Origin of the sequence: Alteraurantiacibacter palmitatis (assembly GCF_037154115.1) — a bacterium.
In the GTDB taxonomy this organism is placed as follows: Bacteria; Pseudomonadota; Alphaproteobacteria; order Sphingomonadales; family Sphingomonadaceae; genus Alteraurantiacibacter; species Alteraurantiacibacter palmitatis.
On record NZ_JBANRO010000014.1, the window covers coordinates 1 to 56,724 of the forward strand.

Consider the following 56,724-nt stretch of genomic DNA (forward strand, 5'->3'; position numbering starts at 1 on the left):
AACCCCTGAATCAATGACTTGAGCTAGCGTCAAGCTAACCCGCTGATACCACTCAACTTAGTTTCGGATCAGGCTCTAAGAACCTTCCTCACCGCATCTATGCGTTTGATGAGCGAGGTTGGGATTTTACGATACCTTGCCAGATTGAGGGCCATGGTAAGGCGTGGCCGAATGTCGAGGCTACCGAACTTTATGAAGCACTCCTCCATTTCCATTGGTTCGATTTGACAAAGCAGCCCAAGGATTGCCATCTCAAGCCGCGCCCATTAAAGACAGACCTCGCCAATGCAGGCCTTGATCGCTATTTCACCGGGCACAATAATCTGGTGATCTGACATGAGCGAACCCGACCAAGAACAATTGGACCAAGTGCTCCGCCGTATGCTGAGCACACCGCCCAAACCGCATGAGTCCGAGAAGGAGTCAAGCGCACCTCGGCGGCGAGGTCGTCCCGTTGGGGGTGGAGGGCGCAACTCGCGATCGAAGGGCTAGCGATATCGTTTTCGCAACTCGCCTACCCTGCGTGGCGGCTTCCAGTTGTCAGGCAGCAAGTCGATCAATCCGCCGATAGGTCAAGCGTTTGCCGACAATCCCGCGCAGAGCAAGATCAGTGCGTTCTGCATCCTCAATCCCCAGGGCCGAACGGTTCGAGTAACGAAAGTCAAACTCGGCCACATAGCGGTGCAGATGCTGCTGACCGCAGTGCTGATAGATGCCGCGCATCCCGCGCTTGAAAATGCCGAAATAGCCCTCAACCGTGTTGGTGGTCACATCGCCGCGCGCATATTCCTTCATGCGGTGATTGACCGTCTCATGGGCTGCGAACGCCCTTCCCGGTGCAATGTATGGCTTGGCTTCGTCAGTCACGAGGCGGCTCTGGCGGTCAATGTGGGTGAACAGCAGCGCGGCAACATGGCGCGGGCCAAAACTCTCGGTGAATACCACGCTGGTCGAGCGGCCAGTCGCTCGATCCACCAGAGAAATGATGCGATTCATGTGCTGGATTGGGGTGCGCGACTTTGGCTTGCTCTTGTCGCGCCCGTAATATGTTTCATCGACCTCAACCGTCACACCTGGCCCGCCCATCGGGCCGGGATCGTTGGGCTTCATGGCCTCGCGAATGCGGTGGCACATGAACCAGGCAGTCTTGTAGGTCACGCCCAGCATTCGCTCGATTTGTTTGGCGCTCATTCCCTTCTTGGACGCGCTCATGAGGTAAGTGGCCAGAAGCCATTTGTTGAGCGGCACCTTGGAGCGTTCAAACACGGTGCCAACGGTGACGGTGAAGTTCTTCCCGCAGGCGTTACATTGGATCAGGCCAGGGCGTTGCGATTTGCCTTGCAGGCGATGCACGCGCTCGGTTTCACGGCAATGCGGGCAAACTGGACCGCGCGGCCAGTTCAGCGACTCTAGGTGTTCGCGGGCCTTTTCGGCATCGGTGAAGATGGGATCAGTGAGTTTCATGAGGGGAGAGCTACATCTAGCGCGCCACTATGTCAAGTATATAATGTCCAGAACTCTTGTCACCTGCCCTGTGGAGGACCCTTTCCTACAAGCCAGCCGCGTGCCTAGCTCCGGCTTTCCCTTCCCCAGCACAGGTGATCGCCGATGTTTCCCTTTTTGTCCTTCGCCCCCCGCCGCCGCGTGTCCGGAGCGGGTGTGGCCCTCATCAAGCAGTTCGAAGGCTGCGCGCGGCGCCGCGCTGACGGCCTGTTTGCCGCCTATCCCGATCCCGGCACCGGCAAGGAACCGTGGACAATTGGCTGGGGCGCGACCGGGCCCGATATTGGCCCCGATACGGTGTGGACGCAGACGCAATGCGACGCGCGCCTCGAAGCCGACATCGCCCGGCACGCCGCCGAGGTTTCCAAGGCGATCGGCAAAGCGCCTACCAGCCAGCACCAGTTCGATGCGCTGGTCAGCTTCCATTACAATACCGGGGCGATTGCCCGCGCCACGCTCACCCGGCTGCACGTGGCGGGTCAGCACAAGGCCGCAGAGGAGCAGTTTGCCCGCTGGGTTTATGCCGGGGGACGCATTCTGAAAGGTCTGGTCCGCCGCCGCATGGCCGAAGCCGCATTGTATCGCGGGGAATAGCTTTCCGCGCGGGCGCTAGTAATCGCGGCTGTATTCGGCCGCAACACTGCCCCGGCCCAGCGTATTGATTGCGGCGAGCAGGGAAATCCAGCGCGTGATCCGGTATTCCAGCTCGGTCGCGTTATAGCCCTGCCCGTCGGTGATCAGTTCGACATAGAGGCGGCGCGTGATGTTCTTGCCCAGCGCGACAGCCGTGCCCCGGTTCAATGCCGCATCGGCAGAGACAATGCGCAGACGGTCGAGCCCGATCGCGGTGCGCAGGCGGTTGATCGGATCCAGCCCCTCGCCGCCGCGCAGCGCTGCCAGCGCCGCCCCCAGTTGCAGCGCATCGGTGGCCGACAGATTGGTGATCGATCCGCCAAACAGCAGCCGGGCCATCAATTCTTCTTCCGGCAGGGAGGGGACCGAGGAAAAGGCGATTTCGGGGCGGCTGGCATTTCCGCGCACGGTCACATCCACGCTGATCCCGTCCACTTCGGATTCGGCCAGAATGTCCAGCCGCGGATTGGGTGCCTCGCTCTCGTCAAAATCAATGCGTCCACGGGTGATTTCAAAACGCACCCCGGCAAAGGTATAATAGCCCTGCCGCGGCACGATCCGCACCTCGCCGCCAATGCGCGGATCGGCAATGGTGCCGCGCAGGCGGATTTCGCCGCCCCATTCGCTGTCCAGCCCCATCCCGTCGACTTCCAGCCCGCGCACCGCGCGCGCATCCACCAGATAGCGCCACGGCCGTGCCGCGCGCCGGGCCGGTGCGATATCGGGCGGCAGATTGATGTCGGTGATGGCGATATCGGGCAACTGCACCGTTTCCGCCGCTGCGCCCAGTCGCCAGAATGCCTCGCGCACGTCCAGCCGCCCGGCAATCGTGCCGTTCACCCCGTCCGAAACGAAGCGCATCGGCCCGGTTACCGTGGCGCGCATTCCCGGCAATTGCAGCAAGCGCGCGTTGCGCGCGGCAAGGCGCACATCCAGCTGCGGGCCGCGGTCGCGCGTCATGTTTGAAAAGTCCACAAAGCCGCTGCCCACGACGCTGCCGCCGCCCGGCGACGTCCCGCTGAAGCGGGTGAGGCGCAGGCGTGACCCGTCAAACCGGCCCCGCACTGCCACATTGGAAATGTCGGTGCCGGTGGCTGCGCCCTGCACCTGCAGACCATCGCCCGAAACCGATCCGCGGACTTGCGGATTGCCCAGCGTCCCGCGCACTTCAGCAGCCACGTGCACCCGGCCCGCCACGTCGAGCACCTCGATCGCGGCCAACCGCCACAAGGCTTCGGCCGGGCCTTGATAACGCAGCTGCGCCAGCAGGTCGCCTGCATAAAGCCGCGCGGCAAGGCCACGATCCCCGCCGGCCCCTGCCAGCGGCAGATCGGCAATCCGCGCGTCGAGCCGGCCGCTGGCGCTGCTGCCATCGCGGATCACCGCGCGGGCCTGCAACAGGCTGGGGGAAAGATCACCCACCAACGCCAGATCGAGCGGACGCGAGGTGAGCAACAGGCCCGACCGGCTGAGATTGCGCACCAGCAGCCGCGCATCGCCCACCGGCACGCCGCTCGCATCCGCCGCAATATTGACGACGCCCGACACGGAACCGCCCAATCCCAGATCGCCCAGAACGACATCCGCCACCGCAAGCGGCATCCGGGAAAGAGCGAGGCGTCCTTGCAGCGGCTCCTCCCCGCCAAAGCGGCCATTGGCGATCACAAAGCCCCGGCCGTAGGAAATCTGCGCCTGCTGCAATTCCCAGCCGCCATCCCCGGTTCGGGACACGACCGCGCGGCGCGGCATGGCAATGGCGCGGCCTGCGTGCGATCCGCGCAGTGCCAAGCTGATCTCGTCGCCCGTGGCCGTGCCGTTTAGCTGCATTTCGAAGCGGCTGCCGCGCTGCCCCGCAATCGCCGCGTCAAAGGCGCCCACGCCGTCACGCAGCGCCGCATTGCCCGCCAGCCTGCCCACAAACAGCTGGCCGTAACTCACGCCAACTGCAGCTATCTCGCCTTCGACGGTCACGCCTTCACTGGCCCCCGCAGCGGGCACGAAGCCCCGCAGTGCAATGTCTCCTTCGGCAATCTGCAAGGCCGCTTCACCGCCAAAGCGGGCGTTGCGCGCGGTGGCGTCAATCACGAAGCCCTGCCCTTCAGGCCTTGCGGCCAGACCGATGCGCCCCACCACCCCGCCGCCCGACAGAACCAGCCCGCCATCCACGCCGCCTTCCACCAACTGCAACTGGCCGGCCAGCCGCGTTTCCGCCACGTCCAGCCGGTTGACCGTGATGCGCACCGGCTGCGCTTCTGCGGCCAACAGGAACAGATCGCCGTCGAACAGCCCCAGCAGCGATTGCCCGCGCGTCAATACGGCAAAGCCATCGCCCTGCGGCGCCAGCGAGACCCGCACATCGCGCAGCCCGGCAGCGGGCAGCGGATCGGCCAGCACCAATTCGGCACGCGGGCCATCGGCGGCCAGCGTCGCCTCCACCGTGAAGGGGCCATAATCGCTATGGCGGCCTGTACCGACCAGACTGGTCGTCTCGCCTTCCACCCGTCCATCCAGCACCGCCTCCAGCTTGGTGGCGGCGATGCGCATGGTCGCAAAGGACAAGGGCTGCCCCTCGCCCAGCGTCAGCCCGCCGGCAAAGCGGATATCCTGTCCGGCCAGCGTTTCCAGCGTGGCGTTTGTCGCCTCCGCCACGCGCCCGTCCAGTTGCGCCGCCAAGGACCACGGACGGCTGCCGCCGATCGCAAAATCGATCCGCGCATTGCTGTCCACTCTGCCAATATCGGCAAAATCGAGGCCCGTCGCGCGCATCGGCCCGGTAACCCGCACCGCGCCCGATTGCAGGTCGGCCACCAGCGCCAATTGCCCGGTCAGGCCGGGAAAAGCGATATCCAGCCGCTCGCCCGTCAGGCGGTTGCCGGCCAGCACCAGCGCGCCGCGCACACGCCCGTTCACCAACCGCGGATCGAACAATTCCGCCCCGCTGACCACCCGGCCGATCTTGGCCTCAAGCGGCACCAGCCAGCTATCGCCATTGCGCGACAGGCGGCCTTGCTGCACCACATCGGACACCACGATCTCGCCCGCGACGATGCGCCGCACGGTCAGCCGGTGATCGGCCGCCGCCGTGGCAAAGGGGCCATCCAGCCGCGCGTTCAGCACCGCGCCTTCCAGCGCCACCGCCTCGCCAAACAGCGTGGGATCGAGCAGGCGGGCATCCACCTGCAGCCCGCGAAAGCGGTTATCGGCCAGATCGATCGCACCGCCGCCATCCACATCCAGCGCCGCACCGCGCAGGGCAAAACTGCCCTCGGCCACGCTCGCCTCCAGCGTTCCGGCGGCGGTAAACGCCACTTCAGGCCCCAACGCGCGGGCGGTCAGCCCTTCCACCAGATCGCCCGGCATCGCGCGCCCGACCACGCGGTACTGCCCCGCCTCGTTGAACAACGAGAGGTCGAGCAGGTCTTCCCCGCCAAGCCGGGCCTGCAAGGTGCCGTCCCAGCGCGTCCAGCCTCCCTCGCCGCGCAGCCGCACATCCAACGCCTCGTCTGCGCCTGCCATCGTAGCCAGAAAGCCACCTTGCGGCGCTGCCCAGTCGAGTTCGAGGTCAAAAATATCGCCATCTGGCTCGGCATGGGCCAGCAGGCGCAGCACATCGCCGCCGCCCAGTTCGCCGCCTGCATCCACGAACACCCGGCCCCGGCGCACATCGGCGCGCGCACGCAATTGCACCACGCGCTCCTGCCCCAGAACGGCTTCGGCCACGCGCAGGTCTTCCACTACCAGCCGATCCACCCGGATGTCGAAATCGGGCAGGATCGGCGCGTCGGGATCGCCGGGCAGCAGATGGGGCACCGCGTTCAATCGCCCGTCGATCACGATGAGGTGGCGGATATCCAGCCCGGTAAAGAACCACTTCCACGGCCGCCAGTTGAGATCGACTTCGGGCACTTCCAGAAACAGCACGCCATCGGCATCGCGGAACTTCACATCGGTGAAGCTGGCGCTCCACAGCACCGATCCCCGGATCTCGCCTGCTTCGATCGACAGGCCCGATGCGGGGGCATAGGCGGAAATCTGGTTCAGCAGGAACTGGCGCCCCGGCGGGGTGTGCAGGAAGGCAACCGCCGCCAGCAGCAAGGCCGCCAGCACAGCCAGCACACGCCCTGTCCAGACCAGCACCCGTCCACCCGGCAGGCGGCGCCGCGCAGGCATCGGAGCGGCGGGAAGGGCCTGTGCCTCTGCCATCAGAACGCCTGCCCCAGCGCGACATAAACCGCGACCGGTGCATCGCCCGGCTGGCGGTTCAGCGGCACGCCCACATCCACGCGGATCGGCCCAAAGCCGGTCTGGTATCGCACGCCCAGCCCGGCGCCCAGGCGGATATCACTGAAATCGGGCACTGAATCGCGGTTGACCACGCCCGCATCGACGAAGGGCACGACCGCAATCGCCCCGCCGAACAGGCCGGTGGCAATGCGCGCCTCGGCCGACAGTTCGAGCACCGAGCGCCCGCCATTGGGTTCGCCCACCACATCAACCGGTCCAATCGCCTGATAGCCATAACCGCGCACCGAACCGCCTCCACCCGCGTAGAAGCGGCGCGATGGCGCAATGGCGGCAAGATCCGCCCCCACAATCGTCCCTGCCCGCGCGCGCGCCGCCAGCACCACGCGGTCGCTGGCCGGGTGATACAAGCTCATATCCACCTGCACCTTGGCGTAGGTGGAATTCGTGCTGTCCGTGCGCGACAATTCGGGGCTGATCGCGCCGCGCAGGCGGAAGCCCTGCGTGGGATCAAGCAGATCATTGCTCGAATCGAGCTGTGCCCAGACCGGTAAGGCGGCAATCAGGAAGGTTTCGCGCGGCAGGATCACGCTGCGCGGCTTGCGGTCGGTTTCGCGGCTCGCCACCAGTTCCAGCCCGCCGCCATAGGACAGCGGCTTCTGGAACAACAGCGTGCTCACCCGTTCATAGGTGGTCACAACCGAAATCCTGCGCGCCGCGAAGGCGACATTATCGACATTGGAAACAAAGGCATCCGCGGTCAGGATGCGGTCGCGCCCGGCGAAATTATTCTTGCGGAAAGTCACGCCGCCCAGCTGTTCCTGCGTGCCCGCAATCGCGCGCACGCGCAGCAGGCCTTCGGGCGGGAACAGGTTGCGGTGCTCCCAGCTTCCCGCCAGCCGGAACCCTTCTTCGGTGCCGTAGCCGATTGATCCCGCCAGCGTACGCAAGGGGGCAGGCGTCATCGCCACGGCCAGATCGACTGTGCCCGGCTGGTCGCCCTGCGGGGCACGCACTTGCACCGGTGTCACATCCAGCGTGCCGACCAGACCGGTCGCCAGGATTGCCCGGCGCAGGTCAATTTCCTCGCTGCGCTTGTAGAGGTCGCCCTCCTCGAACCGGGCAATATTGGCAAGGTGGCGGGCCGAAAGGAAATCCTCGCGGTTGCTCGTCAGCCGTCCAAAGACATAGCGACCACCCGGCTCCACCGGCATCCGCACATCGCCTTCGCCCCGCGCGTGATCGACCAGCAGTTCCGGCTCGGCCAGCATGGCAAAGGGATAGCCGCTTTCGCCCAGCGCCTCGTCCAGCGCCACGCGCGCATCCTCTATCGCGTCGAGCGAGATCGGATCGCCGGGGAACACGGCGAAACTTTCACGCAAGGCCGGGTAATCGCCGCCGGCCGCCTCCAGATTGCCCAGATCGACCGCGCCCACCGGGAACCGGCGACCGGGGATGATATCAAGCCGGGCATAGGCGCCTTCGGCACGTTCAGCGGAATCTTCGGGCACATCGACCGAACGGATCACCTGCGCATCGAAATAGCCATAGGTGCGCAGCAGGCGTTGCAGCAAGTCCTCGTCCGCGCGCGCCTGCGCGGCCAGCCGCGCCCGGCTGCCGCCATCGTCCAGATCGACCACGCTGGACAGCGCGCGGAAGCGCTCCAGTATTTCCTCGCGTTCGGGGAATTGCGCCAGATCGGCAGGGAAGGAGAGCACCAGCTCGCCCGAAATCCGCTCTTCGCTGGCACCGGGAAGCGGCGGGATAACCTCGTCGAAAGCGACAAATTCCACCGGCTCGGCATCGGGTTCGAGCGGCGCGATATCCGCGATCGCCAGATCGTCGGGCGGCTCCAGCGTCAGAAGCGGCATCGGATCCAACGGGGAATCGGCGTCGAGTGCCTCGGCTTCCTCATCAGCCGGAGGCGGGCCGGCGCCATCCATCGCCCAGCCTTCCGGATCGTCCACCGCCGATTGCGGAATGAGGTCGTCGAGCGTGGGAAGGTTCTGCGCGGCAAGCGGCAAGGCGGGCAGGCTCAGCGCGATTGCCAGCCCCACCGCTGCCGCACTTGCGCGCGTCAACCAGACATCACGGGCAGTAATGGCGGCAGGATCAGACGAAACGGTACTGCCTGTGTTCGCCGGGGGCGCCATCTTTTGATCCCCCTTCCACTTCCTGATCCAGCCGTGCAGCGCCGTTTGCCACAGCAGCGATGCGGGCGGACTGTTCACCTTCGGGCATACGACTCCACCCGTCGGGGCCAAGCTGTTCGAGCGGGCGGTAGCGCACCTTGTACTGCATCCGGGGCGATCCATCGACCCAATATCCCAGATAGACATAGGGCAAGCCCGCTTCGCTAGCGCGGCGGATATGGTCGAGGATGACGAAATTGCCAAGCCCGCTACGCCCTTCACACTCCGGATCGTAAAAGCTGTAGATCATCGACAGCCCATCCCCCTGCCGGTCGGTCAGGCAGGCGGCGACAAGCCGGCCCGGTCCGCCATCGGGATCGGGCTCCCTGTATTCGATCACAAAGCTTGAGACCGAAGTATGTTCCACCATGTCGGCATAATCCACCTCGTCCATGGCGGCCATCCCGCCGCCGGGATGCCGGGCAGAAAGATATTTCTGGAGCAGCGCGAACTGTTCGCTGGTGGCCCAGGGGCGGCATTCGGAAACGACCAGATCGCCGTTGCGCTTCAGATTGCGGCGCTGCGTGCCCGAAGGGCGGAATTCGCCCGCCACCACGCGCACTGACACGCAGGCGCGGCAATCCACGCAGCTGGGGCGATAGGCCACCGTCTGGCTGCGACGGAAACCGATGCGCGACAGGGCATCGTGCAATTGTTCCGAATGCGGGCCTTTCAGCTCGGTGAAAACCTTCCGCTCCGTCTTGCCGGGCAGATAGGGGCATGGCGCCGGGCTGGTTACGAAAAACCGGGGGAATCGGACGGGCGCTGTCACCTGTGGGCTGATCCTGTGGCCTTGAATGGGTTGATCCGTCTTGCGGCAGACCCCGGTTATGCCTGCCGGATTCGTGCCGCGAAACAATCTTAACCATAAATCGGGGCAAGGTCAGGGTTAATTTGCACAAGGTCAGGGTTAACGCAGCTGCGCCCGCCCCGAAACGGATCAGTTCAGTTCCACCTGGCTAACGGAATAGCCCTGCGCGCGCAGATCGGAAATCAGCGCTTCGAGCTGCTCGCGGTCGCGGGCCTCGCATTCGATATCGGTAATCAGCCCCTTGGCCGGCAGATTGGTGAAGATGCGCTGGTGGTAGATTTCGAGGATGTTCACATTGTGCCGGTTGAACAGGTGCATCACCTTGAACAACGCGCCCGGCCGGTCCTGCAGCGTGATCTGCAGCCGCGCCAGCCGGCCCGACCGCGCCAGATCGCGCAGCAGCACATTGGCGAGCAGGCGCGTGTCGATATTCCCGCCGCACAGCACCAGACCCACCTTCTTCCCGCGAAAGCGCGTCTTGTGTGCCAGCACCGCCGCCAGCCCCGCCGCGCCCGCGCCTTCCACCACGGTCTTTTCGATCTGGAGCAGCAGCGACACCGCTTCTTCCAGATGCGGTTCTTCGACCAGCACGATATCGTCCACCACATCGCGGATGATCTGGCGGGTGAAATGCCCCGGCTCCTTCACCGCGATCCCTTCGGCCAGCGTGTCGCCGCCACAGGGCAGATCCTGCCCCTTGATATGGCTGAACATGGACGGGAAAAGCGCGGCCTGAACACCCACCACTTCGACGCCACTGCCAAGGCTGCGCGCCACCGTGCCCATGCCCGAAATCAGCCCGCCACCGCCAATCGGCACGACAATGGTATCAAGGTCGGGCGCATCCGCGAACATTTCCAGCGCGACCGTGCCCTGCCCGGCCGCCACCAGCGGATCGTCGAACGGGTGGATGAAGGTGAGGCCCAATTGCCGCTCCATCGCGCGGGCATAGGCATAGGCTTCGTCAAAGGTTTCGCCTTCCAGCACCACCTTGCCGCCCACGCTTTCGGTCTGCATCACCTTCACCGTCGGCGTGGTGCGCGGCATCACGATGGTCACCGGAACGCCCAGACGGGTGCCGTGATAGGATAGCCCTTGCGAATGGTTGCCCGCGCTCGCCGCGATCACGCCCTTGGCGCGCTGCTCTGCCGGAAGGTGCAACAGCGCATTCAATGCCCCGCGCTCCTTATAGGCGGCGGTGAATTGCTGGTTCTCGAACTTCAGCCAGATGTCCGCGCCGGTGATGGCCGACAGGGTCTTGCTGTGCATGGTCGGCGTGCGCACCACGGCATCGCCAATCGCATCCGCCGCGGCGCGGATATCAGCGATGTCGAGGCGGGCCTTCGCCGCAGTCGGGATTGTTGGCATCGTGCTCATGGCTCGCGGCCTATCGCAGAATTGCGCGCAAGCCAAACCCCATGATTGCTTTACCGCGCCCATGCGGGCAGTCAGGCGGCGATGACAGATTCCCTTTCGATTGCCTTTCTGGGCCTTGGCACCATGGGCGCGCCAATGGCCTGCCACCTTTCCCGCGCGGGCCACCGCGTCACCGGCTGGAACCGCAGCGATGCGCGCGGCGCGGCGTTTCTGCAACGCGCGCGCACGGCGGGCCTTGCCGTGGACCTGGCGCGCAGCGCGGCCGCAGCCGTTTCAGATGCAGACGCGGTGCTCACCTGCCTTGGCAAGGATGATGACCTGGCCGATGTGGTGCTGGGCGAAGATGGCGTTCTGGCGCAGATGAAGCCGGGCGCCTTGTTCGTGGATCACACCACGGTCAGCCCCGCGCTTGCCCGCCGGATCGCGGCCGAGGCGGAGGCGCGCGGCCTGCTCGCTCTCGATGCGCCCGTATCGGGCGGACAGGCCGGCGCAGAAAACGGGGCGCTTTCGATCATGTGCGGCGGCAGCGAAGCAGCAATGCAGGCGGCGCAGGGCGTTCTGGCCGCCTATGCCAAGGCGATCGTGCATATTGGCCCGGCGGGCGCGGGTCAGGGGGCCAAGGCGGTCAACCAGGTGTGCATTGCCGGCGTGCTGGCAGGCCTGTCCGAAGCGCTGCGGCTGGCGCAGGCGAGCGGGCTGGACACGGCCAAGGTGTTCGACGCCATCAGCGGCGGCGCGGCGCAAAGCTGGCAGATGGACAACCGCTGGGCCAGCATGGCGGAAGGGCAGTTCGATTTCGGCTTCGCGGTGGACTGGATGCGCAAGGACTTGGCGATTGCGCTGGCCGAGGGGCGCGCTTGCGGCCTGTCGCTGCCGGTCACCGCTTTGGTCGACCAGTTCTACGCCACCGTGCAGCAGATGGGCGGCGGGCGGCAGGATACCAGCGCGCTGGTGCGCCATCTGGGCCGCGGAGACGCTGCATGAAGCGCCTTGCCCTGATCGCCAGCGCGGCATTCGCCTGCGTTCTGGCAACGCCGGCGGCGGCCCAGACACATTTCGACAATCTGGAAGGCATTTCCGTCAGCCGCGATGGACGGGTGGATCGCTTCGCCGGAATGGTGGTGAGCGAGGACGGGCGGGTTCTGGAGCTGCTCGATTTCGGGGACCGGCCGCGCACATCCATTGCCTTTCGCGTGGACATGGAAGGGCGCGTTGTCATTCCCGGCATCGTCGATTCGCATACCCATGTGATGGCGCTGGGCCTGTCGAAGCTTTCGCTCGACCTGTCGGACACGACCTCGCTGGAGGACGCGCTGGCGCGCATCGCCGCCTATGCCGAGGAATACCCCTTGCGCCCGTGGCTGGTGGGGCGCGGCTGGAACGAGGAGCGCTGGGGACTTGGCCGCCTGCCCACCGCGGCCGAACTCGACGCGGTTGTGGGCGACCGGCCGGTGGTGCTGACCCGCGCCGATGGGCACGCCGTGTGGGCCAGCAGCGCCGCACTGGCCGCTGGCGGTGTCACCGCGCAGACTGCCGATCCGGCAGGCGGCCAGATCGTGCGCCGGGGAGGCACCGGGCCGGGGTCACGCGCGCCCGCAGGCGTGCTGATCGACAATGCGATGCAGCTTGTCACCGCGCAAATCCCCCCGCCGCGCGCGGTGGATGCCGATCTTGCCTTGCACGAGGCGCAGATCGAATTTTTCCGCCACGGCGTGACCGCAGTGGCCGATATGGGCACCAGCGTCGAAGACTGGATGACCTTCCGCCGCGCGGGCGATGCGGGCCGCTTGCGTCTGCGCATCATGGCCTATGCCGATGGCGTGCCCGCCATGCTGCTCATCGGCGGGCCGGGGCCGACGCCCTGGCTTTATGAGGATCGCCTGCGCCTGAACGGGGTGAAGCTGTTTCTGGACGGGGCACTGGGATCGCGCGGGGCGCGGCTCAAATCGCCCTATGCCGACCAGCCGGGCCATCGCGGCCTGTCGCTGCTCGACGGCACACAGCTCCGCAATCTGATGAGCCGGGCGAGCATGGACGGTTTCCAGGTGGCGATCCACGCCATCGGCGATGCCGCCAATCAGGACGCGCTGGATGCCATTGCGCAACTGGCAGAAGATTTCCCCGGCGACCGGCGCTGGCGCATCGAACACGCGCAGATCGTCGATCCGGCGGATATCGCCAACTTTGCCCGCCACGGCATCATTGCCAGTATGCAGCCTGAACACCAGGCGTCCGACCGGCTGATGGCCGAAGCGCGTCTGGGGCCGGATCGATTGCGCGGCGCCTATGCCTGGGCCTCCATCGCCGCCACGGGCGCGCCGCTCGCCTTCGGATCGGATGCGCCGGTGGAGCGCGCCGACGCGCTGTCAGGCCTTGCCGTGGCGATCAGCCGCACCGATGCGGCGGGCGAGCCCGAAGGCGGTTGGCAACCGGACGAAACGATCAGCCGCGAGGCTGCGCTCGCCGCCTATACCGCCGGCGGCGCTTTTGCCGGTTTTGCCGAGGGGCGCTTTGGTCGCCTCGCCGTGGGCGAACGCGCGGATTTTGCCGTGCTGAGCGATGACCCACTGGCCCTGAACGCCGACGGCATTCGCGCCACGCAAGTTCTCCAGACATGGATTGCCGGACAAAGGGTGTGGGCGCTGGGCGAAGATGCGCCTGCCGAGACTCTGCCCGAAACGCTGCCCGAAAACGTGCCCGGCCTCCCGCAGGAAGCCGACATTTACGGCCCCGTGCCGGAAGGCCGCTAGAGCGGTTTTTGCGCGCCCTCACCCGCTGCGGTTTCGGCGGCCTCGGCAGCTTCCGCTTCTGCCATTTCCTTTTCGCGCTTCTTCTCGCCCATGCGCATCAGCACCAGCGATCCTTCGAACAGCAGCAGCAGCGGCAGCGCCAGCAGCAGCTGCGATATCACGTCAGGCGGCGTGATGAAGGCGGCAAGGATAAATACGGCCACCACCACATAGCGGCGCGCACCCGCCAGTTGCGCACGGCTGACAATGCCTGCCCGGTTCAGCAGCAGCAGCAGCACCGGCAACAGGAAGCTGATCCCGAAGGCCAGAATGAAACGCATGACCAGATCAAGGTAATCGCCCATGGCCGGCAGCGCCTGCGCCTCCAGCCCGCCGGCATTGCCCTGAAAACCCAGAAACCATTTGAAGGCGGTCGGCATCACCACGAAATAGGCAAGGCTTGCGCCGGCAGTGAACAATATGGGTGTTGCCAGCAGGAAAGGCAGGAAGGCCTTCTTCTCCCGCGCATACAGGCCCGGCGCGATAAAGGCCCACATCTGGTTGGCAATCACCGGAAAGCTGACGAAGAAGGCCGCAAACATCGCCACCTTCACTTCCACGAAGAAGGCTTCGTACAGGCGGGTGAAGATCAGTTGCCCCTGCCCTTCGGGAAAGGCCTGCGTCAGCGGGCGCACCAGAAAACCGAAAATATCGTCCGCGAAATAGAAGCAGACGCCAAAGGCAACCAGAAAGGCCAGCACCGCGCGCACCAGCCGCGTGCGCAATTCGATCAGGTGATCGAGCAGCGGGGATTGCGTGTCGTCGAGGTCTTTCAGCTTGAAAGCCATGCGTCAGCCTGCCTTGCCCGGCACAGGTTCGGAGGGCGCCTGAGGTGCCGGGGCGGATTCTGGAACGGTGGCAGGCGCGGCGGCGCTTTCGGCATTGACGCCAGCGGCAGCCGCATCGGTGGACGCGTCGAGCGGCGGGTCAGCCGGGGCCGGATCGCTGGCGGGTGCGGGCACCATCGGCTTGGCCGGATAGGCGCCCGTCTGCTCGGTTCCCGGTGGGCCGCCATTCGGATGCATCGCCATGATCTTTTCGTTCTGCGCCTTCCACTTCTTTTCCAGGTCTTCCATCTCCGCCTCGCGGATCATGGCATCAAGCCCGGTGCGGAAATGCGAGGATATGCGCCGCAACTTGCCCACGAAACGGCCCACCACGCGCAAGGCGGCGGGCAGTTCCTTCGGGCCGATGACGATCACCGCCACCACGATGATGAGCAGCAATTCCTCTGCGCCGATATCGAACATGGCCTGCGGCGCCCTGAGAGGGGATTAGTTGACGGTCTTGTCGGCAGGCGCGCTGTCGGCAGAAGGAGCGGCGGCGCTGTCAGCCGGGCGGGCCTCACCCGTGATTTGCGCGGGCGGCGGTGTGGCGGGGTTGCTGCCTTCGCTCATCCCCTTCTTGAAGCTGCTGATGCCCTTGCCGAAATCCCCCATCATTTCGGAAATGCGCCCGCGCCCGAACAGCACGAGCACGACGATTGCGACGATCAGGATCTGCCAGATACCGGGCTGCATTGTGAATTCCTTGCGTTAAGCGTGTGCGGACAACCTAGGCGCTTTCCTCCGGGTTTTCCAGCGAGTCTGTCGGTTCGGGCGAAATATCGGCCCGCTGTTCCATCGCTTCGTCGAAGGCGTCGTCCACCGGGTCGAGCAGGCCGGCGGCTTTCAGCTCGTCAATACCAGGCAGGTCGCGGCGGCTGGCAAGGCCGAAATGGTTCAGGAAATCGGGCGTGGTGGCATAAATCACGGGGCGTCCCGGCACATCGCGCCGCCCTGCCACGCGCACCCAGCCCGCTTCCATCAGCACATCGAGCGTGCCCGCACTGGTCTGCACGCCGCGGATCGCCTCGATCTCCGCGCGGCTGACGGGCTCGTGATAGGCGATGATCGCCAGCACTTCGGTTGCCGCGCGCGACAGGCGGCGCAGCTGGTCCTTTTCGCGCCGCAGCAGATGCGCCATGTCGGGCGCGGTCTGGAATTGCCAGCGCCTGCCCCGTTCCACCAGATGCACGCCGCGCGGCGCGTAATGCGCCTGCAACTGCGCCAGCGCCGGCTTCACATCCGCGCCTTCCAGATGGGCGGAAATCTCCTCGGCGCTGAGCGGCGTCTCGGCCGCGAAGAGCAGCGCCTCCACCGCGCGCAGCAGATCGTCGGGCGGCCCCTGTTCATCCGGGTTCATGCCTTCACCCGCCGCAGATGCAGGGGGCCGAACACGTCCTCCTGCCGCAGTTCCGCCTTGCCCAGCCGCGCCAGCTCCAGCGCCGCGACAAAGCTGGAAGCAAGCGCGGAACGGCGCAGGCGCGGGTCGGCGTGCGGGGGAAGGAAGGCACGCAGTTCCAGCCAGTCCAGCGTGACGCCCAGCATGGCGGAGACCCGCTCAATCGCGGAATCGAGCGTCATCACCGGCCGCTCGCGCACCATGTGCACCACGGGCTGCGTGCGGCGCTTCACATCGCCATAGGCGCGGATGAGGTCGAACCAGTCGCACTGCCACTGGTTGCGGCGCAGCACCCGCACGCCTTCGGGCGCGCCGCGCGCGAACACATCGCGGCCCAGCCGGTCGCGTGCCATCAGCCGGGCGGCGGCATCGCGCATCGCGCCCAGCCGTTCGAGCCGGAGTTGCAGGCGCAGCGCCAGTTCCTCCGGGCTGGGATCCTCCTGCTCGTCCTTGGGCAGCAACAGCGCCGATTTGAGGTAAGCGAGCCACGCCGCCATCACCAGATAATCGGCGGCAATTTCCAGCTTCAGCGCCTCGGCCCGGTCGATATAGGCGATGTATTGATCGACCAGAGCGAGGATGGAAATCGCTTTCAGATCGACCTTCTGCCGCCGCGCCAGATCGAGCAGAAGGTCAAGCGGCCCTTCCCAGCCGTCCAGTTCCAGATAAAGCGCGGCATCGCTGCCCGGCTGGCTGGCCACACCATCCCATGCGGCAAGCGGCGGCTCGTCCATGCCGGGAAGCAGCGCCGCCCCCTCCATCACGCCCCCTCCATCACGCTGCGGCCACCTGCGCCAGCAGGCCATCCCTCTGGGCCAGCAGAAAGGCGCGGTCGGCGTCCTGCCGGTGCGCGTCCGGATAGGCCAAGGCCGCATCGAGCCGCGCGTGCGCCGCCGCACCCATCGGCGGCAGGCGGCTGGCAAGGCCTTCCATGTCCTCCATCCTCGCCCAGCAATTGAGCACCAGATCGCAGCCTGCCGCAATCGCCCGCTCCCCGCGTTCGGGTATGCTGCCCTCCAGCGCCTGCATATCGATATCGTCGGTCAGCAGCAGACCGGAAAAGCCGATTGCCCCGCGAATGACATCGGCAATGATTCGCGGCGAAAGCGTGGCCGGGTTCTGCGCATCCCACGCGGGGTAGAGGACGTGCGCGCTCATCCCGATAGGCGCGTCCTTCAGCGCCTTGAACGGCGCAAGGTCGCTTTCAAGTGCGCGTGTGTCCGCGTCGACCACAGGCAATTCCTTGTGGCTGTCGGCCATGGCGCGGCCATGTCCCGGCATATGCTTGACGCAGCCCGTTACCCCAGCCCGCGCCAGCCCTTCAAGCACGCTGCGCCCCAGCGCCGCCACGGCCAGCGGATCGCTGCCCAGCGCGCGGTCGCCTATCACGTCATGCGCGCCCTCCTGCCGCACATCGAGCAGCGGGGCGTAATCGACGCTGATCCCCACCTCGGCCAGATCGAGGCCCAGCAGATGTGCATTGGCGCGCGCCGCCTCCATCGCGCTGGCGGGGGCGACATTCCACAGGTGGGCAAAGGCCCAGCCGCAGGGATAGGCATCCCACACCGGCGGCTTCATCCGCGCCACGCGCCCGCCCTCCTGATCGATCGAGATCAGCAGCCGGTCGCGCCCGTGCAGATTGCGCAATTCATCGGTCAGCGCGCGCAATTGATCGCGGCTCTCCACATTGCGGCCGAACAGGATGTATCCTGCCGGATCGGCGCTGCGAAAAAAGCGGCGCTCCGCATCGGTCAACACGGTGCCGGAAAGGCCGAAAATGGCAGGCGTCATGCGGGAAACTTCGCAGGATTGCGCCGCCGCTTCAAGCGCAGGCAACTGCGTTCATGTGGACAGTGCGTCGGGCCGGCTTACCGCTTCACCTGGCAATCGCCCCCGGCGTTGCGGATGGAGCGGCACAGCGCATTGGCGGCCTCCACATCGCTGGCAATTGCCTGCAGCCGAAAGATCGTGCCGCTGTCGGCAGTGCCCTCCACCACGCGGTGGCCAAGACCCTGCAACGCGGAATAGCGGCCCGAAAGCTGGCTCCAGCCCGCATCGGCAGCGGCGCGGGTGGAATAGGCGCCGATCTGCACGCCCACGCCCGTGGCGGCGCGGGCAGGCGCAGGGGTGGCAGCAGGGCCAGCACCAGTCGTTGGCGCGGCAGTTGGCGCGGCCTCCACATCGATCGAAGGCGCAGGCGCGTCGCCGGCAATGCGCCCTTCGCGGCGCTGCCCCTCGCCCACTTCAAAGCTCATGTCGCCGGTGCCCGCCACTTCGCTGCCGCCGGGATTTTCGGGGCGCTCCTTGTACGGCTCCTCAGGCGCAGCAATCGTGCTGCCGTCGGGAACGGCATCGCCAGCCGATTGCCGCGAGAGGAAGTGATTGGCCGAAAACAGGATCGCGGCAAGCGCTGCCACCGCCAGCGCGGCGAAGATCAGGATGCGGTAATCGCTTGCCGGCTCTTCCTCCTCTTCGTCGGATTCGAGCCAGGGCAGCGCATCATCCTCGTCCGAAGTAAGGCGCAATTGCTCACCCGCCTCATAGGCATCGTCGTGCACGTTTTCGTCGGAGCCGTCATGCTCCCCGCCCGCCATGTGCATCACTTACAATTCCTCCACCGCCTCCACGCCCAGCAGGGCGAGCCCGTTGCGGATTACCTGCCCGATTTGCACGCACAGGAAAAGCCTCGCCTGTGTCAGATCCGGGGAATGTGCCACCATGACGCGCTTTTCCGCATCGTCATTGCCCAGATTCCAGTAGGCATGGAAAGCGGCCGCCAGATCATAGAGATAGAAGGCGATGCGGTGCGGTTCGCGCGCCTTGGCGGCGGCTTCCACCTCGCGCGGGAACTGCGCCGCCAGCTTGACCAGCGCCAGATCGTCCGCGCCCAGCAGATCGAGATGGGCGTCCGAAGGAGCACGGTTTTCCGCCGCCGCCTTGCGCAGGATCGAACAGATACGCGCATGGGCATACTGGACATAGAATACGGGGTTGTCCTTGCTGGCTTCCACCACCTTGGCAAAGTCGAAATCCATCTGCGCTTCGGGCTTGCGCGCCAGCATGGTGAAGCGGACCACATCCTTGCCCACTTCCTCCACCATGTCGGCAATGGTGACGAAATTGCCGCTGCGCTTGGACATCTTGGCCGGTTCGCCATTGCGCAGCAATTGCACCATCTGCACCAGCTTCACATCAAAGGGGATCGGCTTGCCCTGCCCTTCGGAAAGCGCCGCCACCGCCGCCTTGATTCGCTTGACCGTGCCCGCATGGTCCGCGCCCCAGATGTCGATCAATTCATCAGCGGTTTCCGCCTTCTGCATATGGTAGGCGAGATCGGCGCCGAAGTAAGTCCACTTGCCGTCGCTCTTGCGGATCGGGCGATCCTGATCGTCGCCGAACTTGGTCGAACGGAACAGCGGCAGTGCCACCGGCTCCCAATCGTCGAGCACCTTGCCCTTGGGCTGTTCGAGCACGCCGTCATACACAAGATCATGCGCGCGCAGCCACTTTTCCGCCTCTTCCGGCTTTCCGGCGGCCTGCAATTCGGCCTCGGACGAAAAGACATCGTGCGTGATGCCCAGCAGCGCGAGGTCGGCGCGGATCTGGTCCATCATCGCGGCCACGGCTTCGGCCTTGAACAGGGCAAGCCATTCGCTTTCGGGCTGGCCGACATATCTGGCACCGAACTTGTCCGCCAGACGCTGCCCTACCGGCACCAGATATTCGCCCGGATACATTCCCGCCGGAATGTCCCCGATCACCTCGCCCAGTGCCTCGCGGTAACGCAGGTGCGCCGAGCGCGCGAGCGTATCGACCTGGCTGCCCGCATCATTGACGTAATATTCGCGGATCACCTGATGCCCGGCATATTCGAGCAAGGCGGCCAGCGCATCGCCCACCACCGCGCCGCGGCAATGGCCCATATGCATGGGGCCGGTGGGGTTGGCGGAGACATATTCGACATTCACCCGCCGTCCCTGACCCATGGCGGAACGGCCGTAATCCGCACCCAGCCGGGCAATCGCGGCCAGTTCCTCCAGCCAGTTTACAGGGGCGAGACGCAGATTGATAAAGCCCGGCCCGGCAATCTCGGCGCTGGTGATCGCGGGATCGGCGGCGAGCTTTTCCACGATCAGTTCTGCCAATGCGCGGGGATAGGTCGCGGCAGGCTTGGCCAGCACCATCGCGGCGTTGGTGGCAAGATCGCCATGCGCGGGATCGCGCGGCGGTTCCACGCTCACATGGCTGCGCGCAATTCCCGCAGGCAGTCGGCCTTCCGCTTCCAGCGCGGCAAGCACAGCGTCGATCCGGGCCGAGAAGGCGGCGTAAAGCGTGTTCACATCAGTCATGGCCTGCGCCGTTAGCCGGTTTGACCCGCAAACGGAAGGCGCGGCTGCGCCCCGCAGTGAAGCGCAAGCCTAACGGGTGGCGTTGTAGGCCAGTTGATCGTCGGTCAGCTGGAAGCCGATCAGCAGTTCGAACGTGGCACGGGTAACGGCCGCGCGCACTTCGGGCAGGGTCAACGGATCGATCGCGGCGTCCGTGTCGCCCGCGCGGCGGGTGCGCGTGATGCGTTCCCGGATTTCCGGCGGCAGTGTCGCTTCGGCCCGGTTGACCACGGCGCCTGCCGTGCCGCTGGCACTGGCGCGGGCCTGCCCATCGGCAAAGCTCACCGTGACCGTGCCCAGCCGCTTGGCCACAACCGAATCCCCGCCCCGCAGCACGGTGCCGAAATAGGGCAGCTCCACGGTGCGGGCGCCATTGGTGTTGCGGCGCGATGCCTGCACTTCAAACGTGGCATTGGTCTGCACTTCGGCGGCCGATTCGGTGCAGGTGCTGCGCACATTGGTGATGATCGCGGTCACATCAATTGCATCGGCGGTGGTGGCGTGGGCGGGCGAGAACAGGGTGATGTCGCCCGTATAGTCGGCAATACCCACCGCCGGGCAGGCCGTGCGCACGGCCGTAATGCCCACGCCTTGCTGCACCACCAGGTCGCCGGAAGTCTTGCAACCGGCAAGGCCGATGGCGGCGATGGCGGCAACCGATACGATACGCAGGGTCATTCCGGATCCTTGTGTCCTTTTCAAGATGCTGCCCCTACCCCTTTCGCTATCCCGCGACAACCGCTAGTGCCATGGATATGAACGCTCCATTTCCCGAAACGCCATTTCCCGAAACGGCGGCGAAGGCCGGTTTGCCGCCGCTCAACATCCTGATTGCCGCGCCGCGCGGCTTCTGCGCCGGGGTGGACCGCGCGATCGAGATCGTGGAGCGGGCGCTGGAAAGGTATGGCGCGCCGGTCTATGTCCGCCACGAAATCGTGCATAACCGGTTCGTGGTGGACGGGCTGAAGGCCAAGGGCGCCATTTTCGTGGAGGAACTGGACGAGGTGCCCGAAGGCGTGCCGGTGGTCTTTTCCGCGCATGGCGTGCCCAAAAGCGTTCCGGAAGAGGCGGAGCGGCGGCAGATGATTTATGTCGATGCGACCTGCCCGCTGGTGTCCAAGGTGCATCGGCAGGCCGAACGCCAGATCGAGGCCGGGCGGCATATCCTGTTCATCGGGCACAAGGGCCACCCCGAGGTCATCGGCACGTTCGGCCAGGTGCCTGATGGCGCGATGACATTGGTGGAAACGGTCGATGATGTCGCAACCCTTGCCGTGCCGCAGGGACGTCCGCTCGCCTTCCTGACACAGACCACCCTGTCGGTGGACGATACTGCCGATATCATCGCCGCCTTGCAGGCGCGCTTTCCCGATATCGTCGCGCCAAAGGCAGAAGACATCTGCTACGCCACCTCCAACCGGCAGGCGGCGGTGAAGGCCATCGCGCCCAAGGCTGATCTGGTGCTGGTGATCGGCGCGCCCAATTCGTCCAATTCGCTGCGGCTGGTGGAAGTGGCTGAACGCTGCGGCACGCCCGCGCGGCTGATACAGCGGGCATCGGAAATCGATCCGGCCTGGCTGGACAATGTCGCCACCGTCGGCCTCACCGCTGGCGCTTCCGCCCCTGAAGCGCTGGTGCGCGAAGTAGTGGCGCGGCTGGGCGAATGGCGTGCCATTACGGAGGAGCCGGTGCTGACGGCCGAGGAAAACATGATCTTCAAGCTGCCGCGCCAGCTCACGGAATAGGCGCTTTCGTGGCGGTCTATACCCAGCTTAGCTCGGCCGATCTCGAACAGTTGATCGGCCATTACGATGTCGGCCAGCTCGTCAGCGCCAAGGGCATTGCCGAAGGCGTGTCCAATTCCAACTGGCTGATCGAGACGACGGGAAGCGGATCGGGCGGCGCGCGCTTCATCCTGACCATGTATGAACGCCGGATCGACCTTGCCGATCTGCCGTTCTTTCTCGACCTGCTCGATCATCTGGCGGCCAAAGGGTGCCCGGTGCCGCGCACGATCCACGACCGCGATGGCGCCAGCTTCCGCTGGATCGGCCCCAAGGCGGTCGCTCTCATCGAATTTCTGCCCGGCGTCTCGGTCGATCTGCCATCCCCCGCGCAGGCACACGCGGTGGGCCGCGTGCTGGCGCAGATGCATCTGGCAGCCATGGATTTTCCCAAAACCCGCGCCAATGCGCTGGGGGCGGATGCCTCCGCAAAGGTGCTGGCCGAATGCGGGGCGCAGAAGCTGGCGCTGATCGACCCGGCCCTGCCCGCCACCATCGCCATCGCCGCGCGGATCGCGGCGGACTGGCCGCAGGGCCTGCCCCAATCGGTGATCCATTCCGACCTGTTCCCCGACAATGTGCTGATGCGCGGGGACGAGGTTTCCGCGCTGATCGACTTCTACTTCGCCTGCAACGATGCGATGGCCTATGATCTGGCGGTGACGCACGCGGCGTGGAGCTTTGCCGCAGGCGGGCGCGATTTTCGCGGCGATGTGGGCGCGGCGCTGCTGGCCGGATATCAGGAAGTGCGTCTGCTGGAAGCTGCCGAGCGCGCAGCCATGCCAATTTTGGCACAGGCGGCAGCCTTGCGCTTCGTCTCCAGCCGCGCGCAGGATTGGCTGGATACGCCCGCCGATGCCCTGGTGACGCGCAAGGATCCGATGGATTTCGTGCGGCGGCTGGATTTCTACGCCGCGCAGGGGCCCGCGCTGTTCAACGCATGAAGCGCGTCGACATCTTCACTGACGGGGCCTGCAAGGGCAATCCCGGCCCCGGCGGCTGGGGCGTGCTGCTGCGCATGGGAAGGCACGAAAAGGAAATGGCCGGCGGCGAGGCGCAGACCACCAACAACCGCATGGAAATGACCGCGGTGATCCGCGCGCTCAACGCCCTGATCGAGCCGTGCGAGGTGACCATTCACACCGACAGCCGCTATGTAATAGACGGCATGACGAAATGGATCGACGGCTGGAAAAAGCGCGGCTGGGTCAATGCCAGCAAGCAGCCGGTAAAGAATGCCGATCTGTGGCACGATCTGATCGAGGCGACACAGCGGCACAGGGTCAGCTGGGAATGGGTGCGCGGCCATAGCGGCCACCCGGAAAATGAGCGGGTGGACCGCCTCGCCAGCGATGCCGCAGACGAGGCAGGCCGCAATCCCGCTTGACGCAATCCCCGCTTAGCTGTTGTCTTCGACCGGCGCGTCGGGGCCGTTCTTCTTGATCGAATCAATCGCGTTCTGCGCGCTGGCCTTGCTCGCATAGCCTTCGGTCGAGAACATCACTTCCGAATTGTATTTGAAGCGAACGCGGAACTCGCCCGCCTTGTCCTTGTAGATTTCGAACTTGTGAGCCATTTCACTGCATCCCCGGTGGTTGTCGGTATGGGCAGGCTAGACAAAGCGCTGCGGAGAGTAAACAGCCGCGTCAATGGCTTGCGTCATCGCATCGGCACCGCGCCCGGTGGCGATCTGCGCGGCAAGGCGCGCGGCGGCGGGCGCGGTCTGGATGCCGAAACCGCCCTGGCCTGCAAACCAGAAGAACCCTTCGGCCTGCCCATCCCAGCCATAGACCGGCAACCGGTCGGGCGCGAAGCTGCGCAGGCCCGCCCATTTGCGCTCCACCGCGGCGATCCGGCAGGCGATCACCCGTTCGAAGCGGGCGATGGCATGGGCCACATCCAGTTCCTCGGGCGCGGCATCGCAAGGCGGGCTGGGCGTTTCGTCATGCGGGCTGAGCCAGATGCGCCCGCTTTCAGGCTTGAAATAGAACGACCCGTCAATTCCCAGCACCAGCGGCAGGCCGGGATGCACGGGCGGATCGACCCGCAATTGCACCACGGTGCGGCGCAGCGGGGTAATGCCTATGGCCTGCCCGCCCGCGATCTGCGCCACCTCGTCCGCCCATGCCCCCGCCGCGTTGACGAGGACGCGCGCGGTGGCTTGCCCGCCCTGTTCGAATGCCAAGTGCCACAACCCGCCACGCCGTTCCGCCGCGATCAGGCGGTGGCCGGTTGCAATCTGCGCGCCACCCTGCCGCGCCTGCGTCAGATAATGCTGGTGCAGCGCGGCCACGTCGATATCGGCGCACTGCGGTTCGCTTATCGCCTCGACCCAGCCTTGCTGTAAGCCCGGCACCAGCCGTTCCATCCCGGCGCGGGCGATGCGGGTGATCGACACGCCCGTTCCGGCAAAGGTCTGTTCGAAGGAATCGAGGAGGCCAAGTTGATCGGCGCGGGCAATATACAGCGCACCGCGTTCGCGCAGGAAACCGCCTTCGCGCAGCCACGCGCCCGATGCCAGAGTGAGCGGCACCACGCCCGGCCCGCCATAACATTCTTCCCAAAAGGCGGCGGATCGCCCGGTGGTGTGGTAACCGGGATGCCGCTCTGCCTCTGCCACCAGAACGCTGCCATGCGGCGCAAGTTCAGCCGCGATGCTGGCCCCGGCAATCCCGGCGCCGATCACCGCAAAGTCGGTATGGTCAATCACGCGTTAACCAGCCCGTCCAGAAAGCCATCGATCGCCGCCAGCGCCTTGTTCCGCACCGGATCGGCCTCGCGCAGGATTTCATGCGCGGCTTCGGGGCCGAATTGGAGGAAGGTCACCTGCGGCAGGCGCGCGGCGGCGCGGCGTATGGCGGGCGGCGATACCAGCCTGTCACCGCGCGTGGAAAGCAGCATCACCGGCATGGTCACCTTCGCAAGTATGCTCCGCTGCGCCAGATGCCGCATGGAACGCGAAGCCGCCGCCACCCAGCCCCAGCTTCCCGGCCCCATCACCAGTTCGGGCCGCGCCGCGCGCCACCACGCCTCGTCCGAATAGCGCGCCGGATCGTGCGTCAGCAGGGCGCCGCGTCCTTGCGGCAATTCGCCGGGCTTCTCGCTCCATTTCCAAGCCGGGCGACGCGGATCGCCTGCGCGCACCATCGCGCGTGCAAGCGTTTCCTTCAGCCAGAGCGGCACCCAATAGGGGGCGACATCCAACATCGGCGCGGAGAGGATCAGCGCGGCCGGCGCCGGGGACAGCACGCCATCGGCCGCCGCGCGCAGCACCAGATGCCCGCCCATCGAATGGCCCGCCAGCACCAGCGGGCCGCTTTTCCCTGCGGCCCAATCGCTCCAGAGCGCGGCCAGATCGGCAATCCAGATGCCGAAATCGTCGATATGGCCGGTGACGGGATCGGCGCCGAGCCGCCCCGATCCGGCCTGCCCGCGCCAGTCCGCCGCGCTCACCTGCCAGCCCTGCAGCCGCCAATGGTCGAAGGTTTCCAGATATTTTTCATAGGCATCGCCGCGTCCGGGCAAGAACAGAATGTGCCCGCGCGCCGCGCCTTCGCCAGCGGGCGCGGGCCAGTCGATCACGCGGACGGGATGCCCGTCGGGCGCGGGCCACACACGCTCCACCGCGCCTGCCGGAATGGCCCTCCTGTCAAACGCAGATGCCGGCTTCTGGTCGCTGTGCTGAATATCAGCCTCCTGCGCTTGGTTACTTTTTGGTAAGTGATCCCCGCTAGTCAGCGAAGTCCAGGGGTTTCTCGGGGACTTAGAATGCTGGACGAACCGATCAAGTATGCACTGCTGGCGGCCTTGGCAATTGGCCTGCTGGTGGCGGCTTTCACCGATCTCAAGAGCCGCCGCATCGCGAATTGGCTGAACGGCGCGATTGCGCTGGGCGCGCCGGTGTTCTGGTTTGCCAATGGCCTGTCGCTGTGGCCGGGCGTGGCGATGCAGATCGGCGTCGCGGTGGCGACGTTCCTGCTGCTCTCGATCCTGTTCGCCCTGAAGGCAATGGGCGGGGGCGATGTGAAGCTGCTCACCGCGCTGGCCCTGTGGATCGCGCCGGCGCATTTCCTCAAGCTTGTGGTGATGATGGCCCTGCTGGGCGGGGTGCTGACGCTGGTGTTTGGCGCCTGGCACGTGATGCGCCGCCGCAAGGACCGGATCGCCATCCCCTATGGCGTGGCGATTTCCGCCGCGGGCCTGTGGGTGATCGCCAGCTTCTACATTCCCCAGTCGGCCATTCCCGGCCTTTCGGGGTGAACCGCATTTTAACCAATCGCCTGTAATCCGGACACAACTGAACTTTCCGTTACGGACCACTAAGGGGGCTTGACGCACCATGGACAAGAAAAAGCTCATTCTGCTGATGGGGGCGCTGGTCATCGCGATCGGTACCGCCCTTGCCGCACGCAGTATGTTCGCCGGCGCGGCCGCCCCTCAGGTGGAAGCGGCCCCGGTGGAACCGCAAGGCCCCAAGGTTCTGGTCGCCAAGCGCGCCCTGCCCGTGGGCACGATCATCACCGCCGATGCCATCGGCTTCCAGCTGTGGCCCGAAGAACTGGTGCAGGATGCCTATTTCATCGACGGCGAAGCCAATATGGACACGCTGCTTGGCACCGTGGTGCGCCATCCCATCACCGCAGGTGAACCGGTGACGCAAGGCTCGCTGGTGGCTCCGGGCGATCGCGGCTTTCTGGCGGCGGCGCTGGGGCCGGGTATGCGTGCGGTGACAGTGCCGGTGTCGGCCCGCACGGGCGTTGCCGGCTTCGTCTTTCCGGGCGACCGGGTCGATCTGGTGCTGACGCAGACCGTCGAGGGCGAGGAAGGCCAGGGCCTGCGCGCTGCCGAGACGATCCTGACCAATCTGCGCGTGCTGGCCACCGACCAGTCCACCGAAACCACCACCACCGAAGACGGCCGCACCGTGGTGCGCGCCTTCCGCACGGTGACGCTGGAAGTGACGCCGCGCATTGCCGAGAAGATCTCGGTTGCGCAGACCATCGGTACGCTCAGCCTGTCGCTGCGTTCGATCGCGGACAACCAGGCCGAACTCGACCGCGCGATTGCCGCAGGCGATGTGGAAATGCCCGCAGGAGCCACCCGCCAGGACGAGGAACGCATCCTGCGCCAGGTCGTCTCCCGCCCGCGCGATGGGGCCACCACCTATGTGACCGGCGGCGATGTGTCGCGCTTCCAGCGCCGCACCATGCCGGCAATGGGCGGCAACAACAACGCCAGCGCGGCCCCGGCTCCGGCCAATTTCGGGATGCCCAGCGTTCCCGGCGGCGCAGCCCAGCCCGCCCGGCCCGCGGGCCCCGTGGTCCGCGTAACGCGCGGAAAGGACACCACCGAAGTGCCCGTGGCTCGCACCACGGGAACCCGGTGATCGCCCGGTGACCGCCATGACCGACCTGATCGCAACCCACTTTCACCACAACTCCACCGGATCGCAGCCCGCAGGCGGATCCCAGTCGAGAGGCAAGACCATGAAGACCCGCCTTCTCAAGACCGTACTTGGCGCGGCTTGCGCGCTGGCCCCGCTGGCCGCCGTGCCTGCCAGCATCGCGCACGCCCAGTCGATCGTCAGCCCGGCGCAGGACATCGTCCTCTCGATCGGCCGCGGCGAGCTGATCAATGTGCCCGGCAATATGGCCGACATCTTCGTCGCCAATGAACAGATTGCCGATGTGCAGGTGAAATCGCAGCGCCAGCTCTTCGTCATGGGCCTGTCGGGCGGGGTCACCACGATCTATGCCAGCAACGCGGCAGGCGACATCATCTGGTCGGCCAATGTGCGCGTCGGTTCCAACATCGACAGCATCGACCAGATGCTCTCGCTCGCCATGCCTGAAGCCAATATCCAGGTCGCCACGATGGGCACCAACACCGTGCTGCTGACCGGCACCGTGGCCGCCCCGGAAGACGCGGCCGAGGCCGAGCGGCTCGTTTCCGCCTTCGTGGGCGAGAACACCAATGTCGTCTCGCGTCTGCGCATGGCAACGCCGCTGCAGGTCAATCTGCGGGTGCGCTTTGCCGAAGTGAGCCGGTCGCTGGTGCGCCAGCTTGGCGCCAATCTTACCACGATTGACGGCACGGGCGGCTTCCAGTTCGGCATCGGCCAGGGTCGCCCCGGCTTTGCCCCGACATTCCGACCGGGCAGCGCAACGGGCGTGGGCAACCAACTGAAAGTGCTGATCCCCGATCCGAACAATCCCGGCCAGTTCATCGAGGTGGACGGCACCTCGATCAACCCGATTTCCCCTGGCACCACGCTGGGCGGGGTGGGCCGCCTGCTGGGCCTCGATATCGGCGCGGCGCTCGACATGGCCGAACGCGAAGGGCTGGTGACGACGCTGTCCGAGCCCAACCTCACCGCGCTGTCGGGCGAGACGGCCGAGTTTCTGGCCGGGGGCGAGTTCCCGATCCCGCTGAGCCAGGGTCTGGGCACCACCACGATCGAATACAAGAATTACGGCGTCAGCCTCGCATACACACCCACGGTGCTGGCAAACGGCCGCATTTCGCTGCGCGTCCGGCCGGAAGTGTCCGAACTGTCGAGCCAGGGGGCGGTGACGCTCAACGGCTTCCAGGTTCCGGCCCTGACCATCCGCCGCGCCGAAACCACGATCGAGCTGGGTTCGGGCCAGAGCTTCATGATCGCCGGCCTGCTGAGCAACAGCGCGCAGAACACCATCGACCGCGCACCGGGTGTGGGCGAAATCCCGATCCTGGGCAATCTGTTCCGCTCCACCGAGTTCCGCCGCGGCGAGACCGAGCTGGTGATTGTCGTCACGCCCTATCTGGTGCAGCCGGTCAACGACCGTGACATCCGCCTGCCCACCGACGGTTTCCGCGCGGCGACGGCAGCGGAACAGTTCCTGCTCAACCGCGAGCATAATGGCGTATCGGGCGAACTGCGCCCCATGCCGCGCGCGGCTGATCCTGCCCCTGCCAACCCGGCCATCGGCATCATCGACCACGGCGGCGAAGCGCTGGCCGGCGGTGCTGCTGCCCCCGGCTTCAGCCTGAATTGAGAGAGGTGATTGCCATGACCCATCGTATGACGCGCACCGCCGCCACGGCCATTGCCCTCGCCCTCGTGGCCAGCCTTGGCGCCTGCACTGCGCCCAAGGGAACCTTCAACACCTCGCTCAACAGCGTCAACCAGCCAGTGGTGCAGAGCCAGAACCTCACGCTCGACCTGCGCGCCACGCAAAGCGGTTTGACCGTGCCCGAACAGGCGCGCCTTGCCCAATGGTTCGAAGCGCTGGGCCTGCGTTACGGCGACCGGATTTCGATTGACGATCCGATGGCCAATGACGGCGTGCGCGGCCATGTTGCCGCTCTCGCCAGCCGCTATGGCCTGCTGCTGGAAAACGGCGCGCCGGTCACGGTCGGCTATTTGGACCCCGGCTTTGTCCGCGTGGTGGTGACGCGCTCCACCGCCTATGTGCCCAATTGCCCCAACTGGCACGGCAATGCGTCGGGCAATCTGGGCAATCACACCTCGGCCGGGTTCGGCTGCGCGGTGAACAGCAATTATGCCGCGATGGTGGCCGATCCGCAGCATCTGCTGGCAGGGGCCGCGGGCACGGGCGAGACGGTGGTGATGAGTTCGACCAAGGCCATCCAGTCCTATCGCGAGCAGGCCCCGACCGGCGCGAGCGGCCTGAACCAAGTATCCAGCCAGGACACGGGGAACTAATGCTATGAACGCTCCTTGGAAATCAGGGCCCATGGGCAACCGGGATCCCTTTGCCGCCTATATCTGCGACGAGGCCGCGCTCGATGTGCTGCGTCCGGTGGTGGTCGAAATGGGCTGGGCACCGGAAAAGTGCAACAAGGGCGGTCTGCGCAACGCGGTGCAGTCGCTCTCGATCTCGGCCAGCCCGGCCATCCTGCTGGTCGACCTGTCCGAAAGCGGCGACCCGCTGAACGACATCAACGCGCTGGCCGAAGTGTGCGAACCGGGCACGGTGGTGATCGCCACCGGCCAGGTCAACGATGTGCGGCTGTACCGTGATCTGCTGGCCAGCGGCATTCACGATTATCTGCTCAAGCCGCTGTCGGCCACGCAGCTGCGCGACGCGCTGACCAATGCGCAGGCGGTGTTTTCCGCCCCGCGCCATGCCGATGGCGACGGGGACAAGCCGCACATCGCCACCGCAATCGTGGGCACGCGCGGCGGGGTCGGGGCATCCACGCTGGCAACCTCGCTCGCCTGGCTGTTCTCGATGGAGCACCAGCGCTCCACCGCGCTGCTCGACCTGGACGTGCATTTCGGCACCGGGGCGCTCAGCCTCGATCTGGAACCGGGCCGCGGCCTGACCGACGCGATCGAGAATCCCAGCCGCATCGACGGCCTGTTCATCGAACGCGCCATGATCCGCGCGAACGACCGGCTGGCGATCATGAGCGCCGAGGCCCCGATCAACGCGCCCCTGATGACCGACGGCACCGCTTTCCTGCAGCTGGAGGAGGAATTCCGCCAGTCGTTCGAAATGACGGTGATCGACCTGCCGCGCAATATGCTGATCAACTTCCCGCATCTGCTGACGGAAGTGAATGTGGTGGCGCTGGTGACCGAGCTGACGCTGGCCTCCGCGCGCGACACGATCCGCATCCTGTCGTGGCTGAAGAGCAATGCGCCCGGTGCCACGCCGATGATCGTGTGCAACCGGATGCAGACCAGCGGCAGCGAGATTTCAAAGGCCGATTTCGAAGCCTCGATCGAACGCAAGATCAATTTCATGATCCCGCTCGACCAGAAGGCCGCGGTGAACGCCGCCAAGCTGGGCCAGACCTTTGCCGAGGCGAACAAGAGCGCCAAGTCGGCCCAGGTCATGCGCGATATCGCAGGCGCCATCCTTGGCGCAGGCGAAGCGGGCGCGGCCGATGAAAAGGCGGAAGGCAAGTCGGGCTCGCTGCTCGACAAGCTGGCGCTCAAATCGCTGCTGGGTTCGAAGAAGGACAAGTCTGCCGCCATGCCGGCAGAGTGACCGCTCACCCGCGGGCGGAGCCTGCGAGACACAGGCTCCGCCCGCCGGCTGACGGCAAAATGCGTATGTTTTAGGAAGGCAAGGGCAGACCATGGAAATCATCCAGCTTCTGATTATCGCTGGCGGGCTGACCAGCCTGATGCTCATCCTGTATCTGCTCGTGGCCGGCCCCTCGGTAAGCAAGGAGGGCCAGCGCCGGCTGGAAGCGGTGCGCTATCGCCATTCGGAAAGCACCAAGGACCGTGTGGAATCGCAACTGAAGAAGGCGATTGCGGCACGCAAGCCCAAGAATTTCACCAAGGCGGGCGCGGATTCGCGCATTGCCGCCCTGATGCTGCGCCTTGACCGCACCGGCACCAATTGGACGCTCAACCAGTATCTCTACGGTTCGGGTGGGCTGGCGCTGGCGGTGACCGCGCTGCTTTTCCTGCAAACCGGCGCGCTGCCGCTGTCCCTGATCGTGGGCTTGCTGGTGGGCGCGGGCCTGCCGCACATGGTGGTGGGATACCTCATCAACAAGCGCACCAATGCCTTCAACGCCAAGTTCCCCGATGCCATCGAACTGCTTGTCCGCGGCCTCAGATCCGGCCTGCCCGTGGGTGAGACACTGGGCGTGGTATCGGCCGAAATCCCCGGCCCCGTGGGCGAAGAATTCCGCGCGGTGACCGAACGCATCAAGATCGGCCGCACGATGGAAGAAGCGCTTCAGGAAACCGCGAACAAGCTGGGCACGGCGGAATTCCAGTTCTTCGTCATCACCCTTGCCATCCAGCGCGAGACGGGCGGCAATCTGGCTGAAACGCTGTCCAACCTGGCCGATGTGCTGCGCAAGCGCGCGCAGATGAAGCTGAAGATCCGCGCAATGAGCTCGGAATCCAAGGCTTCGGCCTATATCGTCGGCTCGCTGCCCTTCATCGTGTTCACCATGGTTTACTGGGTCAATCCTGGCTACCTCAGCGGCTTTTTCGAGGACGACCGGCTGATCGTGGCGGGCCTTGGCGGGCTTGTCTGGATGAGCATTGGCGGATTCATCATGGCCAAGATGGTCAGCTTCGAAATCTGATCGCGGGAAGGACACCACGACAATGATAACCTCTCCTCCCGGCCCCACCCTTCTCGGCGTCGACGTGATGCTGGTCGGCACGATCCTGGCCGGGATCGCCGCCGCAGCCGTGTTCCTGGCAATCTATGCCGCGGTCACGGTGAAAGACCCGATGGCCAAGCGGGTCAAATCGCTCAACGCCCGCCGGGCGGAGCTGAAGACGGGCATGATCACCGGCAAGTCGAAAAAGCGGCAGAGCCTTGTCCGCCGCTCTGAAACGACCGACCGGATGAAGAACGCGCTGGAGAACATGAAGGTTCTTCAGGAAAGCCAGGTCAAACAGATCCAGCAGAAGCTGGCGCAGGCGGGCATCCGCAACAAGGAACTGGCGGTGTTCGTGCTGTTCGGGCGCATGGTGCTGCCCGCAGTGCTGGGCCTGCTGGGCGTGCTGATCTTCTACTGGAGCGATATGTTCCCCGATTGGGGCTCGCTCAAGCGCTTCATGGGCTTTGCCGGCATGACCGTGCTGGGATACAAGGCGCCCGACCTTTACATCAAGAACCTCTCCACCAAGCGCACGCAGGCGATCCAGAAAGGCTTGCCCGATGCGCTCGACCTGCTGGTGATCTGTGCCGAAGCCGGCCTGACGGTGGACGCTGCCTTCAACCGCGTGGCGCGCGAACTGGGCCGCGCCTATCCGGAACTGGGCGACGAATTCGCGCTGACCGCGATTGAACTGTCTTTCCTGACCGAACGGCGCCAGGCGTTCGAGAACCTTGCCTACCGCGTCGATCTGGACGCGGTGCGCGGCGTGGTTACCACCATGGTGCAGACCGAGCGCTACGGCACGCCTCTTGCCTCGGCGCTGCGCGTGCTGTCGGCCGAATTCCGCAACGAACGCATGATGCGCGCCGAGGAAAAGGCCGCGCGCCTGCCCGCGATCATGACCGTGCCGCTGATCCTGTTCATCCTGCCGGTGCTGTTCGTGGTGATTCTCGGCCCGGCGGCCTGTTCGATCTCGGACGCCTTTTCCGAGAACTGAGGCAGGCGATCACAATGCCAAACAAAAGGCCCCACCGGGCACAACCGGCGGGGCCTTTTCGTATCATCCTTCAGCCTGGATCAGCCGATATTGCCGCTGTCGATCCCGTCGGTATCCAGATCCCCCACCTGTTCGCGCACCTTGTGCAGCAGGGTGCGGAACTGCGCCATCTCCTCTGCCGTCAGGCTGGCGAACACGCGGCTTTCCATTTCCACGGCCAGCGGCATGATCTGGCCGTGCATCTCCCGACCCGCTTGGGTCAGGCCCAGATGGTGCGAGCGGCCGTCCTGCGCATTGGGCGTGCGGGCGGCAAGGCCGCGTTCCTCCAGAACCTTGCAGGCGCGGTTCACCGCCACCTTGTCCATCAGCGTGCGCTGCGTCAGGTCGCGCTGGGTCAGCGGGCCGGAATCTCCCAGCACCGCCATCACGCGCCATTCGGGCACGCTGAGGCCAAAGCGCTGGCGGTATTCCTGCGCGATGCGCCCACTCACCGCGTTGGAGGTGATCGAAAGCTGGTAGGGCAGAAACCGGGAAAGAGGTGTTGTCGGTTGCATAGGCAACTATCCATGTTCCAGCAGGCTGCGTATTGCAAGCCTTTCACGCAAGCTTATTGCGCAGCGCACCGTTAAGGGGCAATTTTCAGCAGGCGCCCCGCCACCGCATCGAGCCGCGCGCTGGCCGCCGCATCCCAATGGCTGCGCGGCGTGGCCAGCGCATGATCGAGCACAGTGTCGATCGGGCTGGCCGCGCGATCGGGCGGCAACGCCTGCGCCAGCGCGGCCAAGGTCTGGCGGGCAAGGCCTGCATTGGCCTGCATCACCTTCAGGATGGCGGACATATCGACGCCTGCCTCCGCTTCGCGCCAGCAATCGTAATCCGTGACCATGGCCAGCAGCGCGTAAGGCAGCTCCGCCTCGCGCGCCAGACGCGCTTCGGGCATTGCCGTCATGCCGATCACCTGCGCGCCCCATTGCCGGTAAAGCAGGCTTTCGGCGCGGGTCGAGAATTGCGGCCCCTCGATCGCCAGATAGGTGCCGCCGCGATGCACCGTCGCGCCCGCCCCCTCGGCCGCATCCGCCGCCAGCGCGGACAGGCGCGGGCACACCGGATCAGCCATGGGCACGTGCGCAACCACCCCATCGCCAAAGAAACTGCGCGCCCGCACGCCCGCCGTGCGATCGATGAACTGGTCCACCGCGACAAAACTGCCCGGCCCGATGTCTTGCGAGAGTGAACCCACCGCCGAAATCGCCAGCACATCGGTCACGCCGCAGCGTTTGAGCACATCGATATTGGCGCGGTAATTGACATGGGAGGGCGACAGGCGATGACCCGCACCGTGACGGGCAAGGAAAGTCACGCGCACCGTGCCCAGCCAGCCGGTCACCACCGGGCCGGAAGGTTCGCCAAAGGCGCTGGCGACCGGAATCACCTGCGCCTCGTCCAGCGTGCCGGGATCGTGCAGGCCCGACCCGCCGATCACCCCGATATGCCAGCTATCCGCCATGACTGCTCCTTACGCCTGTCAGCGCGGCGGCATACGGATGCCGCCGTCCAGCCGCACGCATTCACCGTTGAAATAGCCGTTTTCGACCATCGTCATCACAAGGTTGGCATATTCTTCCGGCTTGCCCAGACGTTTGGGGAAGGGCACCGATGCGGCCAGCACATCCTGCACATTCTGCGGCAGGCCCGCCAGCAAGGGCGTGTTGAAAATGCCCGGCAGGATCGTGTTGATCCGGATGCCTTCGGACATGAAATCGCGCGCAATAGGCAATGTCATGCCCACGACCCCGCCCTTCGACGCGGAATAGGCGACCTGCCCGATCTGCCCGTCCACCGCCGCCACGCTGGCGGTGCAGACCATCGCGCCGCGTTCGCCATCTTCCAGCCCGTCCAGCGTCATCATGCCTGCGGCCGATTTGGCAACGCATTGGAACGTGCCCAGCAGATTGACCTTGAGCGTTTTCAGGAACAGCGCCGATTCCATCGGCACGGGCGCGCCGGTTTCCTTGTCGCGGCGCACCGTCTTGCCGATCGTGCCGATGCCGGCGCAGCACACCAGCACGCGCTCCTGCCCGTGCGCGGCGCGTGCCTTGGCAAAGCCGGCATCGAGCGATTCCTCGTCCGACACGTCAACCCGGCAGAATGTGCCGCCAATCTCGGCCGCCACCGCCTCGCCGCGTTCGGCGTTGAGATCGAACAGGGCGACCTTCGCGCCCTTCGCCGCCAGCGCCCGCGCGCTCGCCTCGCCAAGCCCGGATGCCCCGCCGGTTACGACGGCGGCAATGCTGGAATCGATCTTCATCTGGCTTTCTCCCCGAAACCTGTGCCGCGCGGCCCGTGCTGCTGGCGCGCTGCGTTGCGGCTGCGCCACAGTATCCACGCCGGCAGAACAGGCTCCTAATGGCCCACCGGTGACGGTCAAGAGCGCGATGAACACGCGGCCGGCCCGATCTTCACCTGTTGGAAACCCCGATGTGGTGAAACTGCAACAGGACTGCAACAAATCGGGCAGGAAAGTATAATTGGAATTGAAACCAGTTTCGCCTTCCCGCAGTCCACACTCAGCGCATTGCTATTTTCGTCCGCCCGCCGGCCTGTGCCGGATTCGTGCAGACCAAACGAAAAACCATGCCGGTTGCCGGCTGAAAAATGGGGACTAACCTGTGAAGTTTCGAACCGCTTTGAAGGGTGCCAGCGCACCGATCGCCTTGTCCGTTGCCCTGCTGGCCCAGCCGGCAATGGCGCAGGAAGCCGCCCCCGCCCCGGCCGAGGAAGAGGAAGCTGCTCCGGCAGTTTCGACCGGCGACACCATCTTCGTGACCGGTTCGCGCATCCGCCGCGACGAGTTCAGCTCGCCCGCGCCGCTGACCGTGATCGATCCGGGCATCGCCGCGCGCCAGGGCCTGAACAGCACCGCCAACATGGTGCAGGGCTCGCCCATCGCCGCCGGTTCGGACCAGATCACCGCGGCCCTTTCGTCCAACTTCCTCACCAATGGCGGCACGGGCGCGGAAACGATCTCGCTGCGCGGCCTGGGTGCCGAGCGTACGCTGGTGCTGCTCAACGGTCGCCGTGCCGGCCCGTCGGGTACGCGCGGGGGCGTGTCCTCGTTCGACCTCAACGTTCTGCCGCAATCCATCGTGGGTCAGGTCGACCTGCTGAAGGATGGCGCATCCTCGATCTACGGTTCGGATGCGGTTGCAGGCGTGGTCAACCTGATCACCAAGCGCGACACCGACGGCGTTGAATTCGACTTCTTCGGCTCGGTTCCCTTTGAAACTGGCGGCGAGCAGTGGTCGGCTGCTGCCACCTGGGGCAAGACTTTCAGCCGCGGTCACATCATGGTTTCGGGCAGCTATTCGCGCCGCAACGAACTGGCCCGCGGCGACCGCGATTATCTGGGTTGCGGCGAAAACTACGTCTTCACCGACGAAACCTACACCACCCGCGCCGACCTGATCGACCCGCGCACCGGCCGCTTCGCCTGCGAAGCGTCGGACAGCGGCAACACCTGGGGCCATGTGTGGACGTATGACTACACCTACATGGATAACGAAGGCGGCCCCCTCGCCGATTTCGGCACGCCCGGCGGTTCCAACATTCCGGGCAGCGCCGGCACCGGCGCGGCCACGCTGTTCCAATACAGCTACGGCAATGACAATCTGGGCGCATACATCCCTGCGGCGGGCCCGCGCACGCAGATCGGCCAGATCGGCATCCCCGATGGCTGGTTCCCGGTTGCTTACGACCGCGCCTCCACCTCGGTGACCAATTACTATCACCCGCTGATGGACAATGACACGGTCATCCCGCAGACCAATCTGTACACGCTGTATATCGACGCCGCTTACGAGCTGACCGGTGGTATCGAGTTCTATACCGAACTGCTGTACAACAAGCGCGACAACTTCGTGAACGCGTCGGGCCAGATTTACCAGTTCGGCCTGGGCGAAATCTACGACTATTACTACGATTACAACGACGACGGGCTTGACTTTGACGATCCCTTCGACGGCTTTGCGTTCGACCCCTATGCAGCTGGCTGGCGTGGCCCGGCCGTGTTCAGCCCGACGCCGTTCAACCCGCACGTGGATAGCTCGGTCGATGTCGACTATTGGCGGGCGGTTGCCGGTTTCCGCGGCGATCTGAGCTCGCGCTGGTCCTATGACATCTATGGCCAGTATTCGCGTTCGGAAGGCGAATACGCCAACCAGACCGCGCTGAAGGACGCGATCGCCTGCGCCAACTTCCGCAGCGGCCTGAAGGGCTACAGCGCCAGCCGTTGCCCCGGTGGCGTGACCCCGATCAGCGGTCGCCAGAACGTGATCGTGGACTGGTTCAGCCCGCGCTTCAATTACGGCGATTTCACCGAGGAGGAATACAACTTCCTGTTCGACTGGGATGTGGGCAAGACCACTTACACCCAGATGTATGCCGAAGGTATCGTCAGCGGCGATCTGATCGACCTGTGGGCCGGCACCGTGGGCGTCGCCCTGGGCGGCACGATCCGCGAAGACAAGATCAACGACGTGCCCGGCCCGATCCGTCAGGCCGATAACGGCTTCAATTTCGGCGGCGCCGGCATCACCGCGGGCCAATCGGTCACGACCGAAGCCTTCGGCGAAATCAACATTCCGCTGCTGGCCGATGTGCCCTTCATCCAGCGCCTCGACTTCACCGGTGCCGCCCGCGTCACCAATGTGAAGGCGACCCGCGCCTCGGACGGTTTCTCGGACACCACCAACGGCAACTGGACGTACAAGCTGGGCCTCGACTGGGAAGTGAACGACTGGCTGCGTTTCCGCGGCACCTACGGCACTTCCTACCGCGCGCCTGCCCTGTTCGAACAATTCCTGGCCGACCAGACGGGCTTCACCTCGCAGCGTAACGCAGACCCCTGCATCCAGTGGGGCCTGAACCTGGCGCAGGGCAATATCAGCCAGCGCTTTGCCGATAACTGCGCGGCCGACGGCGTGCCGGCCAATCACACCGGTGCGGGCGTTTCGACCGCCGTCGTTTCGGGTGGCGGCATCGGCGTGCTGGAGCCGGAAACCTCGAAGGCGTGGACGGCTTCGGCGATCTTCACCCCGCGCTTCGCCTTCCTGCCCGACACCACGTTCAACATCGCGGTTGATTACTTCAACATCGAAGTGAACGGGGAAATCGCGCAGCTCGGTGCCCGCAACGTGATGGCCCAGTGCTACGCTTCGGACTTCTTCCCGACCGATCCGCTGTGCCAGTCGTTCTTCCGCTTCAACGACTTCGACAACGGCACCGCTCCGCCGGAAGCTGCCCAGTACAACGCAACCGGCGGCAACCGGAACAACGTGGCGGTCATCTTCGACAAGTTCTTCAACATCAACAGCCAGCAGAACCGCGGCGTGGACGTGACGACCCGTATCGTTCACGACTTCTCCGGCGACACCACGCTGACCTTCCAGGCGCAGATGACCTGGCAGACGCGTGACCGCGTGGCTCTGTTCAGCGGCCTGTTTGAAGACAATAACGGCGAAGCGGGCGATCCGGTGTGGGTTGGCGACTTCTTCCTCAACCTCGAAACCGGTCCGTGGAACTTCTTCTATGGCCTCGATGTGATCGGCAAGACCAATGACGAAGAAGACTTCATCGACCAGAACGGCACGCTGTGCCCGACCTACCGCTCGCTCGGCACCGTGTGTGTGAACCTGCGCACCCAGGCGCAGTTCTATCACAGCCTGTCGGTCAGCCGCGAAATCAACGACAATTTCCGCATCACGGCGGGTATGTCGAACGTGACCAACAATCGCCCGCCGCGCACCACCCAGATCGGTGGCGACGGCACGCGCAGTCTGGGCCAGGGCCTGCTGTATTCGCAGTATGACCTGCTCGGCCGCCGGGCGTTCGTGAACCTCAACTTCCGCTACTGATCCAGTCGGCAGAAGCTGAAATAACCGGGGCGGCGGGTGACAAACCCGCCGCCCTTGGTTTATCCGCTGTCCTCAACCCCAAAAGCGACAACCGAAAGTTGGCCCTATGGCGCAGCAGCGCACCCCGATCCGGCTCAAGGCCGATACGCTCGACCAGGAAACCGTGAAGTTTGCCAGCCCCCGGCTGCGGCAGTCGATCTTTCTCAATTCGGTGCCCAAATCCGGCTCGCATCTGCTCAAGAACATCATGCGGATGTTCGTGCCGTTGCAGGATCATTACGGGAAGCACTTCATCCAGTGGGGCAATCTGCGCGAACATATTGCTGCTTTCGACCCGCGTCGCCCGCAACTGAGCTGGGGCCATCTGATGTTCACCGACACTTCGGCCGCGCACACCGCCCATGCGCGCAAGATCATCCTTGTGCGCGATCCGCACAGCTGGGTGCTGGCGCGGGCGCGCTTCTATGTGTCCGACCAGTTCGGCGACAATTCCACCGTCATCAAGCAATCCGGTATGTCGGCCGAACATCTCATCAATCTGATGATCTTCGGCATCCACCAGCAGGCGCTTCCGATGCGCGATATGTTCAACCTCACCGCGGTTGCCTGGCGCGGGCCGCAATCGACCTGGGTGAAATACGAAGACCTGGTGCACGCGGTGAAGAATGTGGACACGCCTGCGGGTGAGGCCTTCTTCCTCAAGCTGATGGAACTGGCCGGCCTTCCCGGCCTTCCCGATGACTGGCGCGAGCGGGTAAAGATCGGGTCGGACCGCAAGCAGAGCGGCACCGCGCGCGAGAACCTGCGCGATGTGAAGATCACCATTCCCGACGAACTGAGCGATGAGCACAAGGAACTGATCGCCTATGCCGCGCCGGGGCTGCGCAAGCTTCTGGGCTACGAATAGCAGGCGGGCCGGACATCGCTGCCCGGCCCTGCCCTTGCTTAGCCCACCGTCATCTTCAGCGCGCCGTCGCCTTCGTCGATATGCACCGTTGAGCCGTCGGGGACTTCGCCCGCCAGAATCATCTCGGCCAGCGGATCCTGCACATAACGTTGCACTGCGCGCTTCAATGGCCGCGCGCCATAGACCGGGTCGTAACCCACCCGGCCCAGCCACGCGAGCGCGCCTTCGGTGAGGTCGAGCGTGATCTTGCGATCTTTCAGCAGCTTCTGCACCCGGCCGACCTGAATGGTGACGATCGGCGCCATATGCTCCTGCCCAAGCCGGTGGAACAGGATGATCTCGTCCAGCCGGTTGAGGAATTCGGGGCGGAAATGGGCGCGCACCACGTCCATCACCTGCGGTTCCACTTCCGCCACATCCTGCCCATCGGCCAGGCCCGCCAGATACTGGCTGCCCAGATTGCTGGTGAGGATGATGAGCGTGTTGGAAAAATCCACCACGCGGCCCTGCCCGTCGGTCAGGCGGCCATCGTCGAGCACCTGGAGCAGCACGTTGAACACATCGCCGTGCGCTTTCTCCACCTCGTCGAACAGCACCACCTGATAGGGGCGGCGGCGCACGGCTTCGGTCAGAACCCCGCCTTCATCATAACCGACATAGCCCGGAGGCGCGCCGATCAGCCGGGCGACCGAATGCTTTTCCATGAATTCGCTCATGTCGATGCGCACCATGGCGCTGTCATCGTCGAACAGGAATTCGGCGAGCGCCTTGGTCAACTCGGTCTTGCCCACGCCCGTGGGGCCGAGGAACAGGAAGGAACCCAGCGGACGCTGAGGATCCTTCAGTCCCGCCCGCGCGCGGCGCACGGCCTTGGAAACGGCCTCCACCGCGGCCTGCTGGCCGATCACCCGCGCGCCGATGGCTTCTTCCATGCGGAGCAGCTTCTCGCGCTCGCCCGCCATCATCTTGTCCACCGGGATGCCGGTCCAGCGGGACACGACACTGGCGATGTCATCCTCGGTCACTTCCTCGCGCAGCAGCGCGTTTTCGCTTTGCGCCTGCGCATCGGCAAGCTGCTTTTCCAGCGCGGGAATGGTGCCATAGGACAGCTCACCCGCGCGGGCGAGGTCGCCATTGCGTTGCGCCTGTTCCAGCTCGATCCGGGCGCGGTCGAGGTCTTCCTTGATGCGCGCTTCGGCGTGGATCTTGTCGCGCTCGTTCTGCCAGCGTGTGGTGAGTTCAGCGCTCTGCTGTTCGAGGTTGGCGAGTTCACCGCGCAGGGTGGTGAGCCGATCCTTGCTCGCGGCATCGCTCTCCTTCGCCAGCGCCGATTCCTCGATCTTGAGCTGGATGATGCGCCGGTCGAGATTCTCGATCTCCTCCGGCTTGCTTTCCACTTCCATGCGGATGCGGCTGGCGGCCTCGTCCATCAGGTCGATCGCCTTGTCGGGCAGGAAGCGGTCGGAGATGTAGCGGTTGGACAATTGCGCCGCCGCCACGATCGCGCCATCGGTGATGCGCACGCCGTGGTGCAGTTCGTATTTCTCCTTCAGCCCGCGCAGGATCGAAATCGTATCCTCCACGCTGGGTTCAGTCACGAACACCGGCTGGAAGCGGCGCTGGAGCGCGGCGTCCTTTTCGACATATTTCTGGTATTCATCGAGCGTGGTCGCGCCGATGCAGTGCAACTCGCCGCGCGCAAGGGCGGGCTTCAAGAGATTGCCCGCATCCATGCTGCCTTCGGACGCGCCCGCGCCGATCAGCGTGTGCATCTCGTCAATGAACAGGATGATCTGCCCTTCGGCGCTCTTCACCTCGTCGAGCACGGACTTCAGCCGTTCCTCGAACTCGCCGCGGTATTTCGCGCCCGCGATCATCGCGCCCAGATCAAGGCTCATCAGCGTGCGATCTTTCAGGCTGTCGGGCACATCGCCATTGGCGATGCGCAGCGCCAGCCCCTCGGCAATCGCCGTCTTGCCGGTGCCGGGTTCGCCGATCAGGACGGGGTTGTTCTTGGTGCGGCGGGCAAGGATCTGGATCGTGCGGCGGATTTCCTCGTCACGCCCGATAACCGGGTCGAGCTTGCCATCGCGCGCCGCCTGCGTCAGGTCGCGGGCGAATTTCTTCATCGCGTCATAGGTCGCCTCGGCATTGGCGCTGTCGGCGCTCTTGCCCTTGCGCAGGGCCTCGATCGCGGCGTTGAGCGCCTGCGCGGTCACGCCTGCCGCCGCCAGTGCCTTGCCCGCCCCGGTGGTGGTGGCCAGCGCCAGCGCGGTCAGCAGCCGTTCCACGGTGACATAGGCATCGCCCGCCTTGGTGGCGAGTTGTTCCGCCGAATCGAGCACGCGCACCGCATCGTTATCGAGCCCCGGCGTCGCCTGAGCGCCCGATCCCGAAACGGCAGCAATCTTGCCCAGCGCGGCATCCACCTGCGCCACGGCCAGCCGCGCATCGCCGCCCGCGCGGGCAATCAACCCGGCAGCCATGCCCTCGCTATCCTCCAGCAGCGCCTTCAGGATGTGATCGGGCGTGATCCGCTGGTGGTTCATGCGGATGGCAACGGTTTGCGCGGCTTGCAGAAAGCCCTTTGCGCGGTCGGTAAACTTCTCAAGGTTCATGGGTAAGCCCCTTCCTAATCCATTCCCGTACCAGATAGTGTTGCATTTCCGCAACACAAGTGCCAGCCGGAATCCACCTCGCCTTTCTAGATCGGTGGCGCGACCCCGGATGCAAGCCCCGCCGCCGCCAACGCTGGCCGATGAAGAATGGCGGTTTGTCGAACAGGCCGCCATGATGTGCGTCAAACAGGCCTCTTGCCGAATGACCGATTCCGGCGCTGGACAGCCCCTTCCCCCGTGCTAGTGGATACAGATGAAACCGCATCTCCTCATCACCGCCCTTGCTTCCACCGCGCTGGCCGTGGCGACGCCGCTGCATCCCGCTTTGGCGCAGACGGCCCCCACGTCCGAAGCGCTGCCGCTCGACCTTGCGGCGCTGGTCGCGCAGCTCGACATTCCCTACGAAACCTTCACGCTGGACAACGGCCTCACCACCATCGTCCATACCGATCGCAAGGCGCCGATCGTGGGGGTGACGGTCTATTACCGCGTCGGGTCCAAGCACGAACCGCGCGGGCGCACCGGCTTTGCCCATCTGTTTGAACACATCATGTTCACCGGCAGCGAGAATGTGGCGAATTTCGACATTCCGCTCGAAAGCGCAGGCTCCACCCCCACCAACGGCTCCACCTGGTATGACCGCACCAATTATGTGGAAACCGTGCCCACCGGGGCGCTCGATCTGGCGCTGATGATGGAAGCCGACCGCATGGGCTATCTGCTCGGCGCGGTGTCGCAGGAGCGGCTGGATCAGCAACGCGGCGTGGTGCAGAACGAGAAGCGGCAGGGCGATAACCAGCCTTTCGGCCTGGTCGATTACCGCGTGACCGAAGTGCTGCTGCCCGTGGGCCATCCCTATCGCCATTCCACCATCGGTTCGATGGCCGACCTTTCCGCCGCCAGTCTGGAAGATGTGCAAAACTGGTTCCGCGACAATTACGGCCCCAACAATGTGGTGCTGGCGCTGGCGGGCGATATCGACGCCGCAACCGCGCGGCCAATGGTGGAACGCTGGTTTGGCGATATTGCCCGCGGCCCCGATGTGGCGAGCGTGGCCGCCGGGCCGGTCGATCTGCCCGCCCCGGTGTTTGAGGAAATGACCGATCAGGTCAGCCAGATCCGCGTGACGCGCCACTGGACCGGGCCGGGCCTGAACGATCCCGATGCCGTGCCGCTGTATCTGGGGATGTATGTGCTGGGCGGCCTGCTCACCAGCCGTCTCGACAATGCGATGGTTTACGATGCCGAAGTGGCGACCAGCGTGATGGCCGGGTTCCAGGCGCATGAGCAGATCGGATTTCTGTCCACCCAGTTCGATCTTGTGCCGGGCGGTGATCGGGACACAGCAACCGCGCTGTTCGATGCCGAAATTGCGCGTCTGATTGCCGAAGGGCCAAGCGCGGACGAACTGCGCCGCGCGGCCACGCAGGTCATCGCCGGGCAGCTTGGCTCGCTCGAACGGGTGGGCGGCTTTGGCGGCAAGGGCATGGTGCTGGCCGAAGGGCTGCTCTATTCGGGCGATCCGGCCTTCTACAAGCGCGAACTGGAACGCGTGGCCACCGCCACCCCCGATGACGTGCGTGCCGCGCTGCAGCGCTGGCTGACGCGCCCCGCCTACACGCTCACCATCGTCCCCGGCCCACGCACGCTGGATGGCGCGCTGATGGGCGGATACGGGGACGAGGCCAATTTCCCCCCGCCCGCGCCCGATGCGGGCGGCGGCGTGGTGGCGGCGCGATCCGGCCCCGCGCGCGATCTGCCGCAGCCGGGCGATGTGCCCGCGCTCGATTTCCCGCAGGCTGAGCGCGCCGTGCTGTCCAACGGCGTGCCGGTGACGCTGGTGCGGCGCGAAGCGGTGCCCACCGTCACCGTGGCGCTGGTGCTGGATGCGGGCAGTGTCGTGGACGGCACACAGCACGCGGGGCGGCACGAATTGATGGTGGATATGCTGGCCGAAGGCACGACCAGCCGCGACACCTTCGACATCCTGATCGAGCAGGAGGAGCTGGCTGCATCGGTCACCGCATCGGCGGGCGTGGATGCGACCACGGTCACGCTATCCTCGCTCACCCTCAACCTGCCGCAATCGCTGGGGCTGATGGCCGATATCACGCTGAACCCCTCCTTTGCTGCTGACAGCTTTGGCCGCGTGCAGACCCAGCGCCTGGCCGAAATCGAGGAGGAGCGCACCCAGCCGGGCGCGCTGGCAAGCCGGGCCATGGGGCCGCTGCTGTTCGGCGCGGACAACCCCTATGCGCTCGCCTCCACCATTGGCCGGGCCGATGTGATCGCACGGCTGACGCCCGACGATCTGCGCGCCGAGCACGCCGCCTGGGTGCGGCCCGATCTCGCACGCTTCACCGTGGTGGGCGATATCTCGATGGCCGATCTGCTGCCGCAACTGGAAAGCGCCTTTGGCCAATGGCAAGCTCCTGCCAGCCCCCCGCCGGCCAAGGTGATTGACGCACCCGTGCCGCCTGCCGCTACGCGGCTGGTGGTGATCGACCGGCCGGGCTCGCCGCAATCGGTGCTGATGCTGGGCCGCGTCCTGCCGCTGAAAGGCACCGATCAGGGCAAGGAAGCGCTGGAACTGGCGAACGAGGTGATGGGCAACGGCTTCCTGTCGCGCCTCAACAACGACTTGCGTGAAACGCGCGGCTGGACATATGGCGTGCGTTCCAGCCTGCCCGCGCGCGTGGGGCCGCAGGCGCTGGTCGTCTCCACAGCGGTGCAGGCCGACCGGACAGCCGATTCGATCCGCGTGATCCTTGACCAGATGGAAGCCTTCCCCGCTTCCCGTCCGGTTGACGCAACCGAATTGCAGCGCGTGACCGATGGCAATATTCGCGGTCTTCCCAACCGCTTTGAAACCAATGGGCAGGTGCTCGATGCGCTGCTGGGCAACCAGTTGCTGGGCCGCCCGGACGATTATCAGGAACGTCTGCCCGATATCTACCGCAGCATTGATGCCGATGCGATCAACGCCGCTGCCAGCGCCTATCTCCACCCGCGCGACATGGCGATCGTGGTGGTGGGCGACCGGCGCGTGATCGATCCGCAGTTGGAAACGCTGGGCATGGCGGTGGAATATCTGGCGGCGGAGGAGCTGTAACAGAAAACGGGTTTGATGGGCCCTGCGCGATTTCCCTGTCCGCAGGCCATCGGGCCGATACGGACGCCCGATCAGGCATCCGGCGCCCAAGCTCCGCTCCCTCAAGGGCGCGACGCTGGCGGACGCGCCGTTCTGGGTGCCGTTGATCGCCGCCGCCGTGCTGGCCGCGTTCCGGCTGAAAGGCGGCTGGGTCGCGCCCGCCAACCTTGCCGCAGGCGGGGAGGCGGGGTTTCTGCTGCTGCGCTAGAACTTGTCCGCGCCCTGAAGCTTTCCGCGCCCTAAATCTTTCCGCGCCCTAAATCTTTCCGCGCAAGGCCTGATATGCCGCCGCGCTGACCGTGTTGGCAAGGTTGAGCGAGCGGATCACATCCGACCGCATCGGCAGATGGAACAACCGCCCCGGATGGCGCGCAAGGATGTCGGGCGGGATTCCCTTGGTCTCCCGCCCGAAAACAAGAATCGCATCGTCCGGGTAATCGGGTTCGTAAAAGCTGGTCGAACCAAACTCCTCAAACAGGAACAACTGCTCCTCGCGCGGGGCGCGGTCGGCCAGAAAGGCCTCCCAGTTCGCATATTCGGCAAGCTGCACGTGCGGCCAGTAATCTAGGCCCGATCGCTTGACCCGCTTGTCGGTGATGGTGAAGCCCAGCGGATGGATCAGCACCAGTTCCATCCCCAGCGCCACGCAGGTGCGCCCCACCGCGCCGGTATTGCCGGGGATTTCGGGCTGGACAAGGACAATGGTGATGCTCACGCCGCCCCCAATAGATACCGGCAGGCGCGGCGGGAAGCCCAGACCTGTGCCGATGCGTCGGGCACGGGGCAAATCCTAACGAAACGACAGCGCGCGCCTGCGCTATCGCCCGCAGGGGCGCGCACAGAAACCTTGACCAGCTTGCGCGATAACCGGTTCCATGTCCCCTTCGCTGTCGCCTTTCCGCACCATGGCCCCGCTTATCTGGCTGGGCGCGCTGCTTCCCGTGGCCTTGCTGGCGGCGGTATTCCTGCCCGCAGGCGGGCAGCCGGCCATGCTGTATCCCCTCAGCGGCCAAAGCCCCGCCGATGCGATCGGCTGGGGGAAGGACAATGCCGCACCCTTTTTGGGGCTTTCAAGCCAAGGGGATGCGGCAATTCTGCATCTGTCGGCGGGCAGCAGCGCGCTGGACGCCTTGCGCAGCGGCTTTGTGCCCATCGGCATGGAGGGCGGCATCTGCACCAGCACCAGCACCAGCACCGGCATCGGCACCGGCATCGGCATCGGCATCGGCATCGGCACCCCGGAGTATGCGTCATGAACGATCTCGACAATCTGCGTTTCAAGGGCCTTCGCATCATCGCGCTGATCGCGGCGGGCTGCGGCGCGGTGGGCCTTGGCTACGCCGTCTATGCGGGCGAATGGCTGCTGCCCGTGCTGCTGGCGCTGGTCGCATCCGGCCCCGCATGGCTGGCGATCAGCGGCAATGCCGGCTTGGCCGCGCGCTGCATGGTGGGCGCGGCGCTGCCCGTGATGGCCGCGCTGTTCACCGCCATGGCCAAGGGCAGCGGCTGGATGATCGATATGCACATGACCTTTTTCGCCTTCATGGCGATCGCCGCGCTGCTGGCCGATTGGCGACCCATCGTGGTCGCCACGCTGGTGACCGCCCTGCACCATCTGCTGCTGAACTTTGCCGCGCCGCTTTATGTCTTTCCCGATGGCGCCAATCTGGCGCGCGTGCTGTTCCACGCGGTGGTCGTGCTGGTGGAAGCGGGCGCGCTGGTGGCGCTGTGTTCGCGGCTGGAAGCCTTTGTCATTGGCCAGGCAGAGGAAAAGCGGCGGAATGCCGAGCAGGACGCGCTTATCCGCGCCGAACGCGAGGCGGTGAGCCAAGAGCAGCGCGAAGTGCTGGACAAGGTCGGCGCGCGCCTGAAAGCGCTGGCCGATGGCCGCCTGTCGGATCGCATCGAAAACGCCTTCCCGCCCGATTACGAGGGCCTGCGCACGACGTTGAACGACACGGCGAGCGAATTGCAGGTGCTGGTCGGCACGGTGCTGCAAACGGTGCAGGGCGTGGTAACGGGCGCATCGGAAATCCGCAGCGCGGCCGATGATCTGGCGCGCCGCATCGAAACCGATGCCGAAAGCATGGAGCAGGTCGCGCGCACATCCGGCCAGCTCAACACCGATATGCGCGAAGCCTCGCGCCTGTGCCAGGATGCGCGCGGCGTGACGCAGCGCATGAAGGATCATGTCGATCAGGGCCTGACCACCATCGGCCGGGTGACTGCGGCGATGCACCGGATCGAAAGCTCCTCCGGCAAGATCGAAAGCATTGTCGAAATTATCGATGGCCTTGCCTTCCAGACCAATCTGCTGGCGCTGAATGCCGGTGTGGAAGCCGCACGCGCGGGCGAATCGGGCAAGGGTTTTGCCGTGGTCGCGCATGAGGTGCGGCAATTGGCGCAGCGTTCGGCCGAGGCGGCCTCGTCCATCAAGGGGCTGATCGCGCAATCGAGCGAGGAAGTGCGTCTGGGTTCGGAGCAAGTTGGGCAGATGGACGCGGTGCTGTCCGGCATTGTCGAAAACTTTGCTGCGGTAAACGCGCAAATCGACCAGATCGCGCAGCGTTCGGAAAAGACGGCGGACGATGTGGGGAATATTTCGGGCGCCATTTCGCGGCTCGAAAGCTCGCACCAGCAGAACGCCGCCATGGTGGAGCAAAGCAGCGCGGCTGCGCACGCGCTGTCCGCCATGGCAAACGCGCTGCGGCAAAGCGTGGCGCGCTTCGAGGACGGGGGCAGCGGGGCAGAACCTGCCCGGGCGCGCGATCTGAAAGCGGCGTGACGGGCCTGTGGCCGAGCGCCGCCCGTCCTCCACAATTCCGCTTGTCAATTCGCCAATTTCTGCCAGCTAGAAAGATGGGGGGTCGTAAAACACCGCGATTGCGCGGCTTTTTGTGGTCTCGTCACTCTGGGAACGCAAAAGGATTACCTTTATGAAATCGGGAATTGTCGGGATGGCAGCGCTGCTGCTTGCCGGGGCGCTCGCCCCTGTCCAGGCGCAAGACGGCGCTGCCTGCGAATTGCACGTTTTCCCCACGGTGGAAGGCCAGGCCGTCACCACAGGCTGGCTGTCCGGACTGGGCGTGATCGGCGCCGTGGCCGATGCTGCCGCGAACGAGGACCGCAATGTCTCTGACGCCGATTACCTGCGCGATGCGCTGGGGCCGCGCTTTCAGGTTGCCGCGTTCCAGACGATTGACCTGGCCTCGGCCGTTGGACTGCCGGCAGGAACGCAGGTGATCTACGAAACGCCGATCGCGGACCGCGATGTCACCACCGAAGTGCGCACAAGGCTGACCGAAAGCACGGCCGCCTGTTATGCCGAATTGATCGTGACGCAGAACCTTTATGCCAAGCGGGCGATCTATGGCCGCTCGCTCAACAACCGCTTCATCTTCAAGGACTTCCGGGGCGGAGTAACTCAGGCCGAGATGGTGCGCGGGCGCGGCGGCAACGGGTTGTCGCAGTTCCCGCCGGAAACGCCGGAGGGCCGCGACGCCACCAATGCCGATTTGCGGCAGGCTTTCCTTGCCAATTTCGGCGAATATGCCGCGCGCTTCCAGTAAGCGCCGGCAGGTGAACCGCCGGCTGGTTGCAGCAGCGTGGGGAGGGGCGGTGCTGCTGGCATGGCAGCCCGCCCCTGCCCTTGCCCGTCCCGAACCTTTCGTTCCCGCCGAAGCGCGCCAGATGGCATCGCCGCGCCCGGTGGCGGTGTTCCTGCCGCAGCAGCGAATCGCCAGCAGCATTGAACTGGGCCGCATCGCTTTCCCCGCAGGCGGCGGCGGCGCGCTGGGCGCGATCATCATCAACGGCAATAACGATATTCCCGAACGGCTGGCGAACAGCGCGCTGGAACGGGCCGAAGGCTGGATTGCGCCGCTGGTGGCTGCTCTCGATGGTTTCGACATCACCCCCCTTGCCAGCAGCGCCACGCTTGCCGCGCTGGAACAGACCGGGTGGCTGGGCACGGTGCAGCTTGACCTGCTGAACGGGGAAATCCCGCAGGTGCAGGCAGGCGGATCGAACGGCGTTCTCGTCTCCACCACCTATGGCATCGGCCTGTTCGGCCCTGCCGCCAACAGCAATGCCGCGGTGCGCGCGACCGGCGAAACCATCACCGCGATGGAGCGCGACTTTGCCGCCGCCTATCCCGATGCGGAAGAACGCGCGCAAGTGCTGTGGCGCTACCAGATGTCGCCCGATTTCACGCAGGTGCAGGTGATTGCCGATATCACCCTTGTCCGCCGGAATGCGTTGGAGCCCTCCTACAAGCAGCAGGTGATCGCGCTTGTCCGCTTGCCGCGCCCGTCCTTTATCGAGGAGGAAAATGTCGCGCGCTGGGCTGCGAATGACGGCGCGCTTGCCCGCACGGCGCTGACCACTGCCTTTGCCCGCGTCGGGCAGGTGCTGCCGCAGGTTCTGGCGCTGGACCGTGCAGGCTATGCCGCCGCCACGGACCGCCGCCGCGAAAGTGCCACCGTTGCCGGCTTTCACGGGCCGGTGCTGCTGCGCGATGCGGGTGGCCCGGTGATCTGGGCGCGCGATGGGGATCAGCGCTTCGCCGCCTTCGTGACGGCGCAGAATGCCAGCGAGTAACGCGGCCTGAAATACCTGAAGGCGGAGCTGCTAGCCCAGCTTCGCCTTCAGCACCTGGTTGACCAGCTGCGGGTTGCCCTTGCCCTGCATCGCCTTCATCGTCTGGCCCACGAAGAAGCCGAACAGCGCTTCCTTTCCGCCCTTGTACTGTTCCACCTTGTCGGCATTGGCGGCCAGCACCGTGTCAACCGCCGCCTCAATCGCGCCGGTGTCGCTGGTCTGCTTCAGGCCCTCGGTCTCGGCAATCTCGGCCGGATCGCGCCCCGTTTTCAGCACGATCTCGAAGATTTCCTTGGCCTGACCGCCGCTGATCTCGCCCGCGTCCTGCATCTTCAGGATTGCGGCTTGCGCCTGTGCGGTGGCATTGGCGGGATCAGCCTCCTCGCCCAGCGCCTTCATCACGCCCGGCGCGACCGAGAGCGACCAGTTGGCGACCTGCGTCGCCACCTTGGCATCCGGCTTGCCCAGCGCCGCGGCGGTGGCCGCCAGCAGAGTTTCGAAACGGGCGAAAGTCTCCACCTCCGCCGTCAATTCGCGGGCGTTGTAGTCCGACAGGCCCAGTTCGCCGGTATAGCGCGCACGCTTGGCATCGGGCAGTTCGGGCAAGCTGGCGCGGCAATCGGCCAGAAAGGCATCGTCCAGTTCCAGCGGCAGCAGGTCGGGATCGGGGAAATAGCGGTAATCGTGCGCATCCTCTTTCGACCGCATCGACCGCGTGGTGCCGGTGCCGGGGTCGAACAGGCGCGTTTCCTGCACCACCTTGCCGCCGCGCTCGATCAAGTCGACCTGGCGGCTGGCCTCATACTCGATGGCGGCCATGACAAAGCGCACAGAATTGACGTTCTTCGTCTCGGTCCGCGTGCCAAACTCCTCACCCGGACGGCGCACCGACACGTTCACATCCGCACGCATGGAGCCTTCCTCCATGTTCCCGTCGCACGATCCGACATAGCGCAGGATCTGCCGCAGCTTGCGCACATAGGCGCCCGCTTCGGCCGGGGAGCGCATATCGGGGCGGCTGACAATTTCCATCAGCGCCACGCCCACACGGTTGAGGTCAACATAAGACATGGTCGGGTGCTGATCGTGCATCAGCTTGCCCGCATCCTGTTCCACATGGATGCGTTCGATGCCGATCCATTTGTCTTGCGGAATGCCCGCCTTCTCGTCCGCCTCGATCAGCAGTTTCCCCTCGCCCACCAGCGGGTGATAAAGCTGGCTGATCTGGTAGCCCTGCGGCAGATCGGCGTAGAAATAGTTCTTGCGGTCGAACCGGCTCCACGCGTTGATTTGCGCGTCAATCGCCATGCCGGTGCGCACCGCCTGCCGGATGCATTCGCGGTTGGGCACGGGCAGCATACCCGGCATCGCGGCATCGATCAGGGAAACCTGCGCGTTCGGCTCTGCGCCAAAGGCGGTGGCCGCGCCCGAAAACAGCTTGGCCTTGGACGTGACCTGCGCGTGGACTTCCAGGCCGATCACAACCTCCCATTCGCCCGTTGCGCCCTGAATGCGGTAATTGCTCATTTCGTCATGTCCTCGTCAGCCGCGTCGCGGTTGCGCGTGTCGAAGCGCGCCTCGCCATGATCGACGTTTTTCGCCACCCATCGGGCCACCAGAAATGTGACCGGCACAGCCAGCACAACAGCCCCCCCGGTGATGATCAGGGCGGTGTCCGGCACCCAGCCGGCTTCGGGGGTCACCACCACTTCTCCGGTTTCGCGCTGAACCCGGCGCGGCTTTCAATCGCCAGACCGGCATTGAGCACCGCCTGCTCGTCAAAAGCCGGGCCGATGATCTGGAGGCCGAGCGGCAACCCCTCCTTGTTGAGACCGCACGGCACGCTCATCGCGGGCAGGCCGGCAAGGCTGGCGGGCACCGAGAACACATCGTTCAGATACATCGCCAGCGGGTCTTGCGTCTTGTCGCCCAGCGCAAAGGCTGCCGTGGGCGTGGTGGGCGCCAGGATCACGTCGCAGACCTTGAACGCCTCGACAAAGTCGTTCTGGATCAGCGTGCGCAGCTTCATCGCCTGCGTGTAATAGGCATCGTAGAAACCGGCGCTGAGCACATAGGTGCCCAGCAGGATGCGGCGCTTCACCTCGTCCCCGAAACCGGCGGCGCGGGTGGCGGCATACATATCCTGCAAGCCTGCGCCATCGGGCAGATCGCGCAGGCCGTAACGCACCCCGTCATACCGGGCGAGGTTGCTGGAGGCTTCTGCGGGCGCGACGATATAATAGGCGGGCAGCGCATATTTGGTGTGCGGCAGGCTGATATCGACCACTTCGGCCCCGGCATCCTTCAGCCAGGCAATGCCATCGTCCCAGCTTTTGAGGATTTCGGCATCGGTGCCCTCCATCCGGTATTCGCGCGGGATGCCCACCGTCTTGCCGCGCAGGTCGGCATTGAGACCCGCCGACCATTCGGGCACGGGCATATCCAGCGATGTCGAATCCTTGGGATCGAACCCGGCCATCGCTTCGAGCATGATCGCGCAATCTTCCACGCTGCGCGCCATTGGCCCCGCCTGATCGAGGCTGGAGGCAAAGGCGACAATGCCCCAGCGCGAGCAGCGGCCATAGGTCGGCTTGATGCCCGAAATGCCGGTAAAGGCGGCGGGCTGGCGGATCGACCCGCCGGTATCGGTGCCGGTGGCCGCCGGGCACAGCCGCGCGGCAATCGCGGCGCTGGAACCACCCGAAGAACCGCCGGGTGCCAGTGGGGCGTTGCCGCCATCCTTGCGCCGCCAGGGCGAGACGACATTGCCGAAATAGCTGGTCTCGTTGCTCGACCCCATCGCGAACTGGTCAAGGTTCAGCTTGCCCAGCATCCCTGCGCCCGCATCCCACAGCTTTTGGCTGACGGTGCTTTCATAAGGCGGGATGAACCCTTCGAGGATGTGGCTGGCCGCCGTGGTCTGCACGCCCTGCGTGGCGAACAGGTCCTTCATGCCGATGGGCACGCCCGCCATCTTGCCCAGCGGCTTGCCTGCCGCACGGTCGGCATCGACCGCTTCGGCGGCGCGGATCGCATGGTCGGGCGTGGTGACGATAAAGGCGTTGAGCTTGGCCGCTTCGGCCACATTGGCGTTGAAGGCTTCGGCCACTTCCACCGCGGTGAAATCGCCTGCGGCCACGCCGTCGCGGATGGCTTTCACGCCAAGATCGGTCAAATTGGTCATTATTCGATCACCTTGGGCACGCCGAAAAAGCCGTTCTGCGCCATGGGCGCATTGGCGAGGATGGCATCGCGCTTGTTCCCGCCGGTCAGCGGATCGGCATCGACCACATCGTCACGCAGCCGCAGCGCCTGCGGAATGACGGCAGTCATGGGCTGCACAGCGGAGGTGTCGACCTCGCCCAGCTGTTCCACCCAGGCGAGCAGATTGTTGAATTCGCCCACCATGCGGTCGAGATCGCTCTCGTCCACCTTGATGCGCGCCAGCGCGGCGATCTTCGCCACTTCTTCACGGGTTACAGACATGGATTGGGCACTAGCGGGGCGCGGGCCAGCCTTCAAGCGGGCAGAGCGTCAGCAGCAGCCCTAATCGACCGGCACGCCCACGCGCCGCCCGTTGACATAGATCGCGCGGCGCGTCTCCTCGCGCAATTCGACCTCGGCATCGCGCGTGAAGGGCGGCAATTGCCCATCCTGCGCCAGCGGGTAGATGGGATCGGCGCGGCCATCCGGCCCGCCCAGAACGAAGCGTTCGAAATTGTAACCTTCAACCAGCGCGATTTCGCGGCGACCCTCGGCATTGCGCCCCAGATCGAGCGCGATGCACGCCTCGGCACAGCGCCAGCTTTCGGTGGTGAGGAAATCGAGCACTTCGGCGCGCAGTTCCTCACTGTCGGGCTGGACCCGCAGGCGCGCGGCCACATCGCCGCGTGTGGGCGTTTCCAATCCGCGCCAGACCCGCATGGTCTGTGCCGCCGCCGCGCGGGCCAGGCGGCCCACCTCGCCCTCCCGCTCACCCAGCCGGGCCAGCGCCTGCCGCCCGGCATCGCCAAAATCCCAGCGCAGGGCGGAATAATCGAACGCCTCCACGCTCACCCGCCCCGCATCCAGCCGCGCGACCTGATTACGCGCTGAAATTGCGCCAAAATCCCACAGCGGCAAGGCGAGGATCAACGCCAGAATGCCCGTAGCTGAAGCAAGGTTGAGGTTAGCCCGGCGCAGATAGGTCGCCCATCCGCTGACCCGCCCCTGCGCCAGACCGACGGCATAGGCAATGCCGTAAGCCACCGCCACGGCAATGCAGATCAGCGCCCAGATACGTTCGGGCGTCAGGCCGTGCTGATGCACGCGGATGCCCATCGACACGGCGGCAAACACGCTGAGCGGCAGCACGCCCGCCGCCAGCACCATGGCAACGCCGCGCAGGATGCGGCTGCGGCTGGTGGCCACATCATCGTCGCGCATGATCGCGTTGGTGAGCACGAAGCAGCCCACCGCGCAGGCCAGCAGCACCGGCGTTGCCGAATCGGTGGCATCCCACAGCGCCTGCCCGCCCGATGCCAGCAGCGCGACCAGAAACACCACCAGCGCCAGCGCCAGTGGCACGGCCAGCAGGGACAGCACGATCAGGACGACGTTCTGCAAGCTGGAGATGATCTTGAGGTTATTGCGCAGCACACCCAGCGCGGTGCCGAAGGCCGCGCCGCTCCACATCCAGCCGAACCAGCCCTCGCGCGTCAGATCCTCGATCAGATTGATGCCGACAAGGCCCAGCAATCCGTCGAGCAGGAACAGCATCAGCCACGACAGGCCGGTAAAGGCCAGCGCGCCCGCGCCGCTGATGGCATCGGTCCAGACGTGAAAATGGGTGAGCTTGTAATCGGTATTCAGGCGCGTGCGGTGAAACCCCGCCTGAAACAGCGGCAGCGCGATAACGCTGGCAAACACGCCTGCGGCAAAGGCAAAATGCTGTCCGGCATAGGCCTCTTCGAAACGCAGCACGTGCCAGGCAATGCCCGCCATGACCGCGCCGAGGCCCAGCGCGAAAACCGCCACGGACTTCCAGTTGCGCGGATCGAGCGCAAAGGCCGCCGCCAGCGCAGCAAAGAAGATGAACGCCGCACCGGCACCTGCCAGCGGTTGCGGATCGCTGCCGTCAAAAAGAAAATGGAGCCCCAGCCCGCCACAAGCCAGCAAAGCGGCAAGGACGAAGGGCCGGGGCTCCCAATCTTCCAGCAGGTTTTCGGGGGCGGGCGCGGCACTCACCTGCTCATCCCCCGCAGCCATTGGCCGTTATTGGCCCGGAGCCGGAGTGGCACCGGGTGCGCCCGGTTCAGGCTGCTGCGCGGCCATGATCGTGTTGATCTGCGTCACCCGCTCCTGCAGCTGCTCCTGCGTCAGGAATTCGTGCAGCGTGACTTCGAAGGTCAGATCGGCATTGGCGGGAATGGGCGAACCGGCGGGCGGATTTGCGCCGTAGGCCAGCGCGGCGGGGATCTCGACCTTGTACTTGCCGCCCTTCTGCATCTGCAAAATCGCCTGGCGGAAGCCGGGGACCACGCCCTGCAATTCCATATAGGAACCTTCCGGGATCAGATCGGCAATCGCTTCGGGAATTTCAGGGCGCGGCGGCGACTGGTCGAACACCGTGCCATCGGCCAGCTTGCCGACATATTCCACGAACACCGCATCGGTTTCCTGCGGGCTGGGGCCCGTGCCGGCGGTGATGACTTCAACATCGACCGTATCGGGCCGCGTCAGGAACCAGGCCACAGCGCCAGCCAGGGCCGCGCCCACCAGCACGCCCAGCCAGAACTTCATCATCGAACCAGACGCAATCGGCTGGAGCGGAACGCGGGTAACTTCGGCCATGAAATGATCCTGCTGTTATCAGAACAAATTTGGGGAAGCCGGATGCAAAAGAGGCGCCGGAGGATTCCCTCAGGCGCCCCGTTTGGCCCAGCTTGGCAATTCGCGCAAGCGGCGCTTACTTGGAACCGTCACGCTCCATCCGCTTGCGCTCCATCTTGCGGGCGCGGCGGACAGCGGCGGCCTTGTCGCGGGCGCGCTTTTCGCTGGGCTTTTCGTAATGGCGGCGCAGCTTCATTTCGCGATACACGCCTTCACGCTGCAGCTTCTTCTTGAGCGCGCGCAGGGCCTGCTCCACATTGTTATCGCGAACGATGATCTGCATAAACCAATGCCACCTTTTCTAATCTGCCAATGGCCAGAGCCCGCGAGCGATCGGCGCGGGATGCACCATATTGAACCAATGACGGTATAATACCAATGAAACTTGCGCCGAATCCGATACGGACCGGCCTCAGGTGGCGCGCCCTATGCCAAATCGCGGCGAAAGGCAAGCATATGCGGCGCGCCTGCGCGGCGGCAGGGCGAAACACTTCCGAAATGCCGATCTTGCAGCTAAGGGAGCGGGCATGACAGCCACTCCCCCGCTTCTCGCCACGCTCTATGTCGCCCTGGGCGGCGCCACCGGGTCCATTCTGCGCTATCAGACCGGCCGCTGGATGACCGCCTGGCTTGGCCCGGTG

51 protein-coding genes (1 of these 51 only partly in view) are annotated in these 56,724 nt (G+C 65.3%); 22 read left to right on the forward strand and 29 right to left on the reverse strand.

Features of this window, described 5'->3' with window-relative positions; genetic code table 11:
• Positions 1-540: 540 nt before the first annotated feature.
• Entirely contained in the window at positions 541-1,464 is a 924-nt protein-coding gene (locus WFP44_RS14865; RefSeq protein ID WP_336927417.1) for an IS1595 family transposase, read from the reverse strand.
• Between the two features lie 195 nt (positions 1,465-1,659).
• Between WFP44_RS14865 and WFP44_RS14870 the strand changes: the two genes are divergently transcribed.
• Positions 1,660-2,097, forward strand: a complete 438-nt coding sequence (locus WFP44_RS14870) for a lysozyme (RefSeq protein WP_336927419.1) — start codon at positions 1,660-1,662, stop codon at positions 2,095-2,097.
• Between the two features lie 15 nt (positions 2,098-2,112).
• On the opposite strand, the gene WFP44_RS14875 is transcribed toward WFP44_RS14870, so the two are convergent.
• From WFP44_RS14875 to WFP44_RS14890, 4 genes are all read right to left on the reverse strand, one after another.
• Entirely contained in the window at positions 2,113-6,339 is a 4,227-nt protein-coding gene (locus WFP44_RS14875; RefSeq protein WP_336927420.1) for a translocation/assembly module TamB domain-containing protein, read from the reverse strand.
• On the reverse strand, positions 6,339-8,459 hold the full coding sequence (locus tag WFP44_RS14880; RefSeq protein ID WP_336927422.1) for an autotransporter assembly complex protein TamA: 2,121 nt from the start codon (positions 8,457-8,459) through the stop codon (positions 6,339-6,341). Before WFP44_RS14880 ends, WFP44_RS14875 begins: the two co-directional genes overlap by 1 nt.
• Positions 8,460-8,490: 31 nt before the next feature.
• Positions 8,491-9,342, reverse strand: a complete 852-nt coding sequence (locus WFP44_RS14885; protein ID WP_336927423.1) for an arginyltransferase — start codon at positions 9,340-9,342, stop codon at positions 8,491-8,493.
• Positions 9,343-9,510: 168 nt separating this feature from the next.
• Positions 9,511-10,758 carry a threonine ammonia-lyase gene (locus tag WFP44_RS14890; protein WP_336927425.1) on the reverse strand — a complete coding sequence of 416 codons (1,248 nt, stop codon included), beginning with the start codon at positions 10,756-10,758 and terminating at the stop codon, positions 9,511-9,513.
• Positions 10,759-10,839: 81 nt separating this feature from the next.
• On the opposite strand from WFP44_RS14890, the gene WFP44_RS14895 reads away from it, so the two are divergent.
• Both WFP44_RS14895 and WFP44_RS14900 read left to right on the forward strand, forming a co-directional pair.
• Positions 10,840-11,742 carry an NAD(P)-dependent oxidoreductase gene (locus tag WFP44_RS14895; RefSeq protein ID WP_336927426.1) on the forward strand — a complete coding sequence of 301 codons (903 nt, stop codon included), beginning with the start codon at positions 10,840-10,842 and terminating at the stop codon, positions 11,740-11,742.
• The gene (locus WFP44_RS14900) at positions 11,739-13,508 is read left to right on the forward strand and encodes an amidohydrolase (protein WP_336927428.1); all 1,770 of its coding nucleotides are present in this window, start codon (positions 11,739-11,741) and stop codon (positions 13,506-13,508) included. The genes WFP44_RS14895 and WFP44_RS14900 overlap by 4 nt, the downstream gene beginning before the upstream one ends.
• Here the strand turns inward: WFP44_RS14900 and tatC are convergent.
• From tatC to WFP44_RS14945, 9 genes are all read right to left on the reverse strand, one after another.
• Complete coding sequence (gene tatC, locus WFP44_RS14905; protein WP_336927430.1) at positions 13,505-14,335, reverse strand: twin-arginine translocase subunit TatC; 831 nt, start codon at positions 14,333-14,335, stop codon at positions 13,505-13,507. The two genes, WFP44_RS14900 and tatC, sit on opposite strands and share 4 nt — an antisense overlap.
• A 3-nt stretch (positions 14,336-14,338) precedes the next feature.
• Positions 14,339-14,797 carry a Sec-independent protein translocase protein TatB gene (gene tatB / locus WFP44_RS14910; RefSeq protein WP_336927432.1) on the reverse strand — a complete coding sequence of 153 codons (459 nt, stop codon included), beginning with the start codon at positions 14,795-14,797 and terminating at the stop codon, positions 14,339-14,341.
• A 24-nt stretch (positions 14,798-14,821) separates the two neighbouring features.
• Complete coding sequence (gene tatA / locus WFP44_RS14915) at positions 14,822-15,067, reverse strand: twin-arginine translocase TatA/TatE family subunit (protein WP_336927434.1); 246 nt, start codon at positions 15,065-15,067, stop codon at positions 14,822-14,824.
• A 34-nt stretch (positions 15,068-15,101) separates the two neighbouring features.
• Positions 15,102-15,731, reverse strand: coding sequence for an SMC-Scp complex subunit ScpB (gene scpB / locus WFP44_RS14920; RefSeq protein WP_336927436.1), 630 nt, complete (start codon positions 15,729-15,731; stop codon positions 15,102-15,104).
• Positions 15,728-16,531: a segregation and condensation protein A gene (locus WFP44_RS14925; RefSeq protein ID WP_377923100.1), complete on the reverse strand. Its 804-nt coding sequence runs from the start codon at positions 16,529-16,531 to the stop codon at positions 15,728-15,730. The genes scpB and WFP44_RS14925 overlap by 4 nt, the downstream gene beginning before the upstream one ends.
• A 13-nt stretch (positions 16,532-16,544) precedes the next feature.
• Positions 16,545-17,561 (reverse strand): beta-N-acetylhexosaminidase, encoded by a 1,017-nt coding sequence (nagZ, locus tag WFP44_RS14930; RefSeq protein ID WP_336927437.1) that lies wholly within the window; start codon positions 17,559-17,561, stop codon positions 16,545-16,547.
• Positions 17,562-17,638: 77 nt separating this feature from the next.
• A complete protein-coding gene (locus WFP44_RS14935) occupies positions 17,639-18,370 on the reverse strand; it encodes an SPOR domain-containing protein (protein WP_336927497.1) in 732 nt (243 codons plus the stop codon).
• 3 nt (positions 18,371-18,373) lie between these two features.
• The gene (gene argS / locus WFP44_RS14940) at positions 18,374-20,119 is read right to left on the reverse strand and encodes an arginine--tRNA ligase (protein ID WP_336927438.1); all 1,746 of its coding nucleotides are present in this window, start codon (positions 20,117-20,119) and stop codon (positions 18,374-18,376) included.
• A gap of 69 nt (positions 20,120-20,188) precedes the next feature.
• Positions 20,189-20,836: a hypothetical protein gene (locus WFP44_RS14945; RefSeq protein ID WP_336927439.1), complete on the reverse strand. Its 648-nt coding sequence runs from the start codon at positions 20,834-20,836 to the stop codon at positions 20,189-20,191.
• Between the two features lie 77 nt (positions 20,837-20,913).
• Here WFP44_RS14945 and ispH point away from each other — a divergent pair, with 77 nt between their 5' ends.
• Genes ispH through rnhA form a run of 3 tightly spaced genes read left to right on the forward strand, consistent with a single transcriptional unit; the run spans position 20,914 to position 23,329 of the window.
• On the forward strand, positions 20,914-21,903 hold the full coding sequence (gene ispH / locus WFP44_RS14950) for a 4-hydroxy-3-methylbut-2-enyl diphosphate reductase (RefSeq protein WP_336927441.1): 990 nt from the start codon (positions 20,914-20,916) through the stop codon (positions 21,901-21,903).
• A gap of 8 nt (positions 21,904-21,911) precedes the next feature.
• The gene (gene thrB, locus WFP44_RS14955) at positions 21,912-22,886 is read left to right on the forward strand and encodes a homoserine kinase (RefSeq protein WP_336927442.1); all 975 of its coding nucleotides are present in this window, start codon (positions 21,912-21,914) and stop codon (positions 22,884-22,886) included.
• Positions 22,883-23,329 carry a ribonuclease HI gene (gene rnhA, locus WFP44_RS14960; protein WP_336927444.1) on the forward strand — a complete coding sequence of 149 codons (447 nt, stop codon included), beginning with the start codon at positions 22,883-22,885 and terminating at the stop codon, positions 23,327-23,329. Before thrB ends, rnhA begins: the two co-directional genes overlap by 4 nt.
• 12 nt (positions 23,330-23,341) lie before the next feature.
• Here the strand turns inward: rnhA and WFP44_RS14965 are convergent, their stop codons facing one another.
• From WFP44_RS14965 to WFP44_RS14975, 3 genes are read right to left on the reverse strand one after another with little or no spacing between them, the layout of a single operon-like run.
• Positions 23,342-23,518, reverse strand: coding sequence for a YegP family protein (locus WFP44_RS14965; protein ID WP_336927445.1), 177 nt, complete (start codon positions 23,516-23,518; stop codon positions 23,342-23,344).
• A gap of 36 nt (positions 23,519-23,554) precedes the next feature.
• Complete coding sequence (locus tag WFP44_RS14970; RefSeq protein WP_377923099.1) at positions 23,555-24,649, reverse strand: NAD(P)/FAD-dependent oxidoreductase; 1,095 nt, start codon at positions 24,647-24,649, stop codon at positions 23,555-23,557.
• Positions 24,649-25,557: an alpha/beta hydrolase gene (locus tag WFP44_RS14975; protein WP_336927447.1), complete on the reverse strand. Its 909-nt coding sequence runs from the start codon at positions 25,555-25,557 to the stop codon at positions 24,649-24,651. The genes WFP44_RS14970 and WFP44_RS14975 overlap by 1 nt, the downstream gene beginning before the upstream one ends.
• 153 nt (positions 25,558-25,710) lie before the next feature.
• Here WFP44_RS14975 and WFP44_RS14980 point away from each other — a divergent pair, with 153 nt between their 5' ends.
• The 7 genes from WFP44_RS14980 to WFP44_RS15010 all read left to right on the forward strand — a co-directional run bounded on the left by WFP44_RS14980 (position 25,711) and on the right by WFP44_RS15010 (position 33,025).
• Positions 25,711-26,202, forward strand: a complete 492-nt coding sequence (locus WFP44_RS14980; protein WP_336927448.1) for an A24 family peptidase — start codon at positions 25,711-25,713, stop codon at positions 26,200-26,202.
• Positions 26,203-26,281: 79 nt separating this feature from the next.
• A complete protein-coding gene (gene cpaB / locus WFP44_RS14985; protein ID WP_336927449.1) occupies positions 26,282-27,328 on the forward strand; it encodes a Flp pilus assembly protein CpaB in 1,047 nt (348 codons plus the stop codon).
• Positions 27,329-27,428: 100 nt separating this feature from the next.
• Positions 27,429-28,976: a type II and III secretion system protein family protein gene (locus WFP44_RS14990; RefSeq protein ID WP_336927498.1), complete on the forward strand. Its 1,548-nt coding sequence runs from the start codon at positions 27,429-27,431 to the stop codon at positions 28,974-28,976.
• A gap of 14 nt (positions 28,977-28,990) precedes the next feature.
• A complete protein-coding gene (locus tag WFP44_RS14995) occupies positions 28,991-29,647 on the forward strand; it encodes a CpaD family pilus assembly protein (RefSeq protein ID WP_336927450.1) in 657 nt (218 codons plus the stop codon).
• 4 nt (positions 29,648-29,651) lie between these two features.
• Positions 29,652-30,941 (forward strand): pilus assembly protein CpaE, encoded by a 1,290-nt coding sequence (locus WFP44_RS15000; RefSeq protein WP_336927451.1) that lies wholly within the window; start codon positions 29,652-29,654, stop codon positions 30,939-30,941.
• 91 nt (positions 30,942-31,032) lie between these two features.
• On the forward strand, positions 31,033-32,004 hold the full coding sequence (locus WFP44_RS15005; protein WP_336927452.1) for a type II secretion system F family protein: 972 nt from the start codon (positions 31,033-31,035) through the stop codon (positions 32,002-32,004).
• 22 nt (positions 32,005-32,026) lie between these two features.
• Entirely contained in the window at positions 32,027-33,025 is a 999-nt protein-coding gene (locus tag WFP44_RS15010; RefSeq protein ID WP_336927453.1) for a type II secretion system F family protein, read from the forward strand.
• An 80-nt stretch (positions 33,026-33,105) separates the two neighbouring features.
• Here the strand turns inward: WFP44_RS15010 and WFP44_RS15015 are convergent, their stop codons facing one another.
• The 3 genes from WFP44_RS15015 to WFP44_RS15025 form a co-directional block, all read right to left on the reverse strand.
• Positions 33,106-33,579: a MarR family winged helix-turn-helix transcriptional regulator gene (locus WFP44_RS15015; protein WP_336927455.1), complete on the reverse strand. Its 474-nt coding sequence runs from the start codon at positions 33,577-33,579 to the stop codon at positions 33,106-33,108.
• A gap of 71 nt (positions 33,580-33,650) precedes the next feature.
• Positions 33,651-34,532, reverse strand: a complete 882-nt coding sequence (mtnP, locus tag WFP44_RS15020) for an S-methyl-5'-thioadenosine phosphorylase (RefSeq protein WP_336927458.1) — start codon at positions 34,530-34,532, stop codon at positions 33,651-33,653.
• 18 nt (positions 34,533-34,550) lie between these two features.
• Complete coding sequence (locus WFP44_RS15025) at positions 34,551-35,333, reverse strand: SDR family oxidoreductase (protein WP_336927459.1); 783 nt, start codon at positions 35,331-35,333, stop codon at positions 34,551-34,553.
• Between WFP44_RS15025 and WFP44_RS15030 the strand changes: the two genes are divergently transcribed.
• The 3 genes from WFP44_RS15030 (at position 35,314) to WFP44_RS15040 (ending at position 39,844) form a co-directional block, all read left to right on the forward strand.
• Positions 35,314-35,553: a hypothetical protein gene (locus WFP44_RS15030; protein WP_336927461.1), complete on the forward strand. Its 240-nt coding sequence runs from the start codon at positions 35,314-35,316 to the stop codon at positions 35,551-35,553. The genes WFP44_RS15025 and WFP44_RS15030 overlap by 20 nt on opposite strands.
• Positions 35,554-35,694: 141 nt before the next feature.
• Complete coding sequence (locus WFP44_RS15035) at positions 35,695-38,937, forward strand: TonB-dependent receptor domain-containing protein (protein ID WP_336927463.1); 3,243 nt, start codon at positions 35,695-35,697, stop codon at positions 38,935-38,937.
• Positions 38,938-39,043: 106 nt separating this feature from the next.
• Positions 39,044-39,844, forward strand: coding sequence for a hypothetical protein (locus WFP44_RS15040; protein ID WP_336927464.1), 801 nt, complete (start codon positions 39,044-39,046; stop codon positions 39,842-39,844).
• 38 nt (positions 39,845-39,882) lie between these two features.
• On the opposite strand, the gene clpB is transcribed toward WFP44_RS15040, so the two are convergent.
• Positions 39,883-42,462 (reverse strand): ATP-dependent chaperone ClpB, encoded by a 2,580-nt coding sequence (gene clpB / locus WFP44_RS15045; protein ID WP_336927465.1) that lies wholly within the window; start codon positions 42,460-42,462, stop codon positions 39,883-39,885.
• 253 nt (positions 42,463-42,715) lie between these two features.
• Between clpB and WFP44_RS15050 the strand changes: the two genes are divergently transcribed.
• On the forward strand, positions 42,716-45,574 hold the full coding sequence (locus WFP44_RS15050) for a M16 family metallopeptidase (RefSeq protein ID WP_336927466.1): 2,859 nt from the start codon (positions 42,716-42,718) through the stop codon (positions 45,572-45,574).
• A gap of 295 nt (positions 45,575-45,869) precedes the next feature.
• On the opposite strand, the gene WFP44_RS15055 is transcribed toward WFP44_RS15050, so the two are convergent.
• The gene (locus WFP44_RS15055; protein ID WP_336927468.1) at positions 45,870-46,328 is read right to left on the reverse strand and encodes a tRNA (cytidine(34)-2'-O)-methyltransferase; all 459 of its coding nucleotides are present in this window, start codon (positions 46,326-46,328) and stop codon (positions 45,870-45,872) included.
• A gap of 160 nt (positions 46,329-46,488) precedes the next feature.
• On the opposite strand from WFP44_RS15055, the gene WFP44_RS15060 reads away from it, so the two are divergent.
• The 4 genes from WFP44_RS15060 to WFP44_RS15075 all read left to right on the forward strand — a co-directional run bounded on the left by WFP44_RS15060 (position 46,489) and on the right by WFP44_RS15075 (position 50,212).
• Complete coding sequence (locus WFP44_RS15060) at positions 46,489-46,869, forward strand: hypothetical protein (RefSeq protein WP_336927470.1); 381 nt, start codon at positions 46,489-46,491, stop codon at positions 46,867-46,869.
• Positions 46,866-48,398, forward strand: coding sequence for a methyl-accepting chemotaxis protein (locus tag WFP44_RS15065; RefSeq protein ID WP_336927472.1), 1,533 nt, complete (start codon positions 46,866-46,868; stop codon positions 48,396-48,398). The genes WFP44_RS15060 and WFP44_RS15065 overlap by 4 nt, the downstream gene beginning before the upstream one ends.
• 151 nt (positions 48,399-48,549) lie before the next feature.
• Positions 48,550-49,182: a hypothetical protein gene (locus WFP44_RS15070; protein ID WP_336927473.1), complete on the forward strand. Its 633-nt coding sequence runs from the start codon at positions 48,550-48,552 to the stop codon at positions 49,180-49,182.
• Positions 49,163-50,212 (forward strand): hypothetical protein, encoded by a 1,050-nt coding sequence (locus tag WFP44_RS15075; RefSeq protein ID WP_336927474.1) that lies wholly within the window; start codon positions 49,163-49,165, stop codon positions 50,210-50,212. Before WFP44_RS15070 ends, WFP44_RS15075 begins: the two co-directional genes overlap by 20 nt.
• 30 nt (positions 50,213-50,242) lie before the next feature.
• Here WFP44_RS15075 and gatB read toward each other — a convergent pair whose 3' ends face one another.
• The 7 genes from gatB to rpsU all read right to left on the reverse strand — a co-directional run bounded on the left by gatB (position 50,243) and on the right by rpsU (position 56,366).
• On the reverse strand, positions 50,243-51,739 hold the full coding sequence (gene gatB / locus WFP44_RS15080; protein WP_336927475.1) for an Asp-tRNA(Asn)/Glu-tRNA(Gln) amidotransferase subunit GatB: 1,497 nt from the start codon (positions 51,737-51,739) through the stop codon (positions 50,243-50,245).
• A complete protein-coding gene (locus tag WFP44_RS15085; RefSeq protein ID WP_336927477.1) occupies positions 51,736-51,915 on the reverse strand; it encodes a glutamyl-tRNA amidotransferase in 180 nt (59 codons plus the stop codon). The genes gatB and WFP44_RS15085 overlap by 4 nt, the downstream gene beginning before the upstream one ends.
• Positions 51,912-53,396 carry an Asp-tRNA(Asn)/Glu-tRNA(Gln) amidotransferase subunit GatA gene (gene gatA, locus WFP44_RS15090; RefSeq protein WP_336927478.1) on the reverse strand — a complete coding sequence of 495 codons (1,485 nt, stop codon included), beginning with the start codon at positions 53,394-53,396 and terminating at the stop codon, positions 51,912-51,914. Before gatA ends, WFP44_RS15085 begins: the two co-directional genes overlap by 4 nt.
• Positions 53,396-53,698 (reverse strand): Asp-tRNA(Asn)/Glu-tRNA(Gln) amidotransferase subunit GatC, encoded by a 303-nt coding sequence (gene gatC, locus WFP44_RS15095; RefSeq protein ID WP_336927479.1) that lies wholly within the window; start codon positions 53,696-53,698, stop codon positions 53,396-53,398. Before gatC ends, gatA begins: the two co-directional genes overlap by 1 nt.
• A gap of 60 nt (positions 53,699-53,758) precedes the next feature.
• The gene (locus WFP44_RS15100) at positions 53,759-55,459 is read right to left on the reverse strand and encodes a DUF4153 domain-containing protein (protein WP_336927480.1); all 1,701 of its coding nucleotides are present in this window, start codon (positions 55,457-55,459) and stop codon (positions 53,759-53,761) included.
• 6 nt (positions 55,460-55,465) lie between these two features.
• Entirely contained in the window at positions 55,466-56,044 is a 579-nt protein-coding gene (locus WFP44_RS15105) for an FKBP-type peptidyl-prolyl cis-trans isomerase (protein WP_336927481.1), read from the reverse strand.
• 115 nt (positions 56,045-56,159) lie between these two features.
• Positions 56,160-56,366: a 30S ribosomal protein S21 gene (gene rpsU, locus WFP44_RS15110; RefSeq protein ID WP_336917576.1), complete on the reverse strand. Its 207-nt coding sequence runs from the start codon at positions 56,364-56,366 to the stop codon at positions 56,160-56,162.
• A gap of 244 nt (positions 56,367-56,610) precedes the next feature.
• Here rpsU and crcB point away from each other — a divergent pair, with 244 nt between their 5' ends.
• Positions 56,611-56,724, forward strand: partial view of a fluoride efflux transporter CrcB gene (crcB, locus tag WFP44_RS15115; protein ID WP_336927482.1) — the beginning only. 294 nt of this gene lie beyond the right edge of the window; only the first 114 of its 408 coding nucleotides appear in the window; the start codon lies at positions 56,611-56,613; the stop codon falls past the right edge of the window.

Excerpts from the sequence above, each read along its gene's own strand:
- cpaB (WP_336927449.1), top strand. The coding sequence starts at position 26,282 with ATGGACAAGAAAAAGCTCATTCTGCTGATGGGGGCGCTGGTCATCGCG.
- WFP44_RS14945 (WP_336927439.1), bottom strand. The coding sequence starts at position 20,836 with ATGACCCTGCGTATCGTATCGGTTGCCGCCATCGCCGCCATCGGCCTT.
- WFP44_RS14925 (WP_377923100.1), bottom strand. The coding sequence starts at position 16,531 with ATGGAGGGGGCGGCGCTGCTTCCCGGCATGGACGAGCCGCCGCTTGCC.
- rnhA (WP_336927444.1), top strand. The coding sequence starts at position 22,883 with ATGAAGCGCGTCGACATCTTCACTGACGGGGCCTGCAAGGGCAATCCC.
- mtnP (WP_336927458.1), bottom strand. The coding sequence starts at position 34,532 with ATGGCGGATAGCTGGCATATCGGGGTGATCGGCGGGTCGGGCCTGCAC.
- WFP44_RS15010 (WP_336927453.1), top strand. The coding sequence starts at position 32,027 with ATGATAACCTCTCCTCCCGGCCCCACCCTTCTCGGCGTCGACGTGATG.
- WFP44_RS15070 (WP_336927473.1), top strand. The coding sequence starts at position 48,550 with ATGAAATCGGGAATTGTCGGGATGGCAGCGCTGCTGCTTGCCGGGGCG.
- WFP44_RS15075 (WP_336927474.1), top strand. The coding sequence starts at position 49,163 with ATGCCGCGCGCTTCCAGTAAGCGCCGGCAGGTGAACCGCCGGCTGGTT.
- WFP44_RS14995 (WP_336927450.1), top strand. The coding sequence starts at position 28,991 with ATGACCCATCGTATGACGCGCACCGCCGCCACGGCCATTGCCCTCGCC.
- WFP44_RS15065 (WP_336927472.1), top strand. The coding sequence starts at position 46,866 with ATGAACGATCTCGACAATCTGCGTTTCAAGGGCCTTCGCATCATCGCG.
- WFP44_RS14895 (WP_336927426.1), top strand. The coding sequence starts at position 10,840 with ATGACAGATTCCCTTTCGATTGCCTTTCTGGGCCTTGGCACCATGGGC.
- nagZ (WP_336927437.1), bottom strand. The coding sequence starts at position 17,561 with ATGACGCCTGCCATTTTCGGCCTTTCCGGCACCGTGTTGACCGATGCG.
- WFP44_RS15105 (WP_336927481.1), bottom strand. The coding sequence starts at position 56,044 with ATGGCCGAAGTTACCCGCGTTCCGCTCCAGCCGATTGCGTCTGGTTCG.
- tatA (WP_336927434.1), bottom strand. The coding sequence starts at position 15,067 with ATGCAGCCCGGTATCTGGCAGATCCTGATCGTCGCAATCGTCGTGCTC.
- argS (WP_336927438.1), bottom strand. The coding sequence starts at position 20,119 with ATGACTGATGTGAACACGCTTTACGCCGCCTTCTCGGCCCGGATCGAC.
- ispH (WP_336927441.1), top strand. The coding sequence starts at position 20,914 with ATGAACGCTCCATTTCCCGAAACGCCATTTCCCGAAACGGCGGCGAAG.
- scpB (WP_336927436.1), bottom strand. The coding sequence starts at position 15,731 with ATGAACCCGGATGAACAGGGGCCGCCCGACGATCTGCTGCGCGCGGTG.
- WFP44_RS15060 (WP_336927470.1), top strand. The coding sequence starts at position 46,489 with ATGTCCCCTTCGCTGTCGCCTTTCCGCACCATGGCCCCGCTTATCTGG.
- WFP44_RS15050 (WP_336927466.1), top strand. The coding sequence starts at position 42,716 with ATGAAACCGCATCTCCTCATCACCGCCCTTGCTTCCACCGCGCTGGCC.
- WFP44_RS15040 (WP_336927464.1), top strand. The coding sequence starts at position 39,044 with ATGGCGCAGCAGCGCACCCCGATCCGGCTCAAGGCCGATACGCTCGAC.
- tatC (WP_336927430.1), bottom strand. The coding sequence starts at position 14,335 with ATGGCTTTCAAGCTGAAAGACCTCGACGACACGCAATCCCCGCTGCTC.
- WFP44_RS15030 (WP_336927461.1), top strand. The coding sequence starts at position 35,314 with ATGCTGGAATCGATCTTCATCTGGCTTTCTCCCCGAAACCTGTGCCGC.
- WFP44_RS14875 (WP_336927420.1), bottom strand. The coding sequence starts at position 6,339 with ATGGCAGAGGCACAGGCCCTTCCCGCCGCTCCGATGCCTGCGCGGCGC.
- WFP44_RS14980 (WP_336927448.1), top strand. The coding sequence starts at position 25,711 with ATGCTGGACGAACCGATCAAGTATGCACTGCTGGCGGCCTTGGCAATT.
- WFP44_RS14935 (WP_336927497.1), bottom strand. The coding sequence starts at position 18,370 with ATGCACATGGCGGGCGGGGAGCATGACGGCTCCGACGAAAACGTGCAC.
- WFP44_RS14865 (WP_336927417.1), bottom strand. The coding sequence starts at position 1,464 with ATGAAACTCACTGATCCCATCTTCACCGATGCCGAAAAGGCCCGCGAA.
- WFP44_RS15025 (WP_336927459.1), bottom strand. The coding sequence starts at position 35,333 with ATGAAGATCGATTCCAGCATTGCCGCCGTCGTAACCGGCGGGGCATCC.
- gatB (WP_336927475.1), bottom strand. The coding sequence starts at position 51,739 with ATGAGCAATTACCGCATTCAGGGCGCAACGGGCGAATGGGAGGTTGTG.
- clpB (WP_336927465.1), bottom strand. The coding sequence starts at position 42,462 with ATGAACCTTGAGAAGTTTACCGACCGCGCAAAGGGCTTTCTGCAAGCC.
- WFP44_RS15005 (WP_336927452.1), top strand. The coding sequence starts at position 31,033 with ATGGAAATCATCCAGCTTCTGATTATCGCTGGCGGGCTGACCAGCCTG.
- WFP44_RS15100 (WP_336927480.1), bottom strand. The coding sequence starts at position 55,459 with ATGGCTGCGGGGGATGAGCAGGTGAGTGCCGCGCCCGCCCCCGAAAAC.
- WFP44_RS14965 (WP_336927445.1), bottom strand. The coding sequence starts at position 23,518 with ATGGCTCACAAGTTCGAAATCTACAAGGACAAGGCGGGCGAGTTCCGC.
- tatB (WP_336927432.1), bottom strand. The coding sequence starts at position 14,797 with ATGTTCGATATCGGCGCAGAGGAATTGCTGCTCATCATCGTGGTGGCG.
- gatC (WP_336927479.1), bottom strand. The coding sequence starts at position 53,698 with ATGTCTGTAACCCGTGAAGAAGTGGCGAAGATCGCCGCGCTGGCGCGC.
- WFP44_RS15000 (WP_336927451.1), top strand. The coding sequence starts at position 29,652 with ATGAACGCTCCTTGGAAATCAGGGCCCATGGGCAACCGGGATCCCTTT.
- WFP44_RS14990 (WP_336927498.1), top strand. The coding sequence starts at position 27,429 with ATGAAGACCCGCCTTCTCAAGACCGTACTTGGCGCGGCTTGCGCGCTG.
- WFP44_RS15015 (WP_336927455.1), bottom strand. The coding sequence starts at position 33,579 with ATGCAACCGACAACACCTCTTTCCCGGTTTCTGCCCTACCAGCTTTCG.
- rpsU (WP_336917576.1), bottom strand. The coding sequence starts at position 56,366 with ATGCAGATCATCGTTCGCGATAACAATGTGGAGCAGGCCCTGCGCGCG.
- gatA (WP_336927478.1), bottom strand. The coding sequence starts at position 53,396 with ATGACCAATTTGACCGATCTTGGCGTGAAAGCCATCCGCGACGGCGTG.
- WFP44_RS14890 (WP_336927425.1), bottom strand. The coding sequence starts at position 10,758 with ATGAGCACGATGCCAACAATCCCGACTGCGGCGAAGGCCCGCCTCGAC.
- WFP44_RS14900 (WP_336927428.1), top strand. The coding sequence starts at position 11,739 with ATGAAGCGCCTTGCCCTGATCGCCAGCGCGGCATTCGCCTGCGTTCTG.